The following is a 53,193-nucleotide window of genomic DNA, read 5'->3' on the forward strand; positions in this document are numbered from 1 at the left end:
GCCGCCGGGGACGCCGCGTCCGTACGCGCGCACGCCCACTTCTTCACCGAGCAGGCCGACCGGCACGGTGGGGGGCACGTCCGCGCGCCGCTCGCCGCGTACCTCGCGGCGCTGGCCCGTACGCTACGGGCTTCCGGCAGCACGCCAACCGTCCGTACCAGGCACGGCGGCTGGACCCTCCGAGCCGTCGAGCACGACCAGTTGCTGGCCGGCGCCGCCCGGCTGAGCTACCTGCTGGCCCGGGTCTACGTCGACGAACAACGCCACGGGCTGGCGCAGCGCACCTTCCGAGCCGCCGGCGAGCTCGCCGAGGAGGCGGGCGTACCCGCCGAAGCCGCCTTCGCCCGGCGCGCGCTGAGCACCCAGGCACACCAACTCGGACACCGGCAGGACAGCCTCGCGCTCGCCGAGGCGGCCTGCGCGATCGCACCTCCGGACACCGAGCCCTCCGCGCGGTCCTTCCTGTACGCCGGACTGGCCGTGGCCGCGGCGGGCACCGGGCGTCGTACGGCAGCCCTGGGCGCGCTGCGTCAGGCGGAACGGGAACTGAGCCACGCGGACGCGCTGGGCGGTGGCCCGATCGGGGGTTATCAGGAGGCCGCCCTGCAATACCAGACCGGTCGGGTACGAGCCTGTCTCGGTGATCGAGCGGGCGCCATCGCGGAGTTGCGCGACTCGCTTCGCTCTCGTGCCCCGGACGAGCGCCGGGCGCGTGCGCTCAGTCATGCGGAGCTCGCCGAACTCCTCCTCGCTGAGGAGCGGCTGGACGAGGCGTGTGCGGCGTGGGAGGTGTTTCTGAGTGACTGTTCCATGGTCCGATCGGGGCGTGCGCGCCGCGCACGCGCGCGCATTCCGGCGCTGCTGCGACCGTACGCGCGCCAGGAGTGCGTACAAGCGCTGCTGGCACGTTCGGACGCCCAACAGAGGGGGCACTGCACTCAGTAGCGGCCGGGACCGGGCTGGGCCCGGCCAACGGCATCACCGGACGAAAAGCTCGGGACGAGAGCACACTCGGGCCGAGACACTCTGGACGAAACAGAGGCGAAGCATGGCGACACCCATCACCGCGAGCGGCTTTGTCGCGGCACTGAAGGACGAGGGCGCGACCGTGGAGGAGTTCCGCGACTGGCGGGACCACAACCGAAACCACCAGGGCGAGTGGGGCCCGGTGAACGGCATCATGATCCACCACACGGTCACCAGTGGCTCCAAGCGGACGGTCGAGATCTGCTACGAGGGTTACGACTCGCTCCCCGGCCCCCTCTGCCACGGCGTGATAACGAAGGACGGCACCATCCACATGGTCGGGAACGGCCGTGCCAACCACGCGGGTCTCGGCGATGACGACGTCCTCCGGGCCGTCATCGCCGAGCGCGAGCTGCCCGCTCCGAACGAGCGCAACACGGACGGCAACAGCCGGTTCTACGGCTTCGAGTGCGAGAACCTGGGCGACGGCGAGGACCCGTGGCCCAAGGCCCAGCTCGAGGCCATCGAGCGGGCCGCGGCGGCCCTCTGCCGGCACCACGGCTGGAACGAGCGGTCGGTCATCGGCCACAAGGAGTGGACGAACCAGAAGGTCGATCCGCGCGGGTTCACCATGGACTCCATGCGGAAACGGATCGCGGAGCGGCTCGGCTGAGTTCCCCCGCACCGACTCCCGGGGCGAGCGTTCGCGTCGTCCCGGGAGCGTGCGACCGGCGCAGCCGCCGGGGCGGGTACGGCAGCGGCGTACGCGTGGTTCCGGTTTTCCGGCTCCGAGGTATCCGGTTCCCCGCTCCGTCCGGCGACACCGAGACACCGGCGGCTCCGGCGGCATCGAGACACCGGCGACACTGGTGGCCCGACGGAAGGAGGGCACATGGTGACGGACCCCCTGCCGGAGCTCGCCCCGCGGCTGCCGTCACCGCTCCGCGAGGTGACCGACGAGCGCTTCGCTCGGCGGGGAGTCCGGTTACTGCTCAAGCGGGACGATCTGATCCACCCCGCGCTGCCGGGCAACAAGTGGCGGAAACTCGTACCGAACCTTCGTCTGGCCGCGGAGCACGGTCACCACACCGTGCTGACCTTCGGCGGTGCCTACTCCAACCACCTACGGGCCACCGCCGCGGCCGGCCGGCTGCTGGGCTGGCGAACGATCGGGGTGGTGCGTGGCGACGAACTGGCTCGACAACCGCTGAACGACTCGCTGACCCGATGCGCCGCTGACGGCATGCGGCTGCACTTCGTCACCCGCGCCGCCTATCGCCACCGGGCCGAACCGGCCTGGATCGCGGAACTGCACGAGCGCTTCGGCGACTTCCACCTGGTGCCTGAGGGCGGCAGTAACGGCGCGGCCGTGCGCGGGTGCGCCGAACTGGGCGCCGAGCTGCGAGGACACACCGACGTGGCCGCCGTGGCCTGTGGCACCGGAGGGACCCTCGCCGGGCTGGCCGCCGGGCTGGCCGCCGAACCGGAGAACGGGGCACGACGGAGCGGCGTGTCGGGCGCCCCGGCGGTGGCCCTGGGCATCCCGGTGCTGCGGGGCGGATTCCTCGACCGCGAGGTGACCCGGCTGCAACGGGCCGCCTACGGCGGCCCACGGGGCGACTGGCGGCTGGACGACCGCTTCCACGGGGGCGGCTACGCGCGTACGACGCGGGAGTTGGAGGGCTTCGCCAGGGACTTCGAGGCCCGGCACCCGCCCGTACCGCTGGACCGGGTCTACGTGGCCAAACTGCTGTACGCCCTGTGTCAGCTGGCCGACGAGCGGGCCTTTCCGCCAGACAGCACGGTGACCGCCGTGATCACCGGATGACGTCGGTCGCGTGCGCCTCCGGGCACCCATGCGGGACCACCCACCCTCACCCTACGTGTCCACGAGGGGTTGCCCGTCCACCAGCCGGCGCACCCCCGACCGTCACGGAACGGCGTCACCCGGCTCGCGACAGGCATTCGCGCTGTCTGGAGTTGCAACGGCACGCGTGATGGGTACGAGACTGGAAACACCCAGTCAGTCGGCTTCTCCGGCGTACCGTGGAGGGGGCCGACGGACGAGTGTGGATTCGCGGTCGTCCGAGGTGGCTCGACTCACCTCGGCACATCGCCAACGCAGCGTGATTGTCCCGGATTTCCCCTCCCCGCCCTCTAGCCACTTTACGTGCCATTATGTTTACTATAGGTAACTGGACATTGGTGATGCGGAGTCGTGACTCCAAGATTCAGTCGGGCGACATTCCGACACGGATCGCGATAGCGTCGCAGTCGCACCACCCGCTGTCGGTCCGGACGGCTCGCAGGCCATCTGCGCTGCCAGGACCGCGCGTCGTATCAGTCATCGACGAGCCGAATCGGCTTGCGCCACCTTGGAGGTGAGGGTGTCCCAGATCGCAGGCGAGCCCGGAGACAAGGACTTCGTCGAGGTCCGGCTGCCCGCTGCCGGTGCCTACCTGTCCGTGCTGCGCACAGCCACCGCCGGACTCGCGGCCCGATTGGACTTCACTCTCGACGAGATCGAGGATCTTCGTATCGCGGTCGACGAGGCGTGCGCCATCCTGCTTCAGCAGGCGGTTCCCGGTTCGGTACTCAGTTGCGTCTTCGAGTTGATCGGAGACTCGCTGCGGGTGACCGTCTCGGCACCCACAACCGACGGCAGAGCGCCGGAGCGTGACACCTTTGCCTGGACGGTACTGTCCGCGCTGGCCGGCGAAGTGGACTCCGCGGTGTCCGAGACCCGCACGGTCAGCATCAGTCTGCGCAAGCAGCGCGGCGCGGGGCCGGAACCATCGTGACCGAGCACGAGGCACGAGAAGCGTGGGCGGACCACCTGGACGCGGCCGGCCCCGGCATTCCCGAGCAGCAGGCCCGGCCGCATCCGGCCGACAACGGCCGTGAGCAAGCGAAGCGGGCGGACTCGATGGACGAGCAACAGGAGAAGCAGACGCAGGCGGCCGAAGCGCTGCGGGCGCACGCGGCGCATGGTCCGGGCGCCCCGTACGACCGCAGCGGCGCCCGGGCTCTGTTCGCGGAACTGCACACGCTCCCGGAGCACAGCCCCGCTCGAGCCGAGCTGCGCAATCACCTCGTGCGGATGCACCTCCCCCTCGTCGAGCACCTCGCCCGTCGGTTCCGCAACCGCGGGGAACCACTGGACGACCTCACGCAGGTCGCGACCATCGGACTGATCAAGTCCGTGGACCGCTTCGATCCCGACCGGGGCGTGGAGTTCTCGACGTACGCCACCCCGACGGTCGTGGGCGAGATCAAGCGGCACTTCCGGGACAAGGGTTGGGCGGTACGGGTCCCACGCCGGCTTCAGGAGTTGCGGCTTTCCCTGACGTCCGCCACCGCCGAGCTGTCCCAGCAACACGGCCGCGCGCCCACGGTGCACGAGTTGGCGCAGCGACTCTCGCTCTCCGAGGAGGAGGTGCTGGAGGGGCTCGAGTCGGCGAACGCGTACAGCACACTCTCCCTGGACGTTCCGGATACCGACGACGAGTCCCCCGCCGTCGCGGACACCCTCGGCGCCGAGGACGACGCGCTGGAGGGGGTGGAGTACCGCGAGTCACTCAAGCCGTTGCTCGAGGAGCTGCCGCCGCGTGAGAAGAAGATCCTGCTGCTGCGCTTCTTCGGCAACATGACCCAGTCCCAGATCGCGGAGGAGGTGGGCATCTCCCAGATGCACGTCTCCCGTCTGCTCGCCCGCACTCTGGCTCAACTGCGCGACCGGTTGCTGGTGGAGGATTGACGCCCGCTCCCGCCTGAAGGGCGGGTGATTCCCTTCCTGGCGTTCACGCGTGGCGGCTCGCCCTGAGTCGGGTTTCCGGTTACGCGGGGCGATGCCCCGGTCGTTGGGAGGTCTTCCCCACCTCCGCGGGCCGCAGATGCGAGCGGAACCGGCTCAGCAGCCTGGTGGGGCCGTGATCGTCCTACCCCGGGTCAAGGCAGGAAGGCCCCGTGGGCCGTCAGCTCCCCAGCACGCTGTCAGGAGCGCTGAGCGCCGATACCGAGAGCCTCCGTCGCGGTGGGGTTGACCACACAGCCGAGTGCCACCAGCGCCACCGCACCGATCACGAGTCCGCCGACGAGCCAGACGCCGCCGTTCTGTGCCATCTGCCACCCCACGGGCAAGGCGAGTAGCTGGATGATCATCGCCGGCCCGCGGCTCCAACTGCGCAGCCGACGCAGCCCCTGGGCAGCCAGCAGTGGCAGCACCGAGAGGGCTAGCACAGTCAGGGACAGGGTCAACGCCTGCGTGGTGCCGTCCGGATCACCGGTGAAGAGCATTACCAAGGAGGCCAGCCCGAAGCCGGCGATCACCACCCCTTCCAACGCGGTCAACACCGCGGCGGTTACGATCCGGGCCGGTCGGGCGGGGGTGGCAGCACAGTCACTCACCAGTGCAGGGTAGCTCGAAGACGAGGGCAACCTGGGCTCCAGGGCAGCAAGCCGCCATGGGTACCCTGCCATGCATGCGCGCACTCCTCGTGGTCAACCCAGCAGCCACCACCACCAGCGCACGCACCCGCGACGTGCTCACTCACGCGCTGGCCAGTGACCTCGAACTCACGGTCGCCACCACGGAATACCGGGGGCACGCGCGCGACCTCGCACAGCGGGCGGTGGAGGACGAGACCGAGTTGGTCATCGCTCTCGGCGGAGACGGGACCGTCAACGAGATCGCCAACGGCCTTCTCCACGACGGCCCGGCGCCCCGACGGTTGCCGGCACTGACCGTGGTGCCGGGGGGCTCGACCAATGTGTTCGCGCGGGCGCTCGGCTTTCCCAACCACCCCGTCGAGGCGACCGGAGTGCTGCTGGACGCGCTGCGTGAGGGACGGGAGCGCACGGTCGGGCTGGGGAAGGCGACCGGGACCCCGGAAAGCGGCGATGCCGAGGTACCGGCACGCTGGTTCACCTTCTGCGCCGGATTCGGTTTCGACGCCGGTGTCATCGGACGCGTGGAACAACAGCGTGAGCGCGGAAAGCGCTCGACTCACCCGCTGTACGTCCGCCAGGTCCTGCGCCAGTTCCTCAAGGAGCCGCACCGCCGCACGGGCACCATCACCCTTGAGGTGGCGGGCCGGGAGCCGGTCCACGAACTGGTCCTCTCGCTGATCTGCAACACCGCCCCCTGGTCGTATCTGGGCAACCGCCCGATGTACGCGGTGCCCGGCACCTCCTTCGACACCGGCCTCGACCTGCTGGGGCTGTCCCGGCTCACCCCCTCGGCTATAGGCCGCTACGGCACTCAACTGCTGACCTCCACTCCGGACCGGGGGCCACACGGCAAGCACGCGGTTTCACTGCACGACCTCACCGACTTCACCTTGCATTCAAAGGTCCCGCTGCCTTTCCAGGTGGATGGCGATCATCTGGGAGTACGCACCAGTGTGCAGTTCACAGGCGTACGGCATGCACTGCGTGTGATTGCGTAAGTGGAAGGGCTCAAAGTCCTTTTACTCGAACGTTTAGGCTGGCTTCCACCCACTGGAATTACGGCTGTGAGCCAGCCGACACCAAGGAATCAAAAAAAACTTTCCCGAAGGGGTTGTATCCACCGCCGAGGTTTGCGAGTCTCTTCATGGCGATCGGGACGGCCATCGGCGGCCCCTTGAGAGCCTCGAATCCTCCTCCTCAACCTTGTGGGACTCGCATCACATCTGCGTTGTTCCCCTTCCCCTGCGGAGGGATTCGTGAAAGCGTTCACATTCACAAGCCCCACCGTACGAGGAGAGGTAGCAGCCATGGACTGGCGTCATAACGCCGTTTGCCGCGAGGAAGACCCCGAGCTCTTCTTCCCCATCGGCAACACCGGTCCCGCGCTGCTGCAGATCGAGGAAGCCAAGGCTGTCTGCCGCCGCTGCCCCGTCATGGAGCAGTGCCTGCAGTGGGCCCTGGAGTCCGGTCAGGACTCCGGTGTCTGGGGTGGCCTCAGCGAGGACGAGCGCCGCGCGATGAAGCGCCGCGCAGCTCGCAACCGCGCGCGGAACAACGCCGCGAGCGCCTGAGTCGCCACACCGACTGCCGTCTCGACCGCAGCGCGCGGTGTCCGTGACAGACACCGCACACATACATCGATGAGCCCTGGTGCTGACACTTCGTCAGCACCAGGGCTCATCGTTTGGCTGGCTCGGCGACGGTCGCCGCCGTCACTCCCCGGCCACCCCCGGTTCCGGTGCGAGGGGCAGGTCGAAGAGCACTCGAGTCCCGCGCTCCGGTGCTGGAACCATGTCGAAAGTCCCGCCCAACTCCCCCTCCACCAGCGTGCGCACGATCTGCAACCCCAGGTTGCCCGCCTGGCGCATGTCGAAGCCTTCCGGCAGGCCGCATCCGTCGTCCTGCACGGTGACCAACAACCGACCGGTTTCCCGACCCGCGCCCTCGGTGCGCACCGCACCGACCTCGACCGTCCCCTGGGCCCCTGCCGCGAAGGCGTGTTCCAGCGCGTTCTGCAACACCTCGGTGAGCACCATGGCGAGCGGGGTCGCCACCTCTGCCGGCAAAATCCCGAAGCGACCCGTCCGATAGCCCCGGATGCGGTCAGGCGAGAGCTCTGCCACCATGCCGAGCACTCGGTCGGTGATCTCGTCGAACTCGACGCGCTCATCGAGGTTCTGGGACAGGGTCTCGTGGACGATCGCGATCGAGCCGACGCGACGCACCGCCTCGTTCAGCGCGTCCCTGGCTCGGTCCGAGTCCATACGCCGAGACTGCAACCGCAGCAGTGCGGCCACGGTTTGCAGGTTGTTCTTCACTCGATGGTGGATCTCCCGGATGGTGGCGTCCTTGGTGAGCAGTTCCCGCTCCCGGTGCCGGACTTCCGTGATGTCGCGCAGCAGCACCAGCGAACCGATCCTGCTTCCCTTGGGCTGCAACGGGATGGCACGCAACTGCACCACACAGTCGTTTCCCTCCACCTCGGCCGCACGGGGCGCCCAGCCGCTGGCCAGCTTGATCATGGACTCGTCCACCGGCCCTCGGGTCGGGGCCAGTTCGGTGGTTGCCTGGCCGAGATGGAGTCCCACCAGGTCTGCTGCAAGACCGAGCCGGTGATAGGCCGAGAGCGCGTTCGGGCTGGCGTACTGGACCACTCCGTCGGCATCGAGCCGGATGAGACCGTCGCCCACCCGAGGTGAGACATCGGTGTCTCCCTGCTGGCCCGGGTACGGGAACGATCCCGTGGCGATCATCTGTGCCAGGTCGGAGGCGCTCTGGAGATAGGTGAGCTCCAGCCGACTGGGCGTGCGTACGGTGAGGAGATTGGTGTTCCGGGCGATGACGCCGAGCACGCGCCCAGCACGGCGGACGGGGATCGATTCGACCCGGACCGGCACCTCCTCCCGCCACTCCGGATCACCCTCCCGCACGATCCGTCCGTCATCCAGGGCCGCGTCCAGCAGGGGCCGCTTCCCGCGGGGCACCAAGTGCCCCACCATGTCGTCCTGGTAGGAGGTCGGGCCCGTGTTGGGACGCATCTGGGCCACGGACACGTAGCGGCTGCCGTCCCGGGTGGGGACCCAGAGCACCAGATCCGCGAACGAGAGGTCGGAGAGCAACTGCCATTCCGACACGAGCAGGTGCAGCCACTGCAGGTCGGTGTCCGAGAGGGCCGTGTGGTGGCGTACTAGGTCGTTCATCGAGGGCACAGCGCCGAGACTACCGGCGGCGGCGTGGGGCACGACGGGGGCGGTCTTCCATGGTTCTCCCACCCATGGACAGAGCAACAGGTCTAGTCCACAATTGCTTCCAGGAAGCCCCACGGCTGACATACACGGCTTCCGCTCTTCCCGCACAGAAGAGTGGAACGAGGTTCACGGCGCTCTCTGCCCTGACGCGCCCGAGCCTTGGAACTCCGGGCTGCGGCGCTGGGCGGGGTGAGGGTCCCACCCCGGCGCCGCGGCCCGAAGTGTTCAGTGGCGCTCCTCCTCCCGGCCGCCCACAAGCAGCGCGGGCCAGGCCCGCATCGCGGTGTCCGCCACCGCCAGGAGTTCGGTGTGGTTCGCGCCGTCCCGGGCCTGCTGGGACATCCCGTGCATCACGACTCCGGTGAACTGCGCCAGGGCACGGGCGTCGGTGTCCGCCGGCAGCTCTCCAGCGGCGACACCAGCCCGAATCCTGCTCTCGAACCTGTTCTCGTTCGCCCGACGCTTCTCGCACAACGCCTCGGTCGCGTCTCCCGAGCCGCCGTTACTGGCGGCCGTGGCGATCAGACAGCCCGGCGGCCGACCAGGCGTCGTGTACTCACCCGCGGCGTCGTGGAGGACCCGCGACAGCGCGCCCCGGGCGGTGCCCTCCTCTTCGAGGGCGCGATCGATGAAGCCGCCGTACTCCCGCACGTAGACCTCGATGACCTCGCCGAAAAGGGTCCGCTTGTCGCCGAAGGCGGCGTACAGACTGGGCGCACCGATCCCCATGACCTCGGTGAGGTCGGCGATCGACGTCGCTTCGTAACCCTCTTCCCAGAAGGCGCGAATGGCCCGCTCGAGGGCGGTCCCGCGGTCGAAGGAGCGTGGGCGACCCCGCCGCCCTCCGCTCTGCGCAGTGCTCATGACGCTATTCTATAGCGCTCACTGCATAATGTGTTAGCGTTCTTTCTGTAGCGACCACTAGTTATATGGAGTCACGATGGTATCCAGCACAGCGCAGCCGCCTGCCACGAAGCGGCTGGCCGGCCGGACGGCACTGGTCACCGGGGGCAGCAGGGGAATCGGCCGAGCCATCGCCGAGCGCCTCGGGCGGGAAGGCGCCCGCGTCGGAGTGCACTTCGGCGGTGACGCCACCGCGGCCAAGGACACGGCGACGGCTATCGAGGCAGCGGGCGGCACCGCCTTCACCGTCCAGGCCCGGCTCGGCAAGGCCGGTGACGCGGAAGGTCTCTGGTCCGCGTTCGACGCACAGGCGGACGGCCTGGACATCCTGGTGAACAACGCCGGCGTCAACGGCGGTCAGGTCCGCCCTGCGGAGGTCACGCCGGAAGCCTTCGACCACCTCTTCGCCGTCAACACGAAGGCGCCCTTCTTCATCACCCAGCAGGGTCTCTCCCGGCTGCGGGACGGTGGCCGTATCATCAACGTCTCCTCCGGACTGACCCGCGGCGGTGCGGCTCCGGACTTGCTGGCCTACGCGATGACCAAGGGCGCGATCGACGTCTTCACCATGACGCTGGCCAAGGAGCTCGGGGCCCGTGCCATCACGGTCAACGCCGTGGCACCAGGCGTCGTGGACACGGATATGAACGCCGACTGGCTCCGTGCGAGCGCCGAGGCTCAGGCCGGTGTCTCCGCCGCGTCCCCGCTCGGCCGGGTCGGCGTACCGGACGATATAGCGGGGGTGGCGGCGTTTCTCGCGTCTGAGGACAGTCGCTGGGTCACCGGCCAGTGGATTGACGCCACGGGAGGTGCGTTGTTCTGACGACACCGTGCCGGGCCTCGCAACGGGGCGAGTGCCCGGCACGGTCTACGGCACGTCGTGCGGACGGGTCACCGAGTCTGCGTGACCTTCGCCAACGCGCGCGGAGCGTCAGGGTCCTGACCCCTGGCCATCGTCACCTCGTAGGCCAGCATCTGAAGCGGAATGATCTCCAGCACGGGCTGCAGTTCCTCCGGGACTCCCCTCGTCGGGAGGACAAACCCGGCCGATGCGCCATCGACCTGTCGCTTCGGGCCGATCACGACCAGGTCCGCGCCCCGGTCCTTCAGCCGGTCCAGGACGGGCTGTAGCGCTTCCCCTCCCTTGCCATCCGTCACCACGGCGATGACCGGGGAGATGTTGTCCACCATCGCCAGCGGACCATGAAGCAGGTCCGCCCCGGAATACGACAGCGCCGGGATGTAGCTGGTCTCCATCAGCTTCAGAGCGGCTTCCTTCGCCGTTGGATAGCCATAGCCTCGGGAGGTGATCACCATGCGCTCCGCGAAGCGGTAGCGGCCGGCGAGTGCCTTGACCTCGTCACCCCGAGCCAGCACGGACTCGGCCAGCTCCGGCAGGACCTTGGCGGTTTCAGCGCCGTGACCGCCGCGCATGCCCTCCACCAGGAGGTACAGCGCGAGCAACTCGGCGGTGTATGTCTTGGTCGCCGGAAGAGCCTTCTCCTCACCGGCCAGGACGTCGATGTGGAACTCACTGACGGAGGCGAGCGCGGAATCGGCGTTGTTGGTCACCGCGAGGGTGATCGCGCCGGCATCCCGAGCCGCGCGCGTGGAGGCGACCAGATCCGGTGAACCACCGGACTGACTCACCGTGATCACGAGGCAGTCGGTGAGGTCTGCCTTCGCCTCGTAGGCCGTGGTGGTGGACATCGAGGTGAGTCCACAGGGCTTGCCGAGGAGGATCTCGAAGAGGTACTTCGCGTACAACGCGGCATTGTCGGAGGTGCCCCGCGCGGTGAGAAGGACGAAGCGGGGATGCCTGGCGGCGATCTGCTCACCGGTTCGACGGATCTCGGGGGAGCCCTCGTCAAGCAGCCGGCGCAACACCGCTGGCTGTTCGGCCATCTCGCCGAACATCACCCGGCCTGGCTCGTTCTGCTGCTGCGACGAAGTCGGCGCGGACATGCTGGGTGCCTCCAAGTGGATGTTGCTGTACGACGCGTGGATTCAGCTGTCGGCGCCCTTGCCGACGATGACCTCCGCGGCGGCTCGTCCGCATACGCGTGCGGCACCGTGAGTGGCGATGTGCAACTCCCCCACGGGCGGTGCCTGGGGCAATCCCATCTCGACCACGACAGTCTGTGGCCGAGCGTCGAGGAGAGCATGCAACGCCTCACTCATCCACGAATGGCGGTGAAGGTCACGTACTACTGCGACGATCCTACGGTCCGCGGCCTCGGCGAGCACAGCCGAGACCCAGTCCTGCCTGGCCACGCTGGCCAGCGCGTCCTGCGCGTGGGTCACCGTCCGTGTCCCGGGGAGCAGCCGTGCCAGCTCAGCGGCCAGGCCCCAGGGCGTCTCGTCACCGACGGCGATGTTCGCGAGCGGCGTGAACGCCACGACGAACGGCGGCTCGACGATGGGCTCATAGTCATCGCGTCCGGTGACTCGCAGTGCCCGTCGGGCCGCCATCAGCCCGGTCTCCTCGGCGTCGTCCGTCCAGGTCGCGGGGGTCGGGGGCGCCGCGCTCGGCCGCACGTCGCCGGGCGCACCCTCCTTCACCGCCCCGTGTGCCGTGCTCCGGCTCCTGTCCGCGTTGCCGCTCCCGTCCTGACTGCCGCTCGTCCAACGCGCCAGGACGCGTACCCGTGCTGCGGCGTCGGCAAGCCGCTCTCTGGTCAGCTCGCCGTCGCGTACGGCCCTCACCAACGCGTCGCGAAGCCGCAGCACGGTGTCCTCGTCGGCCAGTCCGCCACCGACACAGATGGCGTCTGCTCCCGCGGCGAGCGCGAGCACGCTGCCGCGCTCCAAGCCGTAGGCGGCCGCGATGGCCTGCATCTCCATCCCGTCGGTGACGATCAGCCCGTTGTGCCCGATGCCACCCTGGTCCCGCGGTGCCCGAAGCAACCCGCTGAGTACGGCCGGGCTCAGCGTGCCGGGTCGGTCGGGGTCCAGCGCGGGCAGCAGGATGTGGGCGCTCATGACGCACCTGCAACCCGCGGCCACCGCCGCGCGGAAGGGCACGAACTCCCGTTCGTCCAGGGTCTGCTGTTGGGCGTCGATCCTGGGCACCGAATGGTGCGAGTCGATGGCGGTGTCGCCGTGCCCGGGAAAGTGCTTCACACAGGCCGCCACCCCGGCCGCCTGCAACCCCTCGACATACGAGACGGTGTGCCGGGCCACGAGTTGGGGATCGCTCCCGAAGGAGCGGACTCCGATCACCGGATTGTCCGGGTTCGCGTTGACGTCCGCCGACGGTGCCCAGTTCAGGTTCACCCCGCACGCGGCCAGTCGCCGCCCCAGGGCGTGCGCTACCGCCCATGTCAGTTCCGGATCGTCGACCGTGCCCAACGCGAGATTGCCCGGGAAGGAGGAGCCCGTACGAGCCTCCAGTCGGGTGACGTCCCCACCCTCCTCGTCGATGGCCACCAGCACGTCCGGCCGTACGGCACGAAGCTCCGCGGTGAGTGCGGCGAGCTGTTCCGGGGACTCGATGTTGCGGCCGAACAAGGCGACCGAGCTGAGGCCTGCGCGCAGCTGCCGCAGCAACCACTCGGGCGCCGAGGTACCGGTGAATCCGGGTTGCAGGACGGTGAGTACGTCCCGGGCCAGGGAACGGTCCGTGGGTGCGAGGGTCGTCATGGGGCGCTATCCCTTCACTGCGCCGGCGCTCAGGCCACCGACGGCTCGTCGCTGGAGGAAGAGGAACAGAAGGAGGACGGGTATGGCGAACAACGAGGAAGCGGCCATCGTGGCACCCCAGTCGTTCCCGAAAGCCGTCTGGAACTGCGTCAACCACAGTGGCAGGGTGTACGCCTCGGATTCCTTGTTGAGCACCAGCACCATGGCGAACTCGTTCCACGCGGTGATGAACCCGAAGAGCGAGGTGGACATCAGCCCGGGTGCCAACAGCGGGAAGACGACCCGGAAGAACGCCTGGGTGCGGCTGCACCCGTCGATCAGCGCGGCGTCCTCCAGTTCCTTGGGCACCGCGGCGATGAAGCCTCGTAGCGTCCAGATGGTGAACGGCAGCACCATGACGAAGTACACCAGGGTGAGGAAGCCGATGCTGTTCAGCAGTTCGGCGTCGCGGGCGATCAGGTACATCACGATGACCATGACCTCCCAGGGGGCCATCTGCGCCATCATCACCGCCAGCACCAGGCCCTTGCGTCCGCGAAACCGCATCCGGACGATCGCGAAACTCGCCGCCAGTGCGACGAGGAGGGCAAGCCCCACGGCCCCCAGCGTGACAGTCAGGCTGTTGCGGACGTACGTCCAGAACATGTCGACACCGGCGGCGGTGCCGTAGTGCTCGAGGGTGGGGCTGAAGAGGAAGGTCGGGGACTTCGTGAGCACCTCGGACGCGGGCTTGAAGGACGTGGAGAACATCCAGTACACGGGGAAGAGGAACACCGGCACCAGGCACAGCGCCACGGCGTTGGGCCAGACCCGTCCCAGGCTCCTGCGTCGCTTGGCGCGTACGGCCGCCTTGTCGATCAGCGTGGGGTTGCTCACTGCTCCTCCTCCTGCTTGAGAATCAGGCGGAAGTAGTAGGACATCGCGGCCAACAGGATCAGGATGGTCAGTACGGAGGCGGCGGCCGCGGTACCGAAGTTCATCTGGGCCATTCCCTCGACGTAGGCGAACACCGGCAGGGTCTCGGAAGCGCGGTCGGGTCCGCCCCCGTTCAGCGCGACGATCTGCGCGAACGCCTTGAACACCCAGATGATCTCCAGGAACGTGGTGATGAGGAAGAACTGCTTCATCATGGGGAAGACCACCGATCTGAAGAGCCGCCAGTTCGAGGCGCCGTCCATCCGAGCGGCCTCGTACAGCTCGGGGCTGATGGTGGTCAGCCCGGCGTACAGGTTGAGCGCCACGAAGGGCACGGACGCCCACACGATGAGCAGCGTGACGATCGCCAGGGTCGAGAAGCCGCTGTCGAACCAGTTGTGCTGCTCGTAGCCCGCGAAGCCCAGCTCCCGCATCACCCAGTTCACGACCCCGAACTGGGTGTCGAAGAGCCAGCGGAAGACCGTGGCGGAGGCGACGATCGGCATGGCCCAGGCCATCACCAGCGCCAGCGAGAGGAGCAGGCGCATCTTCTTGCCGAGCGTGTTCAGCAGCAGTCCGACGAGCGTGCCGAGCACCATGATCAGCGCCACGTTGGCCGCCATGAACACGAAGGTGCGCAGCACGACGGTCCAGAAGGCGTCGTCGTTCAGCAGCCCCGTGTAGTTGGACAGGCCGGTCCAGACGGTCTCCCGGGAGATCATCTCCGTCCGACCCAGCTGCTGCAGCGAGAGGACGATGTTCCGGGCCAGCGGATAACCCAGGAAGACCAGCAGTGCCAGGACTGCCGGCGCTATCAGTACGTACGGCAGCGCTCCGGCCGGCGCGCGCAACCGGGCTCGCTGGCCGCTGTCGTTACCCTCCGACTTGGGTGCGCCGGCGGGCAACTCCTCGGTGGCCGGGGGCGTGCCCCGGGTTGACACGGTCATGGCTCACTTCCTCGCGGTGACGGCCTGGGCTGCGACGTTCCGCCCCCCGTGGGGCAGGGGGCGCGAAGCATCCGCGATTCAGCTCTTGTTGATGCGCTCGGCGATGACCTCGTCCGCTTCCTTGCCGGCCTTCTTCGGGTCCGTGCCCTTGAGCACCTTGGTCATGTACTCCTTGATCGGGTTTGGTTCCGTCTCGACGTTCGCCCAACCCGGAGTGACGGGAGTGAGGCGACCGACCTTGGAGGTTTCGACCATGGCCGCGGCGAAGGAGTCCGCTTCCGGCTCGATCTGGGCGGACTCCCGGTTCGGCAGCAGTCCGCCTTCCGTGGCCTCGGCGTACTTCCGCATCCACTTCTCCGAAGTGGCCATCCGCAGCCAGTCCTTGGCGAGTTCCTTGTTCGGCGAGCGCTCGGAAACCGCGAGGTTGGAGCCACCGAGGAAGACGCTGCCCGGCTTGTCCGCGCTCTTGCCCGGTATCGGGAAGTAGCCGAAGTCCGCCTCGCCGCCCGCCTTCTTGATGGCGTCCAGCGCGCCCGCGGCTTCCCATCCCAGACCAATCCAGGAGGCGACCTTCCCCTTGGGCACGACGTCCGTGGACTGCTGGGGCTTGGCCTCGTCCGTGTCCTTGGGTGCGGTGGAGAAGGACTGCAGCTTCTTGTAGAAGTCCATCGCCTTCTGGGCCTCGGGGCTGCTCAACGTGCCCTTCCAGGTGTCCCCCTGCTTGGCAGCCAGGGTGCCGCCCTCGTCCCAGAGCAAACCCGCGAAGACGTACCAGAACTGGCCTGGAAGGTAGATGGGCTGCTTGTCGGTCTTCTCCTCGATCTGTCGCAGCCCGTCGACCCACTCGTCCCGTGTCTTGGGTGGTTTGATCCCGGCCTTCTCGAAAGCCTTCTTGTCGTAGACCACGACACGGCTCGCGGCGTACCAGGGGGCGCTGTACAGCTTCCCGTCCAGTTCGGTCGAGGGCACCATGCCCTCGTTCCAACTGTCGTAGCCGAGCTTGCCCTTCATATCGGTGAGCTCCGCGAGCCCGCCGGTGGCAGCGTAGCCCGAGGTCTGCGTGTTCCCGAGTTCCAGGACGTCCGGGGGCGAGTCCTCGGAGAGCGCGGTGGTGATCTTCTCCTGGATGCCGTTCCAGTGCTGAACCTTGATCTCGACTTGCACGCCCTTGTGCTTGGCCTCGAACGCCTTGTTGAGTTCCTTCGCCCAGGCGTCGGGCGCCGAGCCGTCCATGGCCCAGATCGTGAGGGTGTCGTCCCCGCCCGCACTGTCGCCGTCCGACCCACAGGCCGTGAGGCCCGCCACCATGGCGGTGGCCCCCACAGCCGCTATGAGCTTGCGCTTCACGCCGTTCCTCCTCAATGGACCCGAAACCCGCCCACCGAGCTGACCGAGAACAGACGCCGGGCGCTGACCGTGGACACGGGCTAATGGTTTAGACCATTCCCGAAGCTTGGCCTAGACTTTTATGGAGTGTCAACGGTGCCGCATACTCACGTGTGTTCCGTTACCGGAACGACATCTCGGCTCGGACGTCCGCACCAGCTCGGCACATGCCACGATGTGAACCGCCACGTACACGGAGGAGCCGGTGACGCCAGCAGCGCACAGGTCGGGAAGGGATGCCATGGGCAGCGACGGGGTCACGGCCACGGCGGGCAACGCGGACAGCGCTCGTACCACGGAAGCCGGCGGCGGAAACGGTGGCGGCACTGGCGCACGGACCGCCCGAGTGCCCAAGTACTACCGGCTGAAGCGGCATCTCCTGGAGATGACCGAGACGATGCCGCCCGGCACCCCCGTACCACCGGAGCGCACGCTCGCGAGCGAGTTCGACACCTCGCGCACCACGGTCCGTCAGGCACTCCAGGAACTCGTCGTGGAGGGCCGGCTGGAGCGCATCCAGGGCAAGGGCACGTTCGTCGCCAAGCCCAAGGTCTCACAGGCCCTGCAACTCACCTCGTACACCGAGGACATGCGCGCCCAGGGCCTGGAGCCGACCTCTCAGCTGCTGGACATCGGCTACATCACCGCGGACGACAGGATGGCCGAACTGCTGGACATCCCCGCCGGCGGACGGGTGTTGCGGATCGAACGGCTACGGCTGGCGAGCGGCGAACCGATGGCCATCGAGACCACCCACCTGTCCCAGAAGCGCTTCCCCGCCCTGCGCCGCAGCCTGGCCAAGTACACCTCGTTGTACACCGCTCTGGCCGAGGTCTACGGCGTGCATCTCGCACAGGCGGCGGAGACGATCGAAACCTCGCTCGCCACGCCCCGCGAAGCTGGGCTGCTGGCCACGGACGTCGGGCTGCCGATGCTCATGCTCTCCCGACACTCCCAGGACGCCGCCGGTGAACCGGTCGAATGGGTCCGGTCCGTATACCGGGGCGATCGCTACAAGTTCGTGGCCACGCTGGAACGTCCGGCCCTCTGATCCCGGTCAGCGGAAGCATCTGCCGCATGGCCATCCCGTTATGGGCAAAGGTAGTGACGGGAAGCCGGTTCTCTGACTACGTTACCTGCGCAGCATCAAGATCATGCCAGCTCAGGACGGACGGAGCAGCAGCCATGTCACCACCATCCTCGTCCGGCGGCGGGCCAACCGTCACGCCCAACCGGGTGTTGATCGCACTCTGCCTGGTGGTGCCGTTCGTCGCGATGCTCTGGGTCGGCTCCTACGACAGTGTGGAGCCGACCCTCATCGGGGTCCCCTTCTTCTACTGGTACCAGATGCTCTGGGTGCCGCTCTCGACCGCGCTGACCGCCGTCGCGTACGTCCTGCTGCGCCGGGAGAAGGCCGCGCGCAAGCGGCAGGAGGAGGGGGAGGTCCAGTGAACGACGGCGTCAACGGAGTCGCACTCGCGGTCTTCACCTTCTTCTTCCTCCTGGTCACCGTGATGGGCTTCATGGCCGCACGCTGGCGCAGGGCAGCCGAAGCCGACAACCTGGACGAATGGGGCCTGGGTGGACGGAGCTTCGGCACCTGGGTCACCTGGTTCCTGCTCGGCGGCGACCTGTACACGGCGTACACCTTCGTCGCCGTGCCAGCCGCGATCTACGCGGGCGGGGCCGCCGGGTTCTTCGCGGTGCCGTACACCATCCTCGTCTATCCGCTCATCTTCACCTTCCTGCCCCGGCTCTGGTCCGTCTCGCACCGTCGCGGGTACGTCACCACCTCGGACTTCGTGAAGGGCCGCTTCGGCTCCCGTGGGCTGTCCCTGGCGGTGGCGCTGACCGGCCTCCTCGCGACCATGCCGTACATCGCACTGCAGTTGGTCGGCATCCAGGCGGTGCTGTCCGTGATGGGCATCGGCGGTGGGGAGTCGACCCACTGGTTCATCAAGGACCTGCCACTGCTGATCGCCTTCGGCGTGCTGGCGGCCTACACGTACTCCTCGGGCCTACGGGCACCCGCGCTCATCGCCTTCGTCAAGGACGCGCTGATCTACCTCGTCATCGCGGTGGCGATCGTCTACATCCCGATCGAGCTGGGTGGCTTCGACGAGATCTTCAGCAGCGCCGAAGAGCGGCTGTCCGAGACCGGTGGTTCGCTGGTGGCCGGCCCGGAGGGGCAGTGGGCGTACGCCACGCTCGCTTTGGGCTCGGCACTCGCACTGTTCATGTATCCGCACTCGATCACGGCCACGCTCTCCAGCCGCAGCCGCGAGGTCATCCGCCGGAACACCACCATTCTGCCGATGTACTCCCTGATGCTGGGTCTGTTGGCGCTGTTGGGCTTCATGGGCATCGCAGCCGGGATCGAGGTGGACAACGGGCAACTGGTGGTACCGCAGCTGTTCGAGAACATGTTCCCGGACTGGTTCGCGGGCGTGGCCTTCGCCGCGATCGGCATCGGTGCCCTGGTGCCGGCCGCCATCATGTCCATCGCCGCCGCCAACCTGTTCACCCGCAACATCTACCGGGACTTCTTCCGGCCCGACGCCACGCCGGCTCAGGAGACGAAGGTCTCCAAAATCACCTCTCTGCTGGTCAAGGTGGGTGCGTTGGCCTTCGTGCTGACCCTGGACAAGACCACCGCCATCAACTTCCAGTTGTTGGGTGGCATCTGGATCGTGCAGACGATGCCGGCGCTCGTGGGCGGCCTGTTCACCCGGTGGTTCCATCGCTGGGCCTTGCTGGGCGGCTGGGCGGTGGGCATGGTCTACGGCACCGTGGCCGCGTACAACGTCTCCAGCCCAACCCAGGAGCACTTCGCGGGCAGCAATGACACGATCCCCCTCATTGGCGAGATCGGATACATCGGGTTGACGGCGTTCGTGCTCAACGCGCTGGTGACGGTCGGTCTGACACTTGTCCTGCGGGCGCTGAAGGCACCGGACGGCAAGGACGAGACGGAGCCCGGTGACTACACCGCCGACGCCGGGGACCCCCAGGTGCGCGAGGAACTCCCGGCGCCCGCCGGCGACCGCTGAGCCATCCCTCGTACTCCGTCCAGCTCCGCGCCCCGCTGACGCGATTGTCAGTGGGGCGCGGCATGCTTGGACTCATGGAGATCACGATCCGAACGGCGCGTCCGCGGGAGTTCGCGGATATCTCGGAGCTGACCGAGCAGGTGTACGTGGGCGACGGCTTGTTGACGTACGGCGCCGCGGACCCGTATCTCGCCCGGCTCCGGGACACCGCTGGCAGAGCTGAGCACTCGGAGATCGTCGTGGCCGTACGGGAGGAGGACGTGACGGACGCGAGCGCGACCGACGCAAGCGCACGAGCGGGCCAACTCGTGCTGGGCGCCGTGACGTTCGTGCCGGAGGGCGGGAAGTGGGCTCAGGTCGCCGGACCGGACGAGGCGGAGTTCCGGATGCTGGTGGTCGGCCGTGCCGCGCGTGGGCGAGGCGTCGGCGAGTCGCTGGTCCGCGAGTGTCTCGCCCGAGCGCGGGAGCGGGGGCTGGCCCGGGTGGTGCTCTCCAGCGATCCCCTGATGAAGACCGCACACCGACTGTACGAGCGTCTCGGGTTCCGTCGTACGCCAACTCGGGACTGGGAACCGATACCCGGCCACGCCCTGTGGACGTTCGCGGTGGAACTCCCGCCACCGGGAAGCGGGAGACCACACACGGAGGAGCGTGCCGCGGAGGTCCGGAGAAGGTGAACCGGCGCCTCCGTCCCGCGCTGCACCGTCGTCAGGTGCGGAAGTCGCTCAGCAGCCGCCGCAGTTGTGATAGGTCACGTCCCAGTGATCGCCCTCGCGGTAGTAGACGTTGCCCGAGCCGGACTCCCATTTCGAGCCGCCGATGGAGGTGAAGGTGTTCTTGATGTAGTTGTCGAGACAGTTGGACAGGCTGAAGTCGACCTTGTAGCCGTTCCAGTGGCTGTACTCGCCGCTGGCGTGTCCCGTCTCCGTGCCACCGGTGAGGTTGATCCCGCAACCGCTGGCGCTCTTCAGCGTGATCACCCCGTCGACCGTCGCCGAGTTGATCTGGTCGAAGGACGTACAGGTCGACGTGTTGCGGTCGGAGCACCCGCCGCTGGACGACCAGGTCAACCCGGCGTCCTCGAACTTGGCGGTGGCCTCCCCATGACTCAGCTTGGCGAGGGGCTGGGCTTCGGCCGCGGCGGACCGCCCACTGTCAGAGGAGGGCGCGGTCGCCACCGCGGCGCCCGTGCCGGAGATCGCGAGAGCCAGCACCGCTCCCGCACCGACCAGCAGACGCGTTCGCCCGCGTGGTCTGGGGCGGGACGCGGGACTGTCGTTCTGGACCAGGCCACTGAGCATGATGCCTCCGTACGGTGTGGGGGCGGCTGGCGGGCGAGAGTGCCGGCCGGCCGTTCCGCCGACTTTGGCGTGCCCAGGACAATCGCGTCAATGCCTGGCCCGTGCCGCCAATGGCGGGCCCATTGACGACACGTCGCCGTACCTCACCGCGCCCGCTCGCTCAGCCCGTGGCGATCAGTCGTTGGGGACGGTGTCGTAGCGCGGCGTGCCGTCCGCCATCTGTCGCAAAGCGTCCTTGCGGTCCCGCTTCGAGAGCCGGTCGATGTAGAGGTAGCCGTTGAGATGGTCAGTCTCGTGCTGCAGACAGCGCGCGAAGTACCCACTGCCGCGCACCACGATCGGCTTGCCCTGGAGATCCTGGCCTCGCACCACCGCGTAGTCCGGTCGGGCCAACGGGACGTAGGCGGTGGGCACCGACAGGCACCCCTCGTTGGACTCGTCCAACAGACGCTCGCCGGCGGGGAGTTCGTCCAGCACCGGATTGCAGACGTAGCCGACGTGCCGCACGTCGTCATCGTCCGGACAGTCGTAGACGAAGACCTTCAGATCGACCCCGATCTGGTTCGCCGCCAGGCCGACGCCCTCCGCCGCGTGCTGGCTCGCGAACATGTCGTCGACCAGGCGCGACAACTCGTCATCGAACTCGGTGACCGCCGCGCACTCCCGATGTAGCACGGGATTTCCCACGACCGTGATCGGACGTGCCGCACCACGCGCCCGATGCGCCGCTTCACGCTCCGCGCAGTCCTCGGTGTCGACAACGAACTCGCCGGTGGTCTCCGGTCCGGTCTCCTGCTGCTGCGCCATGACGCCGTACGCCTTCCTCACCCCGGTCCACCGGACCGCCTCTGGTCTTTCCGCCCTACAGAGTACGGCCCACAACACACGCCCCGTGCCGCGGTCAGCACACCTCTTCCAGGTCCCGCCACTCCCTGCTGTCCGGGCTGTCCGCCACCCAACTGTCCAGCAGCCCGCGCACCAGCCCGGCCGGCGCGGCGAGACCGCACTCCCGCTCCGCCACCCACAGGTCGCCCGGCCCGCCGGCGGTCATATGGCCGAGTGGGCCCGGATGCCCGGGCGAACTGTGGTCATGCGGGTCCAGGTGCAAGGCACCGTCGCCCTCGTCACTCGGCATGCTGCTCTCCGAGCAGGAGCGGCACAGCAGTCGTACGGACGAGGACCAGTCCTCCGCGGCGAAGCCGGCCTCGGCGGCCAGACGCTCCAGGGCGTCCCGGTCCGCCTCGGTGGCCGCGTCAAGCAACACCACCCAGGTGGGCACCGGGGAGGGGGCCCACAACTCGATCTCGTCGAACACCGGATACGAGTGCCCCCTGCCCGTGGTGCGCTCGCCGTGCGGCACTCCGTCGTGCAACACCACCTCGCCCCAGCGACGGCCTGACGACGGCAGCGGAATGCTCTGGACCAGCAGCCTGGCCGGATCGACCCGACGGCCCCACACCACCTCGGCCTCGCCCTCCGGCGAGAGGCGCACCGTCGCGCTGCCCAGCCGCATGCCGGTGGGTTCTCCGGCCGCTGCCGAACCACGTGCCTCGCCCGGCACCCGCAGCCCGTACGCCTGCCAGGCGCGCCGTGCCAGCGGCCAGTCCTGCAGGGCGGTCGCGGCGATGCCGACGTTCCACCAGTCGGGCGCCCCGGTGTCCCGGTCCAACAGCGCGACCGCGCGCAGGCCAGCGGACCGCGCCTGCTCCCAGTCGTGCCGGAACTTGTGCAGCAGCGCGAGGTTGAACCACGACTCGGACAGCCATGGCTCCAGGTCAGCGGCTCGGGTCAGCAGAGCACCGGCGTCCTCGTAACGACCATCGCCGATGAGCGTGAAAGCGCGGTCAGTGGCCTGCCGCCAGGAAGCGGAGGGCCGGTGCCGCTCCTTGCCGAAGATCCTCACTATGCCGCCTGATTCCCGCCTGTCGGTTGTCCGGTGTGCTGTGGTGCCCGTCCGACGCGAGGCGACGCGGTACGACGCCATGCGCGCTGTCGGGTTCCCCTCTTCGCATCCAACCATGCCCACTCGGACGCCCGCTCACTACCCTGTATCCGGCCGTCGGGAAATCAGCCGTGATCCTTCGGGCGCCCGGCTCTCCGCCCCAGCGCGGACAGCCCGTTCGGCGCCTCCGCACCGGACGGGCAGGGTTTCGCCACTCCTCCACCCGGCTGCTCCGCATCCCTCGCGAGACGGCTCGGGAGCCACCTGATCGAGTGAGTGGCGGACGTACGTGCCGCCCGCTAACCGGGCGCGTACCTGAACCGCAACTTCCCGTTCAGGCCAGCTTCTTGCGCGGACTGGCGCTCGAATCGCTCTCGTCCACCGACTCCTGTGCGGGCGCTTCGCCCGCCCGGATCGACTCGATCCGGCTCATCACCTTGGACCGCAGGTCGGCGGGCACGTCGTCGTGTCCACAGCACCGTCCGACGAGCTTCTTGACCTCCTGCTCGAGGCCGTACTTCTCCAGGCACGGGGAACACTCGTCGAAGTGCTCCTGGAACTTCTCGCACGCCTGGTCGGGCATCTCCTGGTCCAGGTACTCGTAGAGATGGTCCAGGATCTCGGAGCAGTCCGTCTCGTGTGGCTCTCCACAACTCATGAGCCCGAGCCCTTCCGGTCGTGCGACTCCCCCGACCCCGGCGTCGTCGGGGAGACCCCGCGGCCCGGCCTGTCCGGAACGGACCCGCCCGCCGCCGGCGCGACCCCCGCCGGAACCAGCCCGCGCTCCTGGGCGTAGTCCTCCAGCATGCCGCGCAGCTGCCGACGTCCGCGGTGCAGACGGGACATCACCGTGCCGATGGGTGTCCCCATGATGTCCGCGATCTCCTTGTAGGCAAACCCTTCGACGTCCGCGAGATAGACGGCGATCCGGAATTCCTCCGGAATGTCCTGCAGCGCCTCCTTCACGTCCGAGTCCGGAAGGTGGTCCAGGGCCTGGGCCTCGGCGGAACGCAGCCCCGTGGACATGTGCGACTCGGCCCGTGCCAACTGCCAGTCCTCGATCTCCTCGGCCGCGCTGCGCTGTGGCTCGCGCTGCTTCTTGCGGTAGGAGTTGATGAAGGTGTTGGTGAGAATGCGGTACAGCCACGCCTTGAGATTGGTGCCGGCGCGGAACTGGTGGAAGGACGCGTAGGCCTTCGCGTACGTCTCCTGCACCAGGTCCTCCGCGTCCGCCGGGTTGCGCGTCATGCGCAGGGCGGCGCTGTACATCTGGTCCAGAAACGTGAGGGCGTCCCGCTCGAAACGTGCGTTCCGTTCCGAAGCGGTCTCCTGCGGCGTGCTCGGGGCGTGCTCCGTGCCGTCGTCGGTCCCTGGGACTGCACCCACCTCCTGAGACGAAGCGCGGGCCCCGGGTGCGGACCCGTTCCTCTCGGAGAATAGACGACCTTCCGCGCCCGGCGCCGCCTGAATCTTCGAGCCACCGGCCAGCGCCAGCGTGGCCCAGTCCAGGTCAGCAGCCTGAGGACGCTGTGGGCAAGCGACAGAACCCATGAGGGCGGCTTCCTCTCGTTTCGGCGTACCCGAGCCTCTCCCGGCCGGGGTCGCCCGTACAACAACAACCACCCGACGCGCATTCCCGCCCCGGCCGACGGCTTCCCACGGCGTACGCCAGCCGGATGACCGGCGCCAGGCCACGTCCGAGAACGCGCACATGCTCTCAACCCACCGCGCCGTACCCCCGCAACCAGCTCAGCACCCCGTCCGTCAGCACGGTCAGCGCCGCCTCCTGGCCGATGTCCGAGCGCTTCGGCACCGCGAAACCGTGGTCTCCGTCCGGCACCTCGACGAGGTCCGTGCCAGCGGGAAACTCACCCGGTACGCCGAACGGGTCACGCCCGCCCTGGACGACCAGGACCGGAAGTCCGACCTCCGCCAACTCCTCGAGCCGGCTGCGCTCCGGCTTGCCCGGCGGATGCAGCGGAAACGACAAGGCCAGCACCGCCCGTGCACCGACCTCCCGTGCCGTGCGGCAGGCCACCCGGGCACCCGCGCTCCGTCCACCGGCCACCAACGGCAGCCCCGGCGCGGCCAACATCGGCCACACCGCCGTCCATCCGGCGTCCAACGTCTTCGGTGCCGGGGCGACCTTCTTCCCCGCCACTCGCCAGGGCTGCTCGACGAGGGCGACCGTCACGCCGTACGCCGGAAGCCGGGCGGCCAGCGCGACCAGGTCGCGGGCCTCTACCCCGCCCCCGGCACCATGCCCGAGTGCCAGCACCACACGGGCGTCAGCGCTGAGGCGCCAGGTGATACGGGCATCGCCAGCCGGCGTGCGGACGATCTCACGCTCCGTCGCCGCGGCGGGATCCACCGCGCCCGCCTGCCCGGGCTTCGCCGCCCGGGACGTGGCGGACCGCCCTCCGGGCTCGGTCACCTCACGCATGGCTCGCACACTCCTCCGACCGACTCCGTGAGCCGGAGCGCTCCGTCCTCGGCAACACCGCGGCGAACGCACCGCGGCCAGCACGTCACTCCCAGCACCCTGCCCCCAGCATCCGTCCGCTTCCAACACCCGCTCAGAACAGCGTGCCCTCCTGCGGCGCGGCCAGCTCGGTCAGCAGCTCCGAGCCGTTGTTGCGGACGTTGCTCACGTCCGTCGAGACCGGGTAGGCCCGCATCAGCCCGGCCGGCGGCGGGGACAGCAGCTCCCGGAGTTCGTCCCGGTCCGTACGCGCGGGGTCCAGCCAGGCGTCCCACCGGTCCGGGGTCATCATCAGCGGCATACGCGGGTGGATGTCGGCGAGCGACTGCGGCGCCGAGCTCTCCGACTCCCCGGTCATCCCCGGGAGCAGGGTCGTCTCGGCGGCAGTCGTGATCACCGTGCAGGTCGCCCACCACGCCCGCGGGTGGCCGTCCTCCAGCGTGCGGTCGCGCCAGAACTCGTAGAGTCCGGCCATCGCCAGCACGCCGCCGTCCGTCGGGGTCACGAAGTACGGCTGCTTGCGCGGCCGCTTCCCGCGCCCCTCCTGCTCCCGCGCGAGTTCGTCCCGCTCCGTGCGCCACTCGTAATAACCGTCGGCCGGCAGCAGACACCGGCGGGACGTGAACGGCTTGCGGTAGGCGGACTTCTCGTGGACCGTCTCCGCCCGAGCGTTGATCATCTTCACGCCCAGGTCCGGCGACTTCGCCCAACCCGGCACCAACCCCCACTTCAGCGGCCGCAACTGCCGCACGGGCTGCCTCGCGTCGGCCCCGCGCACCGGCCGGTCGAGCACGGCGGGCACCTGTTTCGTCGGCGCGACGTTCCAGTCGGCCGCGACCGCCTCCTCCGGGTCCCACTTCTCCACCTGGAACAGCCCGGCGAGGTCCTCGGGCGTCCTACTGGCTGCGTACCGTCCGCACATAAGTGCCAGACTGCCACGGCACTACGACAAGCCGCCGTCCGTTGTCCCGAAGCAGGGCCGAGGGGCGGAAGGCCGGGGAGGACAGCAGCCGATGGACAACGCAAGCATCACCGATCTCTGGGACCGGGTTCTGGGCTCCCAGCCCGATCCCGAGCCCTGGCTCGTCGCCGCCACCGGCGCCCTCGTAGTGGCCGTGGTCATGTCACACGGCACGTGGCGCCTCGCGCGGAACGCCGTGACCATCGCGCACGAGGGCGGCCACGGCCTGGTCGCGCTGGCGACCGGTCGCAAGCTGGACGGTATCCGGTTGCACTCGGACACCTCCGGGCTGACCGTCTCGCGCGGCAAACCGCACGGCATCGGCATGGTGCTCACCGCCGCCGCCGGCTACACGGCCCCGCCCCTGCTGGGCCTCGGCGGCGCCTGGCTGCTCGCCGCGAACCACATCACCGCGCTGTTGTGGGGCGCGACGGCGCTGCTGCTGGCGCTGCTGGTGATGATCCGCAACGCCTACGGAGTGCTGACCGTCGTGCTCACCGGTGGGGCGTTCCTCCTCGTCTCCTGGCTGACCGACGCCGAGGTACAGGCCGCGTTCGCGTACGTCGTGGTGTGGTTCCTGTTGCTCGGCGGGGTGCGCCCGGTGTTCGAGCTGCAGGGCAAACGCCGACGCGGTGGCGCCCCGGACTCGGATGCCGACCAACTCGCCCGGTTGACCCACGTGCCCGCCGTGATGTGGCTGGTGTTGTTCCACGCGGTCTCGTTCTGCGCGCTGATAGGTGGCGGGCGCTGGCTGCTCGCCCCGCTCGCCGGCTGGTGAGCACCGTGCGTCCACACGACACGGCCCGCCGCCGGACGCTCTAAGGTGAGATTCATGACGGAACGCACCGGACCCGCCGTACTGGACCCCGAAGCCCTCTGGCCCGCGCCGCGCGCGACGGACCCGGTCGCGGCGACGGTGGCCGTGCCAGGCTCCAAGTCGGTCACCAACCGCGCGCTGCTGTTGGCAGCGCTGGCCGCCGAGCCCGGTTGGCTGCGCCGGCCGCTGCGTTCCCGGGACACCCTGTTGATGGCCGACGCGCTACGGGCGTTGGGCGTCGAGATCGAGGAGACGGTGCCCTCCAGCAGTTCCCTGGGCCGCAGCCCCGAAACGCTGGGCGAGGTCTGGCGCGTCATCCCCGCCGGACTGTACGGCCCGGCCACCGTCGATGTCGGCAACGCCGGCACCGTGATGCGATTCCTGCCCCCAGTCGCGACGCTCGCCGACGGTCCGATCCACTTCGACGGCGACCCGCGTTCCCACGAGCGACCGCTGCACGGCGTGCTGGACGGGCTACGGACGCTCGGTGCGCGTATCGAGGACGAGGGCCGTGGTGCCCTTCCGTTGACCGTGCACGGCAGCGGCTCGCTGCCCGGCGGCCGGGTGACCGTCGACGCGTCCTCCTCCAGCCAGTTCGTCAGCGCGCTCCTGCTGTCCGGCGCGCGCTTCCAGCAGGGCCTGGAGGTACGGCACACCGGCGACACTCTGCCCTCCGTGCCGCACATCCGGATGACCGTGGACATGCTGCGGGCGGCCGGAGCACAGGTGGACGCCCCGGAGGACGGTGGCGCGGCGAACACCTGGCGGGTCACCGCAGGGGCACTACTCGGCCGGGATCTGGTGGTCGAGCCCGACCTGTCCAACGCCCAGCCGTTCCTCGCAGCCGCGCTCCTGACCGGCGGGCGGGTCACCATCCCGGACTGGCCGGTACGCACCACCCAGCCGGGTGACGCGCTGCGCGACATCCTCACCGCCATGGGCGGCGACTGCGTGCTGGACGAACGCGGACTCACCTGTACCGGCACCGGTCGAGTGCGCGGCGTCGACCTCGATCTGAGCGAGGTCGGGGAGTTGACGCCCGGCATCGCCGCGCTCGCCGCGTGTGCCGACTCCGAGTCGGTGCTACGGGGCATCGGTCATCTGCGGCTGCACGAGACCGACCGACTCGCCGCGCTGTGCGCGGAGATCAACGGCCTCGGCGGCGATGTCACCGAGACCGCGGACGGCCTGCGGATCCGTCCGCGTCCGCTGCACGGCGGAGTGTTCCACACGTACGACGACCACCGCCTGGCCACCGCCGGCGCGCTGCTGGGACTGGTGGTGGACGACGTGCGGGTGCAGGACATCGCGACCACCGGCAAGACCCTGCCCGACTTCCCCGAACTGTGGCACGGCCTGCTCGGAGCGAAAGCGTAGGGCGGGGGCGGGATGCGCCGTTACGGCAAGCACACCGACGAGGACGACATCCGGGTTCGCCCCGGCCGCCGGGGCAGCCGACCGCGTACGCACACCAGGCCGAAGCACGAGGACGCGGCACCCGGTTTCGTCGTGACCGTCGACCGCGGCCGGCTCACCTGCCTGGTGGAGGGGCGCACGGTCACCGCGATGAAGGCCCGTGAGCTGGGCCGCAAGGGCGTGGTGGTCGGTGACCGAGTCGACCTCGTGGGGGATCTGTCGGGGGCGCGGGACACGCTGGCACGGATCGTGCGGGTCCGGCCGCGGGAGTCGGTGCTGCGCCGCACCGCCGACGACACCGACCCGTACGAGCGGGTGATCGTCGCGAACGCGGACCAACTCGCCATCGTGACCGCCCTCGCGGACCCCGAGCCCCGGCCCCGGCTGATCGACCGTTGCCTGGTCGCGGCGTTCGATGCCGGGCTGGACGTCCTGCTGGTGCTCACGAAGGCCGATCTGACACCCGCCGACCCGCTGCTGGAGACCTACGCCCCGCTGGGCATCCGCCATCTGGTCACCAGCCGGGAGGAGTTGGCGACCGACGCGGCGGCGGAGCGGGTACGGGAAGCGCTCTACGGCCGGAACACCGCCTTCGTGGGACACAGCGGAGTCGGGAAGACAACCCTGGTGAACGCCCTGGTGCCGGATCGGCAGCGGGCCACCGGCGTGGTGAACGCGGTGACCGGGCGCGGACGGCACACCACGACCTCCGCGCTGGCCCTGCCCCTTCCGGCCGCCGAGGGGACCACTGGGGGCTGGGTGATCGACACCCCCGGACTGCGCTCGTTCGGCTTGAACCACGTCGACCCGTCCCGGGTCATCAGCGCCTTCCCGGACCTTGAACCAGGCACCGCCGACTGCCCACGCGCCTGCGGTCACGACGAGCCGGACTGTGCCCTGGACGCCTGGGTGGCGGCCGGCCACGCGGAGCCGGCACGGCTGTACTCCCTGCGGCGGTTGCTGGCCACCCGGGAGCGTCACGAGGGCGACTGACCCCGGCGGCACCCGCCGGGCCCGCACCCGGTTCAGTGCAGCAGAGCACGCACCATCTGAGCGATCCGCTGCCCGGCCGCCTCCTCCGGGTCCGTGTGCGGATCCGTACGAGACGACGGGTCGAGCGCCGGAGCGGGCGCCGGGTCGACCCCCGCGCCGGGAGTTGGGTCAGGCGCCACCAGATAGGACAGGGCCAGCCGCATACCCGCCTCGCAGGCCCGGCGCAGCTGGGTCCCGCCGACGCCCTGTCCGTCCGGGGCCCCGTCGCCCCCGGAGCGTTCGTAGGCCGGGTTCGCGCCGCCGCCAGCGTGGTCAGCGTCACCGTCCGACACGGTGAGCGCCGTGACCACCCGGTCGCGTAGCCGCGCGGCCAACTCCCCCGGCGTGTCCGGCCGCTGCGTCACCGCGGGCGGCATACGGGAGTCCCAGCACCCGGTGAGCGCGGAGCGCACCAGCGGCTCGCTCGGCGCCGTACGCAGCATCCACACAGCCGCCGCGGCACAACCGAACGCCACGTCCCCGTCCTTACGGGCGCTCCGCGCCGCCACCGCGGCGACGCTGTCGACGAAACCGGTGACCCGGCGGCTGATCAGCGCGCTGCCCAGTCCTTCCTTGCTGCCGAACTCGTTGTAGAGCGTCTGGCGGGAGACCCCCGCACGCTCCGCGATCTCGACCATCCGTACGCCCGCCCAGGGGCGTACGATCACCGCCTCGTGAGCGGCCTCGAGCAGGGTCTCGCGTGCTGTCGGCATACGGTGCCTCCGGCGCCGGCATGGTTGTGCGGGACACGATTGACGCACCGCCACAAACCGTCAAGGGAGCGCGCACGCGCCGATGGCCGTGGCTGTGTGGCTGTGCGCGCGGGAAGCTCGGTACTGTTCGCACATGCCGGACTACCACGATGATCTGCGTTTCGCCCACGTGCTGGCCGACGCCGCCGACGCCACGACCATGGAGCGGTTCAAGGCTCTCGACCTGGCGGTGGAGACCAAGCCGGACATGACCCCGGTGAGCGACGCGGACAAGGCCGCCGAGGAGCTGATCCGTACGGCGCTGCAGCGCTCCCGGCCCCGGGACGCGGTGTTGGGCGAGGAGTTCGGCACGGAGGGCCACGGCCCGCGTCGGTGGGTGATCGACCCGATCGACGGCACCAAGAACTTCGTCCGCGGGGTCCCGGTGTGGGCCACCCTGATCGCGCTCACCGAGATGGGCGAGGGCGGCGACCACCCGGTGGTCGGACTGGTGTCCGCACCGGCACTGAACCGGCGCTGGTGGGCCGTGCAGGGCGGTGGCGCGTACACCGGGCGGAGCCTGTCGAAGGCGACGCGCATCCGGGTCTCCAGGGTGAACCGCGTGCAGGACGCGTCGTTCGCGTACTCCTCCCTCACCGGCTGGGAGAACCTCGGCATGCTGGACGGTTTCCTGGAGCTGTCCCGCTCCTGCTGGCGGACCCGCGGGTACGGCGACTTCTGGCCGTACATGATGGTCGCCGAGGGCTCGGTGGACATGTGCGCGGAGCCGGAACTCTCGCTGTGGGACATGGCGGCGAGCGCGATCATCGTGGAGGAGGCGGGCGGCTGCTTCACCGGCCTGGACGGCAGGCGGGGCCCCCATAGCGGAAACGCCGCGGCGTCCAACGGCCTGCTGCACCAGGAACTACTCGGCTGCCTCAACCAGTAGGCACGGGGCGTCGCGCCTCGTCATGGAGTACGGCCACGAGCCGCTGCCAGAGCACTGACCGTTGCGGGCACGGAGGCTCGTGCGGGGAGCGCACCGGTGTACGCACGGCAAGGCGAACCAGCCGGGCGTACGAGCGCGCGACAAAGCCCGGAGGGACCGGAGCCCAACGGCGTCCGGCCCCTCCGGTTTGTTACGGCAAGCCGCCCGTCAGCCGCGCAGGGCCTGGACCGCGGCCTCCAGCCGCTTGCCGTAGTCAGCGTCCGCCTTGCGGAAGTTCTCGATGGCACGCTGAGCGATGTCATCACGGGTCACACCGGAGAGCGCGCCCGCGAGGTTGTTGATCAGCCGCTCCTTCTCGTCCTCCGTCATCATCCGGTACAGGTTTCCGGCCTGGACGAAGTCGTCGTCCTCGGCATGTGCCGGCGCCTCCGACGTATCGGTGACGCCCGACACGGTGACCGGCTCCCACAGCGGCCGGTTGGTCTGCGCGGGACCGCCGAAGCTGTTCGGCTCGTAGTTCTTCGCTCCGGCGTGCCGGCCGTCGTACAGGAAGCCGTCGCGCCCGTACGTACGCGCCTCGGTCACGTGCGGACGGTTCACCGGCAGGTGGTCGGCGTTGATGCCAACGCGATAGCGATGCGCGTCACCGTAGCCGAACAGTCGTCCCTGGAGCATCTTGTCCGGTGACGGGCCGATGCCGGGGACGAAGTGCGCCGGCGAGAAGATCGACTGCTCCACCTCGGCGAAGATGTTCTGCGGATTGCGGTTGAGCTCCATCCTGCCGAGCTCGATCAGCGGATAGTCGGCGTGCGGCCAGATCTTCGTGAGGTCGAACGGGTTGAAGCGGTAGTTCGCGGCGTCGGCGGCCGGCATGACCTGGACGTACACGGTCCAGCTCGGGAAGTCACCGCTGTCGATGGACTCCCGCAGGTCACGCTGGTGGCTGTCCGGGTCCTCGCCGGCCAGCACCGCGGCCTCCGACTCGGTGAGGTTCTTGATTCCCTGGTCGGTTTTGAAGTGGTACTTGACCCAGAAGGACTCGCCGTCGGCGTTGCTCCACTGGAAGGTGTGCGAGCCGAAGCCGTTCATGTGCCGGTACGACGCGGGGATGCCGCGGTCGCCGAACAGCCAGGTCACCTGATGGGTCGATTCGGGCGAGAGGCCCCAGAAGTCGAAGACGTTGTCCGCCTCCTGCGAGCCGGTGTACGGATCGCGCTTCTGGGTGTGGATGAAGTCCGGGAACTTGAGGGCGTCCTTGATGAAGAACACCGGAGTGTTGTTGCCGACGAGGTCGTAGTTGCCCTCTTCGGTGTAGAACTTCAGCGCGAAACCTCGCGGGTCACGCACCGCGTCCGCCGAGCCGAGGTTTCCGGCCACGGTGGAGAACCGGGCGAAGACCTCCGTCTCCTTGCCGACCTCGGAGAGGAAGTGGGCCCGCGTGTACCGGGTGAGGTCAGCGGTCACGGTGAACGTGCCGTAGGCCCCCGCACCACGCGCGTGCACGATCCGCTCCGGAATCCGCTCGCGGTTGAAATGAGCGAGCTTCTCCAGCAGGTGCTGGTCCTGCACCAGCACCGGGCCCCCCACACCCGCGGCCTGGCTGTTCTGGTTATCGGCGACCGGCGCGCCGGCCTCTGTGGTAAGCGGTCCGGTGGTCGCGTCCTGCGTGGTCAATTCCGCCTCCTGCTCATCAACCTGTTCTTGGCTCTCGCCTGCGCCGATCCTACATTGGACATTGTCCAAGTCAAGAACTCTATGAAGTCGATACGCGTTCTGGCAATAGAACTACATGCTGCTAGGCTTGTTGTCATGAGTGACCTGCTGCAACGGCTCCGCGATCGCGGTTGGCGGCTCACCGCACAGCGGCGAGTCGTCGCCGAGGTGCTCGACGGTGATCACGTGCATTACACCGCCGACGAGGTGCACGCACACGCTTCGCAGCGCCTCCCGGAGATTGCCCGCGCGACGGTCTACAACACCCTCAGCGAGTTGGTCAGCATCGGCGAGGTCATCGAGGTCAGCACGGACGGGCGGGCCAAGCGATACGACCCGAACGCCCAACACGCACACCAGCACCTGGTCTGCTCCCGGTGCGGCACCATCCGGGACGTACACCCGATCGGTGACCCGCTCGCGGCCCTGCCGGAGGGGGAGCGCTTCGGCTTCACCGTGTCCGAGGCCACGGTGACGTACCGCGGACTGTGCCCCAACTGCCTCGTGGGCTGACCGCATCCAGCACGCGAGCCCCGACGCATGACCGCCCTCAAACCTCATACCCTCGAATCGAAGGGGCCGCCAGCCCCGCGGCGATCGCCGCTCCCCAGCCGCGCGCGGTTCATCCATCGCACAGCACTGAGGCCCGGATCTGTGATCCGGGCCTCAGCCTTGAGAGTAGCGGGGACAGGATTTGAACCTGCGACCTCTGGGTTATGAGCCCAGCGAGCTACCGAGCTGCTCCACCCCGCGCCGTTGTGTTCAATAGACTAACCCCACAACAACGACCAGCGCAAATCCATTCCCGCGGCACTCTCAGTGTTCATCACGTCACCGCCCTGGATGTGTTGTCCCGTCACCAATGTGCCGGGACAACACATCTAGGCCGTCAGTTCCTCCCGCAGGGCGTCGAGCAGCTTCGCCGCCCGATCGGCCACCTCGTCCGGCCCCAGTTCCACCGCGCGGGCGCACCAGTGCTGCCCCTCCGCCAACTCGCCGCGGCGGGCGCTGATCAACGCCAGGCGCAGTGCCGCCCTGCCGTGACCGGCGTCGGCGGCCCGGGTCCACCACAGCGCCGCCTCGGGCTCGCTGCCCTCACGCGCGAGCAACAGGCCGAGGTTGAAGGCGCCGTTGGGGCTGCCGGCTTCGGCGGCGGTGCGGTACCACCGCGCGGCCTCCACCACGTCTCCACGCGCGGCGGCCACCATCCCGAGTCGCACCTGGGCCCTACGATGCCCCCGCGCGGCCGCGTGCTCGTACCACCGGTCGCACTCAGCGGGGGTCTCCCGATCCGAAGCCTCAGCGGACTCGGAGTCGTTACGCTCCAACAGCGCCGCCAGGCGGAACGCGCCCTCCACGCTGCCCGCGTCCGCCGCACAGCGCAACTGCCGCTCAGCCGCGGGTACGTCGCCCTCCCGCTGCGCGGCCATGCCCACCTGCAGGGCGGCCTCCGCGTGCCCGGCCGACGCGGCTCGCTCGTACCAGACCCGGGCCGACTCCTCGTCACCACGTGACACCTGGAGGATGCCCAGGTTGAACGCGGCGTCGACGCTGCCTGCCTCAGCGGCCTTGAAGAACCACGGCTCGGCGCCCTCCGCGTCGCCTCGCTGCAGCAGGAGTACGGCCAGTGCGTTGGCGGCCTCCCGGTGTCCCGCGTACGCGGCACGCCGATACCACTGCTCGGCCTGGGCGGTGCGGCCCTGGCCCGCGCACAGCAGGCCCAGATTGAACGCGCCGTTGTCATCACCCGCGTCGAGCGCCTGTCGGTACCAGTGTTCGGCCGTCTGCCGCTCGCCCCGCTCGGCGTGCAAGGCTCCCAGCGCGTTCGCGGCGTTGCCGTCCCCGTCCCCGGCGGCGCGTCGCCACCACAGGGCGGCGTTCGCCTGGTCGCCCGCGTCCCGCAACAGGAAGCCCAGCGCGCAGGCAGCTCGAGCCTCACCGTCCTTCGCGGCGGTGAGGTACCAGTGCCCGGCCTCCTTCAGCTCACCGCGCCGCTCCAGCGCGGTCCCCAGGCGAAGCGCCGCCCGGCGATGACCGCGGGCCGCGGCCTGCCGATACCAGTGCACGGCGTCCTCCTCGGCGGAACCGCCTCCGCCACCGACCGGACCCGCGGGCTCCCCAGGGCCCGCGGGCACTACCGTACGGTCGCTCCCCACACCGGAGTTCTCGGTCGTGCGGGCACTCATCAGACGGGCGACCCGATAGGCCGCCTCCCGATGGCCGCGTTCCGCGGCTGCCCGGAACCACGCCTCGGCACCCTCCTCGCCTCGGTGGTCCAGCAGGTCGCCCAGTGCGTACGCGCCGAGGACGTGCCCGGACTGCGCCGACTGGCGCAGCCAGTAGTCAGCCGCTGGCTCGTCACCCCGCTCCCGGTGGTGACGGCCCAACGCATGTGCCGCGGCAGCCGATCCGGCCACCGCCGCGATACGCCACCAGCCGGCCGCGTCGTCGGCGTAACCACGCTGGTGCAACAGTACGCCCAGGTTGTTGGCAGCGGCGCGGTCCCCCGCCGCCGTGGCCGCACGCAGGTGCGGCTCCGCACCGTCAAGGTCACCTCGGCGCAGCAACTGCGCCCCGAGCACGCTCCGGGCAGCGGCGTCCTGAGCGCCGGTACCCGCAAGCTTCGCGTTCTCCCCCATAAGCCCCATCGTCGCACCACTCGTAACCCGCGTACATCTGGTATACCGCAACCAGTGAGGTCACTTCAGAGGTTTGTCGACTTCCCGACTGAGAGATAGTTCAAACGCCATTCGCCTCAACTCCCCCATACAAGCGAGGGACCCGGAGTCGGTTGACTCCGGGTCCCTCGTCGGAACGAACCTAACCAGTGGCCTTGTTCATGCGCTCAATGGCTTCCTGGAGTTCCTCCTGCGCCCGTCCCTCGGCGGACCAGTCGCCTTCCTCCCTGGCCTTGTTGACCTTCTCCCAAGCGTCCCCGACGTCCTGGATGGCCTTCTTCAGTGAAGTGTCACCCGCGGGAGGTTCGTCCTTCTCGCCGCCTCCGTCGCCGTCGCCCTCACCGCCTGATTCGCCGTCGGTCGGGAAGATCTCGTTGAGCGCTTCCGCGAGGGTGTTCTCGTACGCGATCTTGTCTCCGAAGGTCGCCACGACCTTTCTCATCCGTGGGTAGTTGGTGTCCGCGCCACGGAGATAGATCGGTTCGACGTAGAGCAACCCGCCCTTGAGGGGCACGGTCAGCAGGTTGCCGTACTCGATGTCCGAGTCGCCTCTCTTGAGGATATTGAGGTCGTTGGCGATCTCGGGATCGGAGTTGATCTTGCTTTGGACCTGCTGGGGCCCGGGCACCGTCGTGTTGGACGGGAGTCTGAGCATGGTGATCTCGCCGTAGTCGGCACTGCCGGCGTTGGCGTCGACCGCCATGAAGGCGCCAAGCGTCTGCCGTTCGACCGGGTTGAACGTGGTCGTCAGCGAGAAGGTCTGTTTCTCCTCGCCCGGCATCTTCATGCTCAGGTAGTACGGCGGAACCGCGTTCCCCTCCTGTGTCGGGTCATCCGGGATCTGCCAGCGCTCACTGCCACTGTAGAACTGCCCCGGCGAGGTGACGTGATAGCGGGTCAGCAACTCCCGCTGCACCTTGAACAGATCCTGCGGATACCGCAGGTGATCCATCAGCTCGTCGCCGATCTCGCTCTTCGCCTTGACGGTGTCCGGGAACGCCTTCATCCAGGTCTTCAGCACCGGGTCCTTGGTGTCCCACTGGTACATGTCCACTTTGCCGCTGTAGGCGTCTACCGTCACCTTGACGGAGTTGCGGATGTAGTTGACCTGGTTCTGTTGGGCGACCACCGACCGCTGCTCGTCGGTCAGCGCGTCAGCGGTCGTGTCACCAAGGGTGGTGCGAGACGCGTACGGGTAGTTGTTGGTGGTCGTGTAGGCGTCCACGATCCACTTCACCTTGTCGCCGACTACCGCCGGATACGGATCACCGTCGATCGTCAGCCAGGGAGCCACCGCCTCGACCCTCTCCTGCGGGGTCCGGTTGTACAGCACCTGCGAACCCTCGCCGATGGCTCCCGAGTAGAGCATCCGTGGCTCGTTGAACTTCACGGCGTACGCCGCGCGGTTCACCGGATTGGAGAGATCGACACCACTGTCGCCCTTGTAGGTGTACGTCTTCTCGCCGCTGTCATCCGCGTAGTCCAGCTCCTGCTGCGGACCGCCCACGATGGAGTACTGCTTGGTGTTCTCGCCGTAGTAGATCCGCGGCTCGTAGTCCCCGAGCTGACCCTTCGGCGGCAGGTTCTTCTCGGTGAACACCGGCTCGCCGTCCTTGTTCACCTCGGTGCCCTTGCCGGCCACCATCCCGAAGCCGTGGGTGTACTTGAAGTGCTCGTTGATCCAGCCCTTCTTCGGGATTCCGTCGGTGTTGATCTCCCGGAGGCCGACGACCGTGTCCTGTTCCTTGCCGTCCTTGGTCGTGTAGCTGTCCACGTCCAGTGTCGAGGGGAACTTGTAGTAGCCGCGCACCTGCTGCTTCTGCTGGTACGTCGGCGAGACGATGTTCGGGTCGAGCAACCGCATGCTGGCGGCGGTGTCCGCGGCGTCCCGCAGGGTTGTCGGCTTCGCGTCGGAGGTCCCGGGATAGTTGTTCACCTTGGCGTCGTCGATGCCGTAGGCGTTCCGGGTCGCCTCGATGTTCTTCTTGATGTACGGCGTTTCCTTGGCCTGCTCGTTCGGCTCGACCTGGAACTTCTGCACGATGGCCGGGTAGAGCCCGCCGATCAGGATCGCCGACAGGACCATCAGCCCGAATCCGATCACCGGCAGCTGCCAGGTGCGGCGCCACAGGGTGCCGAAGAAGAGCACGGCGCAGATGATCGCGATAATGAACAGGATCGTCTTGGCGGGGAGATACGCGTTCGCGTCGACGTACTTCAACCCGGTCCAGTTGTCCGTCGCCTTGAACTCGCTGCCCTTGACCGCGAGGCCGTACCGGTCGAGCCAGTACGCCACCGCCTTGAGCGCCACGAACAGTCCCAGCAGCACCGACAGGTGGCCCGTCGCCTGTGCCGTGGCACGGGCTCCGGGAGTGGTCACCCGCAGCCCGCCGTAGAGGTAGTGCACCAACGCGGCGGCCAGCAGACCCAGCACCACGGCAGCGAATCCGAAGTTCAACAGGAAGCGGTACCAGGGCAGGTCGAAGGAGTAGAACGAGATGTCCTTGCCGAACTGCGGGTCGGTCTTCCCGAACGAGACGCCGTTCACCCACATCAGCCAGGTCCGCCACTGGCTGGCGGCGGAGGCTCCGGAGATCAGCGCCACCACCGCCGAGATCCCAAGCAGAATCCACTTCTTGTACGGCGCGATGCTCATCCGATACCGGTCCAGGCTCTGCTGCTCCAGTGACATCGCACTGAGCGGCGGGCGCAGTCGATGCGCGAGCCAGATGTTCACGCCGACGACGGCCGCCATCAGCAGACCGAAGACGGCGAACAGGCCGACCTTCGTCCACAGGGTGGTCGTGAAGACCGAGCGGTAACCAACTGAGCGGTACCAGAGCCAGTCGGTCCAGAACCCGGTGAACATGACGAAGAGCATTGCCAGGACTGCGAGCACTCCGACGGTCAGCAGCAGCGTACGGGCGCGCCGCGACGGTCGGCCGACTCTGATCCGTGGCCCGGTGGGGCCACCCGAGCCCCGGTCCGGCATCTGGAAAGCCAAGGTGCGCACCTCGAAGATTCGCTGTGGATGTGACTGGGCCGAATCGTAGGACCCACTGAAACAACTTAACCAAGCTTTACTCAGTTCCCGTTTCCGGGGTCTTCGAGGGCACGATATGCGCATGGACGACTCCCCCAACACCAGCAGCCCCCTCACGGCACACCCGTTGACCCGGGCCGTACTCGAGATCGACGAGTACGCCTCGGGTCTTGGCTGGGACCAGCCGGCCCGATTGTTCGCCCTGGTCAACACTGCACAGCTACGCGTCGAGGAGCCCCAACTGGCCGAGCAGCTCGGCCCGGACCCGGCCGACCACGACGCGAGCGCGCTCACTCCGGTGGAACAGGACTCCCTGCCGCCACACACCGCCCTGGACGAGTTCCTCGGCACGATCGCCTGGCCGAACGCAGTCACCGGCTGCGCTCTGACCGTGGAACGCCTCATGCTGCCGCCGTCCGCGGAGGAGTCCGTGCCGGAGGAACTGGGCGGCGCGGAACTGAACAACTGGGTGGCCGAACACCCGGACCGGCAGGAGGTACGGATGACCGTCGCGGTGCTTCGGGACGGCACCCGTGACTCCGCCGTACGCCTGCGCTCGAAGGACGCGACCACCGAAGTGCTGACCGGTGAGCGGCTGGTGCCGGGCCTGGCGGACGCGCTCGCCGCCACTTTCGAGGAGTGAGCTGCAACCAGCCTCGGTTCGGAGGCTGAGCTGCACCAGCCTCGGTTCGGAGGCTGAGCGGAACCAGAGCAGCCGCGCGCCGCGCCGTACGGAAGATCAGCCGGCGGCGCAGCGCGGCAACTCGGCGGTCTTGTCTGCTTTGATCTTGCGCAGCGCGGACATCGCGTCGTCCATCGTGTCGATCTTCACGAGGATCAACCCGTCCGGCGCGTTCGCCACGGCGCCCGTGCAGTTGTCCTTCGGGGTGAGGAAGAACTCGGCGCCCTTCTCCCGAGCCGCGACGGTCTTCATGTGTATCCCGCCGATGGGGCCGACCTGCCCCTTGTCGTCGATCGTCCCGGTGCCGGCCACGAACGAGCCGTCCGTGAGATCCTCCGGGGTCAACTTGTCGACGATGCCCAGGGCGAACATCAAACCGGCGCTCGGACCGCCCACGTCCGCGAGCGTGATGTCGATGGAGATCGGGAGGGTGTGCGCGACCCCCGGCTGGATGCCCACCACGGCCCGTCCGTCGTCCGCCTTCCGCGTGGGTACGGTGACCCGCTCGCCCGGCAGCTTCTCCGGATTCCTGCCGTCCTTCTCCGCGGCCTCGGCCTTGTCCGCCGGGACGACGGTGAACCGCACCTTCTCCCCCGGGTCATGCTCGGTGACCAACTCCGCCACGTCGTTCGGGTCCTTGACCCGGGTGCCGTCCACGGACTTGATGACGTCACCGGCGTGCAGCTTCCCGCGCGCCTCGCCGTCCTTGAGGACCGCCTGCACCACCACCCGGGTGGGCACCTTCTCGCCCAACTCCCGGAGTGCCGCGACCTTCGCGCTCTCCTGGGACCGGCTGAACTCCTCGGCGTTCTGCTCCTTGACCTCCTCGGCGGACTTGCCGGAGGGGTAGAGCGTCTGCCTCGGCACCACGGCGCTGTCCTCGGCCAGCCAGCCGTAGATCGCGCGGAAGAGGTTCATGCGGTAGTCGGACCCGGTGACGCGCACCGTGGTCATGTTCAGGTGGCCGCTGGCCTTGTTGTCCGAGACCTCTTCCCCTGGGAAGCTGAGCACCTGCTCGCCGTCGACCGAGCCCAGGGTGTTGTAGGTGGGTCCGGGTGACATGGCCGAATACGGCACCTTGATCAACACCGCCGCGCAGAGCACGGCTATCAGCAGCAGTGTGGACGCTAGCATGGTCGCGGTGCGGCGTGGCATGCCGAAACAGTACGGGACCGGTCCGTCAGCGGGCTTCCCGGGCCGGTCCGTCCGTGGCGGCCAGCGCATCGGCGGCAGTTGGGGCACGCGGGTCCGCGGCCGGGAGCGTACCGAGGGACGTGTCCGCCGCGTTCGCCCCGCCCGAGGCGGGGACGGCGGCCTCCATGGCGCGGCGGAAGCGGTCGTACGCGGCGACACCGACCGCGTCCGGGACCAGCGTGCGTCGGCGAGCGGCCATCCCGCCCCACACGCTCGCCAGCACGGCACCGGCAAGCGGAATCAGCAGCCAGAGAAGTGCAGCCATGTGTGTGCTCCCGATTCTCGCCCTAGCCGCCTGACATCTCGGCTCCCCAACCGGCCGAGACCTGCGACGTCCGCGTATCTTTCAACGCTCCGGTCAGCTCATCAGGTACGCGACCGGAATGTATATACGCCGAACGCGGGACGCTGCGGCGGCACGGTCAGGAGGGATAGGACGTCACGATCCGACTCCCACCCACTCCTCCGTGCCGTCCGCGAAAAGTTGGTGCTTCCAGATGGGGAGTTCCCGCTTCAGCTCGTCGATGAGCTGCCGGCAGGCGTCGAACGCCTCCGCCCGATGTGGGCAGGACACCGCGACGACGACGGCGATGTCCCCGACGCGCAGCTCGCCCACCCGGTGGACGGCGGCCACGGCCCGCACCGGATAGGCCGCGATCACCCGCTCGGCCACCCGTCGGAACTCCGCGTCCACGCTGGGATGCGAGGAGTACTCGAGCTGTGCGACATCCGTGCCGCCGTCATGGTCTCGTACGGTGCCGACGAAAAGCGCCGTGCCACCCGCGGCGTCGTCGCCGACGGCCTGGAAGACCTCGTCGAGCGACAGTGGACTGTCCCGGATCTCAAGGAGCCGCACCGGGTCGGTGGTTCCGCGCTCGCCGGGATGATCATCTCTCTGCGTCATACGTCGAATGCTGCCGTACCCACCCGGAATGCGAAACCGGGGACCTCACCGGTCGTGGCTCCTGCGCTCACCCGCCCGCTACAGGCCGCGCCGCTTGCGCGCGCGGCGTACCAGCGCGGCGGTGCCCAGGAGCGCCACCGTGGCACCCGCGGCGCCAGCGGCGGTGGCGTCCTTACGGCCCAGCCGGCGGCCCGCCACGGTGTGCTGCCCGGACACCTCCTCGAGCAGTTCCGCGAGCACATCCTCGTTGGTCCACCGGGGACGCCACCCCGCCTCGTACAACCGGCTGCCGCTGACCACCCACGGGTACATGGTGTAGGCGAGGTCCCCGGCCAGGGAGGGTGTCAGGCCCAGGCGGTGCAGCCGCGCGGCGGCGCCCATCGCGACGGCGGAGGGCAGCTCCATCCGCCGCATCCCGGAGAGTTCCTCGAGCTCCTCCTGCTCGAGCCAGCCGTCGCAGCCGACCGCCAGCTCCCCCTCCACCTTCTCCAGCGCGGCGTACTCCAACGCGCTGACCAGGTCCTCGACATGGCAGAACTGCCAACAGGGGCGTGAGCCCGCGACGACCAGCAGCCTCGGTGACTCGAAATGCCTGGTGAGCGCCGTGTCCACGCCACCGACCAGAGCCGCGGGGCGTACGACCGTCACGTTGAGCCCCGGGTGCGCGCGCGGCGCGCGGTGTGCCAGCCGCTCGATCTCCAGCAGGTCCCCGACGCCGGTGGCCTCGGCGGTGGCGCACAGCTCGGCGTCCTCCGCGAGCGGCACGTCGTTCGTGGGCAGCGCGCCGTAGACCATCGTCGAGGTGCACAGCACGACCCTGTGCACGCCGGCGGCGGCGGCCGCGGTGAGCACGGTCTGGGTACCGCGGACGTTGTACGCCGTACGAGCCGCGGCGTCGCCCTCCAGCCCCAGGTCCATGGCCAGGTGCACGACGACGTCCACCGGCCGCCCGTCACCGCGCAACCGGTCGGCGATGACCGGGTCCCGCACGTCCAGCGTGTGCCACTGTGCCGCCTCGCCGGACTCCCCGCGGCGTTCGTCGAAGCCGACGACGTCCTTCACCTCGGGTGAGCTGATCAACCGCTCGAAAAGCAGCGCGCCGATCCCGGACGCAGCGCCCGTCACGGCGACGGTGGGGGTTCGCGCTACGCGAACGTCGGTCTCGGAGGAACTCACCGGGTGTCTCCAGCGGTTGTTTCTGGTACGAGGTGCGCGGGCTCCATCCTGCCTGACGGATGTCTAGGCTGGAGGCACACCCACCAGAATCAGACCAATCGAACCGTCCGACGAGACAGAGCCGAGGAAACCCGTGAGTGACATCCCATTCGGATTCGGCGTACCTCCCGAGGAACCCGAGGACGGGAGCGAGGGCAAGAAGAATCGGGACGGCGAGAGCGGCCGGGACGAGCAGAGCGGCGGCAAGCCCTCGTTCGGATTCGGCGGCAGCGGAGCGGGCGGTCCCGAGAACCCGCTGGCGGCCATGTTCGGCTCGTTGGGCGGCGGGGCCGGCGGTTCGTTCGACCCCGGTGACCTGGGCGCCGCCTTTCAGCGGCTGGGCCAGATGATGTCGTACGAGGGCGGCCCGGTGAACTGGGATATGGCCAAGGACATCGCCCGGCAGACCGTCGCCCAGGGCGGGCCGGCCGGTTCCGCCGACGCCGAGGAGGGCTCCAGGCCCTCGCCCGACCGCAGTGTCAGCGCGACCGAGCGGGCCGCGGTCGAGGAGGCCGTCCGGCTCGCGGACCTGTGGCTGGACGGCGCGACCTCCCTGCCTTCGGGTTCCGGCACGGCGGTGGCCTGGAGCCGTGCCGAGTGGATCGAGGCGACGCTTCCGGTCTGGAAGGACCTGGTCGACCCGGTCGCCGAGCGGGTGGGCGCCGCGATGGGCGATGTCCTGCCCCAGGAGATGCAGGCCATGGCGGGTCCGCTGATCGGCATGATGCGCTCCATGGGCGGAGCCATGTTCGGCACCCAGATCGGCCAGGCGCTCGGCGTGCTGGCCGGCGAGGTCGTGGGCTCCACGGACGTCGGGCTGCCGCTGGGGCCGTCCGGCAAGGCCGCGCTGCTGCCGCGCAACATCGAGGACTTCGGGGAGGGGCTGGGCGTCCCGCAGGAGGAGGTCAGGCTGTATCTGGCCCTGCGGGAGGCCGCGCACCAGCGGCTGTTCTCCCACGTGCCGTGGCTGCGCTCGCACCTCTTCGGGGCGGTCGAGGGATACGCCCGCGGGATCAAGGTCGACACCTCCAAACTGGAGGACGTGGTCGGACAGGTCGATCCACAGCACCCCGAGGAGCTGCAGCAGGCGCTCCAGCAGGGGATGTTCCAACCGGAGGACACCCCGGCACAGAAGGCCGCGCTGGCGCGTCTGGAGACGGCCCTGGCCTTGGTCGAGGGCTGGGTCGACGCCGTGGTGCACAGTGCCGCGGAGCCCCACCTCCCCTCCGCCAGCGCGCTTCGGGAGACGCTGCGGCGGCGGCGTGCCTCCGGCGGACCGGCGGAACAGACCTTCGCCACGCTGATCGGGCTGGAGCTGCGTCCCCGGCGGTTGCGTGACGCGGCACGACTGTGGGCGCTGCTGGCGGAGGTACGGGGCACCGAGGGACGGGACAGCGTCTGGGAGCACCCCGACATGCTGCCGACCGCTGAGGACCTGGACGATCCGGACGGCTTCGTGCACCGCGAACAGCTCGACTTCTCGGAGCTGGACAAGATGCTCGGCGACGCCGCCCAGGGTTCCGGCCCGGACAACACCGGAACCACTGAAGCCACCGGCGGTGACGGCCCGGGCCGGGACCGGGAGACGGGCAAGGACCGCGACGAGGGCACTGACCCGGACGACACCGAGGGTGGCGGCGCCCGGTGAGCCTGCACGCTGACGCGGAGCGACTGCTCACCGACTGGCAGGCCCCGGATTCCGGGCAGGACCGGCTCCGGCACACGTATCTGGAGCACCTGACGGCCCACCCGGACGGCATGTTCAAGTCCTGCCAGGAGGGCCACCTGACAGCGAGCGCGCTCGTGGTCGATCCCGTACGGCAGCGGGTCCTGCTCACCCTGCACCGGAAGCTGCGGATGTGGTTGCAGACGGGCGGGCACTGCGAGGCGCACGACGAGACGGCGACGGCGGCGGCGTTGCGGGAGGCCGAGGAGGAGTCCGGCATCACGGGGCTGACGTTGTTGCCCGCCGGGCCGGTGCGCCTGGACCGGCACCTGACGCCGTGCGCCTGGCACCTGGATGTGCAGTTCGCGGCGCTCGCGCCGGAGGGAGCCGTGGAGGCCGTCAGCGAGGAGTCGCTGGACGTGCGGTGGTACGCGTACGACGAGGTGGCCTCGGTGGCCGACGAGTCGGTGGTGCGGCTCATGGAGCGCACCCGGGCGGTGCTGTGAGGGAGCTGTCACCGGTCGGGGAGGGCGTCTGTGCGGCGTTCCCCGACCGGTGAGCGGCGCTGCTCCGGCAGCCAGGCCCTCCTCGGGCGGGCCGTTGGGGGCCTGCTGGACTGGCAGACGGTCAGGAGAACGCGTTCCCTTGGTTCTGGCCGCGGGCGCCCTGCTGGCCCATGCCGTACTGCGCGGCCATGCCGGACAGTACGGCGTTCTGCGGGGGCAGCAGTTCGCTCGGCTGCACCAGGGCGTGGCCCTGGCCCATGAAGCTCAACTCCCAACCCTCGCCGGTGTTCCCCCTACGGCGCCAGACACCGGAGGAGGTCGTCTGGGCCTGCATCTGCACCCGCAGTGAGGTGGACCAGGCCACGACCGCGTCGGAGTCGGCGTTCGCGAAGGTTTCCGGAGTGACCTGCAGCATGAGGGGCTTGCCGGAGGTCATCAGGGCGACCTTGCCGTGGCCGGAGATGTTCAGGTTGTACTTCCCCGATCCGGAGACGCCGTACTGGCTGTCCACGGAGATGACCTCCCAGTGCAGCGTGGAGTCCAGCGCGAGGACGTACTGGCTGTCCACGGTCAGGCCCTCGTGATCGATGTCCATCACGTGGACGTACTGCGCGAGGTTCGCCAGGAAGACCGTGCCCTCACCCGAGACACGCATCAGGTCGAGACCTTCCCCGGTCCGGGCGCGGGCGTTTCGCTGACCCTGGGTCTGGTACTCCCCGTCGAACTCCAACAGACCCTGGTACGCGACCATGCTTCCCTGCCGGGCGAGCACGTCCTCGTGTCCGCTCAGCGCGACCCTCAGCAGGCGGTCGTTCTGCAGGGCGTACCGCTCGGAGGACTGCACCTCGGTGTAGCCGAAAAGCGAACTCTGCATGTGTGTTTCCTCCCCTCAGCCCCGTGCCCGCAGGCGGTCGGTGCTGTCCTCACTGGGCTGGACGACGACGAATCCCTGTCCGGAGAAGCCCATCTGGTACGCCTCTCCGCTGCCCCGGCCGATCATCGAGGAGGCCTTGAAGCTGCGCTTGCCCTTCATCTTCAGATGCGTCGACCAGGCGACCAGCGCGTCCGGGTCGACGTACGTCTCGTCCGCGCCACGACCGCAGTCCACGACCACCGGCGTGCCGCGTGTGGTCAGCGCGACCCAGCCGGTGCCGGAGATCGCGACGTTGAAGAGGCCCTGCCCGGAGAACTTCGCCATGCCCTTTACCCGTTGGACGCCCCAGTTGAGGTGGGCGTCGAAGGCCAGGATGTTGCTGCCGTTCACCGAGAGGCTGTCCTCGTTGAGGTTCAGCACGACAACGTCCGCGCCGTAGTCCGCGAGATAGAGCATGCCGTCGCCGTGGCACCGCATCAGAGGGGCGCCCTCGCCGGTGAGCCACTGGGAGGCCATCTGGCGTACGGCCGGCGGGTTGGGGTCGTACTGCACGAACCCCTCGTACGCCACCATGGAGCCGGTGCGCGCGAACAGGTCCTGCCCGGACTGCATGACGACCCGGAGCATGCTGTTGCCGTGGGTTTCCATACGGGCGGTGGGTGCGGCCGGGGTGCAGCCCGACACGAGTTGTTGATCCATGACGGGCTCCTCAGACCTCGCAGGGCTGGACGACGATGAAGTTCCCCGGGGCACCACGGAACTGGAGGTTCACGGTCTCGCCGCTGTGTCCGGGGTATGCCTGCCGTCGTAGCCGGACCTGGCTGGAGACGACGACCTGTGCGGCGGCGGACCAGGCCACCACCGCGTCCGCGTCGGCGAAGGTGGTGGGGGTGACCGGCAGCACCACGGGGCTGCCCTGGGTCTTGACAACGACCGTGCCGGTGCCCTGGAACTGCATGGTGAACAGCGCCCCGCCGGGAATCCCGTGACCCTCGATACGGCGCACCTCATGCTGCAGTGACTCGTCGAACGCGAGGACGTGCTCCGCCGAGACGCAGATCGCGTCCCCCTGCAACTCGATCGGGTGGAGGTAACCGGCCTCCTCCGCGAAGAACACCTGACCGCCACCGGAGCAGCGCATCAACTGCATCTCCTGGCCAGTGGCGTTGCCGACGATCCGGCCGCGGAAACCCGCGCCCTTGTGACTGAAGTCGACCTTGCCCTGGTACAGCACCATGCTGCCCTGCCGGGCCAGGACGGGCTGCCCGTCGATCCCCAGATCGACCCTGGCGAGTTGACCGTTCTGCAGGGTCCAACGTTGGCCGGTCGGGGCCTCCCGATACTTCTCGAGTGTGACGGCCATGCCGGCGGCGGGGCCCTGCGGCACCTGCGGCGGCTGCTGTTGGCCACCGGGGGGCTGGCCGAACGGATTCGGTATCGCCTGCCCGGGAGCGGGCGGCGGCTGCTGTTGGCCGCCGGGGGGCTGGCCGAACGGCGGAGCCTGCGGAGCGGTTGGTGGGGGTACGGCCTGACCCTGCGGCGGAGCGGGTGGCGGCTGCGGCGGACCGGGCGGCGCAGGCACCGCCGGTCCCGGCTGAGCGCCGGGTGGAGTGATGGGGGCCGCGATGGTGGGCGCTGCGGCGTTCGCGGCGGCCGGCGACTGAGGCTGCTGCGGCTGGGGGGGCTGAGGAGCCTGCGGCTGGGGCGGCGGAGTCGGCGCCGCGGGTGCGCCGCCACCCTGTGGCACGGCGAAACCCGGGGCCGGCTGTGCCGGCTGGGAGGCCCCACCGGCCGCGGGGGGCGCGAATCCGGGTGCGACGCCGGAGTCCGCCGCCGGCTCGTCCTCGGCGACCTCGCCACCGAAGTTGCGCAGCAGCGCGTCCAGTCCGCCGTCGAAACCCTGCCCGATCGCCGCGAACCGCCAGACGTCCTTCAGGTAGATGTCCCCGAGCATCATCGCGCGCTCGGTGCTGAACTCCGAACCCTGGAAGGAGTAGCGGGCCACCTCGTCGCCACCGGCGACCAGCCGGATGTAGCCCGAGGCGACCTGCGACATCTGCCCGTCACCGTCGATCGACGCGCTGAAGGACAGCTTCTGGATACTCGACGGGATGCGGTCGAGCGTCACCCGAAACGACTCGGTGTCCCCGGCCTGCGGGCCGAGCTGCTGGAGGGACTCCTCCGGCGACTTCGGCTGATTGAAGAACACGAAATACCGGTCGTCGGAGAGTCGCTCGTCAGCGTCGAGTCCGAAGCAACTGATGTCGAAGTTCAGCCCGGGAGCGGTGATCTGTACACCGACGTACAGATCCGTCCCAGCAGTCAGATCACTGATCTTGGCCTTGTGGCCGCGTTGGAATTCCCTGGCCATGCGTAACGACCGTCCCCCATCCGATTGCATGAGTGCTCGCGCCAGGCTAACGGGTCCCGGCGATTCGTCACTCGTCACGGGCGGGATGAAGATGTGGAAGCCGCCCCGCGGTCGCGATTCCCTCCAGGAATCCGCGTGCCCGTTCCGTACGCGGATACGCCTCCAACAGCCGCCAGAATGCCGGGCCGTGGCCCGGCACCAGCAGGTGGGCCAACTCGTGCAGAAGCACGTAGTCGATCACGTACCGGGGAGTCCCCTGCAGTCGGTGGGAGAGCCGAATGCTGCCGTCGGCGGGGGTACAGGAACCCCACCGAGTGTTCTGGTTGGTGACCCACCGCACCGAGCGGGGCTGTGCCTTCCCCTCGAGGTAACGCTCGGACAACCGATCGGCACGCTCGGTCAGTTCGGCCGGGTCGTACGCCCGCTCCTCACGGGCGGCCAGCCGCCGCAGCATGACGTCGACCCAACGGTCCTCCTCGGCGGCGGACAGACGCGCGGGCACCAACACGATGGTGCGGTCGCCCTCCCGGTAGGCGGAGACCGTACGCCGTCGCCGGGCGCTCCGGCGCACCTCGACGCCGCTACGGTCGCTGCTGTTCCGGGAGTTCGAGAGCACGCCCAGACGCTACAGCGCGGCGGCACCGTGAGTCGTGCCTCGAGTTGTCCACGTTGATATCGATACAGCCACACAGGAAAAATACGATGAAAGAGCCGTACCTGTGGACAACTTTCCGCGCATTTCTGTGATGTGCCTCATGCTGTGCTCATGCACCCATTGATCAAGCCCGCGTTGCGACGTGGCTGGCGTGACCGCAAGACCGTGCAGTATGGCGTGGCACCAGCACACGCCATAGTGCTCGGCCCGCTCGACGACACCACCGCGGCCTTCCTCGACCTGATGGACGGCACGCGGAGCATGGACCGCCTCCGTGCGGCGGCCGACCACCTCGGCATGCCCTCGGGCGCCACCGATCGGCTGGTGGACCGCCTCACCAAAGCCGGGCTGCTCGACGACGCCACCGCCGACCGGGAGGCCTCGGCACGGATGAGCGATCGGCTTCGAGCCGATCTCGCCTCACTGTCCACGGTCCACTCCGAACCAGGCGCCGCGCCACGCCGACTGGCCGCACGAGGCGCGATGCGGGTACAGGTCCGCGGCGCCGGCCGGGTGGGGGCGACCGTCGCCACGACCCTGTCCGCCGCGGGAGTTGGTCAGGTCGACGTGGTGGACGGGGGTCAGGTCGAACCATGGGACACCACCCCCGGCGGTATCCCCCCGCAGCGCGTCGGCGACCGGCGTGACCTGGCGGCCCGCGCGGCGGTGAACGCGGCCAGATCAAGGGGCGAGGAGGCGGATCGGGCGCCGGACGGGGTTCGTGACGGGCTGAGCCTGGTGGTGATCGCGCCGCGGGACGGACTGGACGCGTACGCGCCCGACCCGACCACCGCCGAACGGTTCGTTCGCTCCGGCACGCCCCATCTCTACGGCGGCGTGATCGAGGGCACCGGCGTGCTCGGGCCCCTCGTACTGCCAGGGGTGACCCCCTGTGCGGGGTGTCTGCTGCGGACTCGCACGGACCGGGAGCCGAGTTGGCCGCTCGTCGTCGGACAGTGGCGCACCACCGGTCGCAGACGCGCGGGGGTGGCTGCATGCGACACGGCCCTGGCGGTGATGGTCGCGGGGGCCGTCACCTCCTTCGCGCTGAGTTTCCTGGACGGTGACGGCGGGTGCGCCGCCGGCTATCGCATGCGGTTCGCGCTCCCCCACCTGCTGCCGGACACCGAGCAGTTCACTCCGCACCGGGAATGTCCCTGCGGTGCGAGTTCGGCAACGGTCGACCGCCCGGGCTCCGCAGTGGAGCCCGTGGAGGCCACAATGGTTCGGTAATGGGCACGTTCGCGCGGGCGGCTTGGTCTCACGCACTCGGACAACGTCGTCAGGGAAACTGGAGGGGCAGATGTCTGATCTTCCTCGCAAGGCGGTCACGCGTACGGCCAAGCTGGCAGCCTTGCCGATCGGGGTCGCCGGTCGCGCCACCTGGGGGCTGGGCAAGCGCATCGGCGGGTACTCCGCCGATCTGGTGGGACAGGAGATGCAGCAGCGCACCGCGGCCCAGCTGTTCAAGGTCCTCGGCGAACTCAAGGGGGGCGCGATGAAGTTCGGGCAGGCGCTCTCCGTGTTCGAGTCCGCGCTGCCCGAGGACCTGGCCGGCCCGTATCGCGCCACCCTGACCAAGCTGCAGGAGGCGGCTCCGCCGATGCCTGCGGAAACCGTGCGCTCGGTGCTGGTCGAGCAGTTGGGAGAGGACTGGCCGAAGCTCTTCCGAGAGTTCCGGGACGAGCCCGCGGCGGCGGCGTCGATCGGTCAGGTGCACCGGGGGATCTGGCACGACGGACGCGAGGTCGCGGTCAAAGTGCAGTATCCGGGTGCGGGAGAGGCCCTGATCTCGGACTTCGCCCAGCTGGCCCGCTTTTCCAGGCTACTGGGCCCGCTCATCCCGGGCATGGACATCAAGCCTCTGGTCCGCGAGTTGCAGGACCGGGTCACGGAGGAGCTGGACTACGGCCTCGAGGCCGCGGCCCAGCGCGCGTACGCCGCCGAGTACCGAGACGACCCGGATGTCTTCGTGCCGGACGTGCTGCACGAGAGCGAGCGGGTGCTCGTCACGGAATGGGTTGCCGGGATACCGCTGGCGCAGGTCATAGCGGAGGGGGGCCAGGCGGAGCGGGACCGGGCAGGCCAACTGCTGGCCCGGTTCCTGTGTTCCGGCGCGGAACGCACCGGGCTGCTGCACGCGGATCCCCATCCGGGCAACTTCCGGCTGCTCACCGATCCCGTCGAGACGCAGCAGGCGGAGTCAAGCGAACCAATGGAGTCGGCGGAGGACCCACCCTCGAGCTGGCGCCTGGCGGTGCTGGACTTCGGCACCGTGGACCGGCTGCCGGACGGTCTGCCGCCCACCATTGGCACGGCGCTCCGCATGGTCCTGGACGGCGACTCCGAGGAGGTCTACGACCTGCTGTGCGCGGAGGGGTTCGTCAAGGAGAGCGTGGACCTCGATCCTGGTGCGGTGCTGGAGTATCTACAGCCGATCATCGAGCCCGCTCGTGCGGAGAGCTTCGACTTCGACCGGGCCTGGATGCGCGAACAGGCCACGCGCATCGGCGATCCACGCTCACCGGCGCACCAGCTGGGCCGGCAACTCAACCTCCCGCCGTCCTATCTGCTCATCCATCGGGTGACTCTCAGCACCATCGGCGTGCTGTGCCAGCTCGGTGCCCGCGTGCAGATGCGGGACGAACTGCGGGACTGGGTCCCGGGCTTCGCCCCGCCCACGGAGGATGACGAGTTGGCGTGACGGTCGAAGCACAGCGATGTCGGGGGTGGTGAACCAGATCGGTGTCTGGTTCACCACCCCCACCTCAGGCTTCGGCTCCGGACGTGAGCGCCGACCCGCCGGCGCCCCCTACTGCATCACCGCCATCGCCAGCGCACGACGGGCGCGTTGAGAGGCGCGCTCGGCACGGCGCTGCAGGCGGTGTGCGGTCACCACACGCAGCGCCCTACGTTCGGACTCGGCTTCGTGCAAGCGTGACTCCATATGCGCACGCGTCAGTGATTCGGGCATGAGTTGCATCTGTCTGTTCCTAATCTGCGGAGAGAGGGTGGCTTCGGTCCGGCCTCGCGGTGCCGTGCCGGTTCGTGCCGTCCTCATCGTCGGGTCCTGTTCGGGGAACTGACGCAGCGAGGGATCGCGCGTCAACGGGCAAGTGATCGTTCCGCGGGTGTTCATGCCACGACCGGGTTCTTCCGGGGGCGTCCACGCGGACGCTTCCGCGGCACGACTACGCCCTGTACGAACAGTTCGCCGCCCCAGACGCCCCAGGGCTCACGCCGGTCCTTGGCGCCAGCGAGGCATGCGTCACGCAACGGGCAGGTCTGGCACAGGGACTTGGCGTACTCGACGTCGGCCGGGTCCTCGGCGAAGAAGACCTCAGGGTCGTAGGAGCGGCAGGGAACCGCGACGTCGAGGCGCTCAATGGCCTCGTCAAGCTGCGTCAACGGGATGATCGGGGCGGTCACGGTGTCCTCCGTGGACTCGGGTGGCGTCAGGTCGGCGGTCGGCGAGGGGGCGTGCGTCTCGGTCTGCACTGTGTGGTCTTCCTCGTCTGTCGGTGTCTGTTGTCTGGGCGGTCCGGCTGGTAGCCGGGCGGCTGGGGCAAACAGAAGGGCCGCGGATCCCGGTGTGGGTTCCGCGGCCCTGGAAGGTACCGACCTGATCTCGCGATCAGGCTGGATAACTCCAGGGATCGTGGCCACGGAGAGCCCACATCTTGAGTTGCGTCTTCTGGTGTCCCTCGGCGGCACCGGCGACCGCGTGCCGGGAGACGTAGACGTCTCCACGCGCCGCTGCTGCCGCAGGTGCCACGGTCGGTCGTCCGGCGCCGAAGGCCCGCTCATTGCCGCCCAGGAGCACGCTGGACGCACCGGTGTCCTGGAAACGGGATACGGGCAGGCAGGTGGCGACGGCCGAGCAACCGGTCACGCTGCTGATGTTGATGATCTCGATCACTGGGCTCGCCTCCTCTCGGCGCTTCGAGGACCGGCCGAAGCTGGTCCGGGTGTGCAGGTTTCAGTCAAGCATGGAAGGTGGGGAGCGAAAAGCCCCTCTCTCACCACGCATGGAAGGCTATGAGGCTCCACGCCGCCGGCGCAAACTATTTTTCCGTCTCTTCTGTAACAGCGCTCAGGACATCCCTCTGGCCCTGGTCATCGCCACCGAAGACGCCCTGCTGACTGGCATCGGCCTCCGAGTCCGTGCTCGCATGCGCCGAGGGGAGATCCTCGCCCTCCCCGGCACCCTCGAACTGCCCGGCACCCTCGAACTCGCCCGCGCAGAGCGACAGCACCTCGTCCCCGAAGCGGCTCAGCTTACGGGCGCCCACTCCGGAGATCCGCGACAGTTCGGCCTCGGTCGCCGGCACCGCTTCGGCGATGGCCATCAGGGTCTTGTCGGTGAAGACGCAGTACGCCGGCTGTCCCAGCTCCTTGGCCTGGACCGACCGCCACTCCCGCAGCCGTTCGTACAACGCCTCGTCCAGATCTGAGGGACACCCCTCGCAGCGCATCAGCTTCATCTCACCGGCGTCGGTCAGCGTCCGCCCGCACACCCGGCAGCGGATCGGCCCCTTGCGCCTACGGGACGGGGCCGTGCCGCCCCGCTCGACGCTGCCGACGCCCGAGGCGG

52 protein-coding genes, 1 tRNA gene and 1 pseudogene are annotated in these 53,193 nt (G+C 69.0%); 22 read left to right on the plus strand and 32 right to left on the minus strand.

The genetic code is table 11. The annotated features are described in order from the left end of the window. The 5 genes and pseudogenes from AN216_RS28925 to AN216_RS00990 all read left to right on the plus strand — a co-directional run. Window positions 1–945 (plus strand): annotated as a pseudogene (locus AN216_RS28925) (hypothetical protein); the annotation flags it as partial. A gap of 103 nt (window positions 946–1,048) precedes the next feature. Then, the gene (locus AN216_RS00975; protein WP_070194642.1) at window positions 1,049–1,639 is read left to right on the plus strand and encodes a peptidoglycan recognition protein family protein; all 591 of its coding nucleotides are present in this window, start codon (window positions 1,049–1,051) and stop codon (window positions 1,637–1,639) included. Between the two features lie 219 nt (window positions 1,640–1,858). Continuing rightward, entirely contained in the window at window positions 1,859–2,794 is a 936-nt protein-coding gene (locus tag AN216_RS00980) for a 1-aminocyclopropane-1-carboxylate deaminase/D-cysteine desulfhydrase (protein WP_070194643.1), read from the plus strand. A gap of 559 nt (window positions 2,795–3,353) precedes the next feature. Beyond that, a complete protein-coding gene (locus AN216_RS00985) occupies window positions 3,354–3,767 on the plus strand; it encodes an ATP-binding protein (protein WP_070194644.1) in 414 nt (137 codons plus the stop codon). Then, window positions 3,656–4,723, plus strand: a complete 1,068-nt coding sequence (locus AN216_RS00990) for an RNA polymerase sigma factor SigF (RefSeq protein WP_420855674.1) — start codon at window positions 3,656–3,658, stop codon at window positions 4,721–4,723. The genes AN216_RS00985 and AN216_RS00990 overlap by 112 nt, the downstream gene beginning before the upstream one ends. Window positions 4,724–4,959: 236 nt before the next feature. On the opposite strand, the gene AN216_RS00995 is transcribed toward AN216_RS00990, so the two are convergent. Next, a complete protein-coding gene (locus AN216_RS00995; RefSeq protein ID WP_244502262.1) occupies window positions 4,960–5,373 on the minus strand; it encodes a hypothetical protein in 414 nt (137 codons plus the stop codon). 74 nt (window positions 5,374–5,447) lie between these two features. Here AN216_RS00995 and AN216_RS01000 point away from each other — a divergent pair, with 74 nt between their 5' ends. Continuing rightward, window positions 5,448–6,413 carry a diacylglycerol/lipid kinase family protein gene (locus tag AN216_RS01000; RefSeq protein WP_070194703.1) on the plus strand — a complete coding sequence of 322 codons (966 nt, stop codon included), beginning with the start codon at window positions 5,448–5,450 and terminating at the stop codon, window positions 6,411–6,413. A 309-nt stretch (window positions 6,414–6,722) separates the two neighbouring features. Then, window positions 6,723–6,986 carry a WhiB family transcriptional regulator gene (locus AN216_RS01005; RefSeq protein ID WP_023528300.1) on the plus strand — a complete coding sequence of 88 codons (264 nt, stop codon included), beginning with the start codon at window positions 6,723–6,725 and terminating at the stop codon, window positions 6,984–6,986. 141 nt (window positions 6,987–7,127) lie between these two features. Here AN216_RS01005 and AN216_RS01010 read toward each other — a convergent pair whose 3' ends face one another. Together AN216_RS01010 and AN216_RS01015 are read right to left on the minus strand one after the other, a co-directional pair. Then, window positions 7,128–8,615, minus strand: a complete 1,488-nt coding sequence (locus AN216_RS01010; protein WP_170842989.1) for a sensor histidine kinase — start codon at window positions 8,613–8,615, stop codon at window positions 7,128–7,130. A gap of 273 nt (window positions 8,616–8,888) precedes the next feature. After that, the gene (locus AN216_RS01015; protein ID WP_070194646.1) at window positions 8,889–9,527 is read right to left on the minus strand and encodes a TetR/AcrR family transcriptional regulator; all 639 of its coding nucleotides are present in this window, start codon (window positions 9,525–9,527) and stop codon (window positions 8,889–8,891) included. A 76-nt stretch (window positions 9,528–9,603) separates the two neighbouring features. Between AN216_RS01015 and AN216_RS01020 the strand changes: the two genes are divergently transcribed. Further along, on the plus strand, window positions 9,604–10,389 hold the full coding sequence (locus tag AN216_RS01020; RefSeq protein WP_070194647.1) for an SDR family oxidoreductase: 786 nt from the start codon (window positions 9,604–9,606) through the stop codon (window positions 10,387–10,389). 68 nt (window positions 10,390–10,457) lie between these two features. Here AN216_RS01020 and AN216_RS01025 read toward each other — a convergent pair whose 3' ends face one another. The 5 genes from AN216_RS01025 to AN216_RS01045 form a co-directional block, all read right to left on the minus strand. After that, window positions 10,458–11,531 (minus strand): SIS domain-containing protein, encoded by a 1,074-nt coding sequence (locus AN216_RS01025; protein WP_070194648.1) that lies wholly within the window; start codon window positions 11,529–11,531, stop codon window positions 10,458–10,460. 42 nt (window positions 11,532–11,573) lie between these two features. Beyond that, complete coding sequence (locus AN216_RS01030) at window positions 11,574–13,208, minus strand: glycoside hydrolase family 3 protein (protein WP_070194649.1); 1,635 nt, start codon at window positions 13,206–13,208, stop codon at window positions 11,574–11,576. Between the two features lie 6 nt (window positions 13,209–13,214). After that, complete coding sequence (locus AN216_RS01035) at window positions 13,215–14,066, minus strand: carbohydrate ABC transporter permease (protein ID WP_070194706.1); 852 nt, start codon at window positions 14,064–14,066, stop codon at window positions 13,215–13,217. Between the two features lie 14 nt (window positions 14,067–14,080). Next, window positions 14,081–15,070 carry a carbohydrate ABC transporter permease gene (locus AN216_RS01040; RefSeq protein ID WP_070194650.1) on the minus strand — a complete coding sequence of 330 codons (990 nt, stop codon included), beginning with the start codon at window positions 15,068–15,070 and terminating at the stop codon, window positions 14,081–14,083. Window positions 15,071–15,148: 78 nt separating this feature from the next. Beyond that, window positions 15,149–16,417, minus strand: coding sequence for an extracellular solute-binding protein (locus AN216_RS01045; protein ID WP_070194651.1), 1,269 nt, complete (start codon window positions 16,415–16,417; stop codon window positions 15,149–15,151). Between the two features lie 280 nt (window positions 16,418–16,697). On the opposite strand from AN216_RS01045, the gene AN216_RS01050 reads away from it, so the two are divergent. From AN216_RS01050 to AN216_RS01065, 4 genes are all read left to right on the plus strand, one after another. Beyond that, the gene (locus AN216_RS01050; RefSeq protein ID WP_070194652.1) at window positions 16,698–17,507 is read left to right on the plus strand and encodes a GntR family transcriptional regulator; all 810 of its coding nucleotides are present in this window, start codon (window positions 16,698–16,700) and stop codon (window positions 17,505–17,507) included. Between the two features lie 134 nt (window positions 17,508–17,641). After that, entirely contained in the window at window positions 17,642–17,908 is a 267-nt protein-coding gene (locus tag AN216_RS01055; protein WP_070194653.1) for a DUF3311 domain-containing protein, read from the plus strand. Next, entirely contained in the window at window positions 17,905–19,506 is a 1,602-nt protein-coding gene (gene mctP, locus AN216_RS01060) for a monocarboxylate uptake permease MctP (RefSeq protein ID WP_070194654.1), read from the plus strand. Before AN216_RS01055 ends, mctP begins: the two co-directional genes overlap by 4 nt. A 74-nt stretch (window positions 19,507–19,580) precedes the next feature. Then, a complete protein-coding gene (locus AN216_RS01065; RefSeq protein ID WP_070194655.1) occupies window positions 19,581–20,183 on the plus strand; it encodes a GNAT family N-acetyltransferase in 603 nt (200 codons plus the stop codon). 48 nt (window positions 20,184–20,231) lie between these two features. On the opposite strand, the gene AN216_RS01070 is transcribed toward AN216_RS01065, so the two are convergent. From AN216_RS01070 to AN216_RS01100, 7 genes are all read right to left on the minus strand, one after another. Then, window positions 20,232–20,807 carry a hypothetical protein gene (locus AN216_RS01070; RefSeq protein ID WP_070194656.1) on the minus strand — a complete coding sequence of 192 codons (576 nt, stop codon included), beginning with the start codon at window positions 20,805–20,807 and terminating at the stop codon, window positions 20,232–20,234. A gap of 174 nt (window positions 20,808–20,981) precedes the next feature. Continuing rightward, window positions 20,982–21,614: a peptide deformylase gene (gene def, locus AN216_RS01075; RefSeq protein WP_070194657.1), complete on the minus strand. Its 633-nt coding sequence runs from the start codon at window positions 21,612–21,614 to the stop codon at window positions 20,982–20,984. Window positions 21,615–21,708: 94 nt separating this feature from the next. After that, a complete protein-coding gene (locus AN216_RS01080; protein ID WP_070194658.1) occupies window positions 21,709–22,710 on the minus strand; it encodes a tetratricopeptide repeat protein in 1,002 nt (333 codons plus the stop codon). A 373-nt stretch (window positions 22,711–23,083) separates the two neighbouring features. Continuing rightward, the gene (rsrA, locus tag AN216_RS01085) at window positions 23,084–23,407 is read right to left on the minus strand and encodes a mycothiol system anti-sigma-R factor (RefSeq protein ID WP_070194659.1); all 324 of its coding nucleotides are present in this window, start codon (window positions 23,405–23,407) and stop codon (window positions 23,084–23,086) included. Then, window positions 23,404–24,135 (minus strand): sigma-70 family RNA polymerase sigma factor, encoded by a 732-nt coding sequence (locus AN216_RS01090; RefSeq protein ID WP_070194660.1) that lies wholly within the window; start codon window positions 24,133–24,135, stop codon window positions 23,404–23,406. Before AN216_RS01090 ends, rsrA begins: the two co-directional genes overlap by 4 nt. Window positions 24,136–24,466: 331 nt before the next feature. Beyond that, entirely contained in the window at window positions 24,467–25,192 is a 726-nt protein-coding gene (locus AN216_RS01095) for an alpha/beta hydrolase family protein (protein WP_244502264.1), read from the minus strand. Between the two features lie 133 nt (window positions 25,193–25,325). Continuing rightward, entirely contained in the window at window positions 25,326–26,153 is an 828-nt protein-coding gene (locus AN216_RS01100) for an SOS response-associated peptidase (protein ID WP_070194661.1), read from the minus strand. Window positions 26,154–26,244: 91 nt separating this feature from the next. Between AN216_RS01100 and AN216_RS01105 the strand changes: the two genes are divergently transcribed. The 3 genes from AN216_RS01105 to rsgA are packed head-to-tail and all read left to right on the plus strand — an operon-like array spanning window position 26,245 to window position 29,418. Further along, window positions 26,245–26,970 (plus strand): M50 family metallopeptidase, encoded by a 726-nt coding sequence (locus tag AN216_RS01105; protein ID WP_070194662.1) that lies wholly within the window; start codon window positions 26,245–26,247, stop codon window positions 26,968–26,970. A 54-nt stretch (window positions 26,971–27,024) separates the two neighbouring features. Then, window positions 27,025–28,386 carry a 3-phosphoshikimate 1-carboxyvinyltransferase gene (gene aroA / locus AN216_RS01110; RefSeq protein ID WP_070194663.1) on the plus strand — a complete coding sequence of 454 codons (1,362 nt, stop codon included), beginning with the start codon at window positions 27,025–27,027 and terminating at the stop codon, window positions 28,384–28,386. Between the two features lie 12 nt (window positions 28,387–28,398). Continuing rightward, window positions 28,399–29,418 (plus strand): ribosome small subunit-dependent GTPase A, encoded by a 1,020-nt coding sequence (gene rsgA, locus AN216_RS01115; RefSeq protein WP_070194664.1) that lies wholly within the window; start codon window positions 28,399–28,401, stop codon window positions 29,416–29,418. Window positions 29,419–29,450: 32 nt separating this feature from the next. On the opposite strand, the gene AN216_RS01120 is transcribed toward rsgA, so the two are convergent. Next, window positions 29,451–30,170, minus strand: coding sequence for a TetR/AcrR family transcriptional regulator (locus AN216_RS01120; protein ID WP_070194665.1), 720 nt, complete (start codon window positions 30,168–30,170; stop codon window positions 29,451–29,453). Window positions 30,171–30,303: 133 nt separating this feature from the next. Between AN216_RS01120 and hisN the strand changes: the two genes are divergently transcribed. Further along, the gene (gene hisN / locus AN216_RS01125) at window positions 30,304–31,098 is read left to right on the plus strand and encodes a histidinol-phosphatase (RefSeq protein ID WP_070194708.1); all 795 of its coding nucleotides are present in this window, start codon (window positions 30,304–30,306) and stop codon (window positions 31,096–31,098) included. 207 nt (window positions 31,099–31,305) lie between these two features. Here the strand turns inward: hisN and AN216_RS01130 are convergent, their stop codons facing one another. Then, window positions 31,306–32,772 carry a catalase gene (locus AN216_RS01130; RefSeq protein ID WP_070194666.1) on the minus strand — a complete coding sequence of 489 codons (1,467 nt, stop codon included), beginning with the start codon at window positions 32,770–32,772 and terminating at the stop codon, window positions 31,306–31,308. Window positions 32,773–32,907: 135 nt separating this feature from the next. On the opposite strand from AN216_RS01130, the gene AN216_RS01135 reads away from it, so the two are divergent. Continuing rightward, the gene (locus AN216_RS01135; protein ID WP_070194667.1) at window positions 32,908–33,324 is read left to right on the plus strand and encodes a Fur family transcriptional regulator; all 417 of its coding nucleotides are present in this window, start codon (window positions 32,908–32,910) and stop codon (window positions 33,322–33,324) included. A 166-nt stretch (window positions 33,325–33,490) separates the two neighbouring features. Here the strand turns inward: AN216_RS01135 and AN216_RS01140 are convergent. The 3 genes from AN216_RS01140 to AN216_RS01150 all read right to left on the minus strand — a co-directional run bounded on the left by AN216_RS01140 (window position 33,491) and on the right by AN216_RS01150 (window position 38,502). Continuing rightward, window positions 33,491–33,564 (minus strand) — tRNA-Met (locus AN216_RS01140). Between the two features lie 128 nt (window positions 33,565–33,692). Continuing rightward, window positions 33,693–35,459 carry a tetratricopeptide repeat protein gene (locus AN216_RS01145; RefSeq protein WP_070194668.1) on the minus strand — a complete coding sequence of 589 codons (1,767 nt, stop codon included), beginning with the start codon at window positions 35,457–35,459 and terminating at the stop codon, window positions 33,693–33,695. Window positions 35,460–35,631: 172 nt separating this feature from the next. Continuing rightward, complete coding sequence (locus tag AN216_RS01150) at window positions 35,632–38,502, minus strand: UPF0182 family membrane protein (protein WP_244502266.1); 2,871 nt, start codon at window positions 38,500–38,502, stop codon at window positions 35,632–35,634. Between the two features lie 112 nt (window positions 38,503–38,614). On the opposite strand from AN216_RS01150, the gene AN216_RS01155 reads away from it, so the two are divergent. Next, complete coding sequence (locus tag AN216_RS01155; protein WP_170842987.1) at window positions 38,615–39,175, plus strand: PPA1309 family protein; 561 nt, start codon at window positions 38,615–38,617, stop codon at window positions 39,173–39,175. Window positions 39,176–39,271: 96 nt separating this feature from the next. Here the strand turns inward: AN216_RS01155 and AN216_RS01160 are convergent, their stop codons facing one another. The 4 genes from AN216_RS01160 to AN216_RS01175 form a co-directional block, all read right to left on the minus strand. Then, window positions 39,272–40,369 (minus strand): YlbL family protein, encoded by a 1,098-nt coding sequence (locus AN216_RS01160; RefSeq protein ID WP_070194710.1) that lies wholly within the window; start codon window positions 40,367–40,369, stop codon window positions 39,272–39,274. A 25-nt stretch (window positions 40,370–40,394) separates the two neighbouring features. Then, the gene (locus AN216_RS01165) at window positions 40,395–40,673 is read right to left on the minus strand and encodes a hypothetical protein (protein ID WP_070194670.1); all 279 of its coding nucleotides are present in this window, start codon (window positions 40,671–40,673) and stop codon (window positions 40,395–40,397) included. A 174-nt stretch (window positions 40,674–40,847) separates the two neighbouring features. Then, entirely contained in the window at window positions 40,848–41,312 is a 465-nt protein-coding gene (locus tag AN216_RS01170) for a molybdenum cofactor biosynthesis protein MoaE (protein ID WP_070194671.1), read from the minus strand. 78 nt (window positions 41,313–41,390) lie between these two features. Then, entirely contained in the window at window positions 41,391–42,488 is a 1,098-nt protein-coding gene (locus AN216_RS01175) for an SDR family oxidoreductase (RefSeq protein ID WP_070194672.1), read from the minus strand. Window positions 42,489–42,621: 133 nt separating this feature from the next. Between AN216_RS01175 and AN216_RS01180 the strand changes: the two genes are divergently transcribed. Together AN216_RS01180 and AN216_RS01185 are read left to right on the plus strand one after the other, a co-directional pair. Beyond that, complete coding sequence (locus AN216_RS01180; RefSeq protein ID WP_070194673.1) at window positions 42,622–44,175, plus strand: zinc-dependent metalloprotease; 1,554 nt, start codon at window positions 42,622–42,624, stop codon at window positions 44,173–44,175. Continuing rightward, complete coding sequence (locus AN216_RS01185) at window positions 44,172–44,699, plus strand: NUDIX hydrolase (RefSeq protein WP_070194674.1); 528 nt, start codon at window positions 44,172–44,174, stop codon at window positions 44,697–44,699. Before AN216_RS01180 ends, AN216_RS01185 begins: the two co-directional genes overlap by 4 nt. 121 nt (window positions 44,700–44,820) lie before the next feature. Here AN216_RS01185 and AN216_RS01190 read toward each other — a convergent pair whose 3' ends face one another. The 4 genes from AN216_RS01190 to AN216_RS01205 form a co-directional block, all read right to left on the minus strand. Further along, window positions 44,821–45,573: an AIM24 family protein gene (locus AN216_RS01190; protein ID WP_070194675.1), complete on the minus strand. Its 753-nt coding sequence runs from the start codon at window positions 45,571–45,573 to the stop codon at window positions 44,821–44,823. A gap of 15 nt (window positions 45,574–45,588) precedes the next feature. Next, window positions 45,589–46,272: an AIM24 family protein gene (locus tag AN216_RS01195; protein ID WP_070194676.1), complete on the minus strand. Its 684-nt coding sequence runs from the start codon at window positions 46,270–46,272 to the stop codon at window positions 45,589–45,591. Window positions 46,273–46,282: 10 nt separating this feature from the next. Beyond that, entirely contained in the window at window positions 46,283–47,944 is a 1,662-nt protein-coding gene (locus AN216_RS01200) for a TerD family protein (protein ID WP_070194677.1), read from the minus strand. A gap of 67 nt (window positions 47,945–48,011) precedes the next feature. Next, on the minus strand, window positions 48,012–48,560 hold the full coding sequence (locus AN216_RS01205) for a M48 metallopeptidase family protein (protein WP_244502267.1): 549 nt from the start codon (window positions 48,558–48,560) through the stop codon (window positions 48,012–48,014). Between the two features lie 150 nt (window positions 48,561–48,710). On the opposite strand from AN216_RS01205, the gene AN216_RS01210 reads away from it, so the two are divergent. Together AN216_RS01210 and AN216_RS01215 are read left to right on the plus strand one after the other, a co-directional pair. Then, window positions 48,711–49,832: a ThiF family adenylyltransferase gene (locus AN216_RS01210; RefSeq protein WP_070194711.1), complete on the plus strand. Its 1,122-nt coding sequence runs from the start codon at window positions 48,711–48,713 to the stop codon at window positions 49,830–49,832. Window positions 49,833–49,902: 70 nt separating this feature from the next. Further along, window positions 49,903–51,303: an ABC1 kinase family protein gene (locus tag AN216_RS01215; RefSeq protein ID WP_070194679.1), complete on the plus strand. Its 1,401-nt coding sequence runs from the start codon at window positions 49,903–49,905 to the stop codon at window positions 51,301–51,303. Window positions 51,304–51,411: 108 nt separating this feature from the next. On the opposite strand, the gene AN216_RS26280 is transcribed toward AN216_RS01215, so the two are convergent. The 4 genes from AN216_RS26280 to AN216_RS01230 all read right to left on the minus strand — a co-directional run. After that, window positions 51,412–51,738, minus strand: a complete 327-nt coding sequence (locus AN216_RS26280; protein WP_079166113.1) for a hypothetical protein — start codon at window positions 51,736–51,738, stop codon at window positions 51,412–51,414. Further along, window positions 51,735–52,097 (minus strand): WhiB family transcriptional regulator, encoded by a 363-nt coding sequence (locus AN216_RS01220; RefSeq protein ID WP_070194680.1) that lies wholly within the window; start codon window positions 52,095–52,097, stop codon window positions 51,735–51,737. Before AN216_RS01220 ends, AN216_RS26280 begins: the two co-directional genes overlap by 4 nt. A 136-nt stretch (window positions 52,098–52,233) precedes the next feature. Next, the gene (locus AN216_RS01225) at window positions 52,234–52,518 is read right to left on the minus strand and encodes a hypothetical protein (RefSeq protein ID WP_070194681.1); all 285 of its coding nucleotides are present in this window, start codon (window positions 52,516–52,518) and stop codon (window positions 52,234–52,236) included. 145 nt (window positions 52,519–52,663) lie between these two features. Beyond that, window positions 52,664–53,193 (minus strand): HRDC domain-containing protein (locus AN216_RS01230; protein WP_170842988.1); only part of this gene is annotated, 530 nt, incomplete at its 5' end.

This window comes from Streptomyces oceani (assembly GCF_001751245.1).
Lineage (GTDB): Bacteria > Actinomycetota > Actinomycetes > Streptomycetales > Streptomycetaceae > Streptomyces > Streptomyces oceani.

What these genes read in the sequence shown, in the direction of transcription:
- AN216_RS00975 (WP_070194642.1), top strand. Translation starts at nt 1,049, where the DNA reads ATGGCGACACCCATCACCGCGAGCGGCTTTGTCGCGGCACTGAAGGAC.
- AN216_RS00980 (WP_070194643.1), top strand. Translation starts at nt 1,859, where the DNA reads ATGGTGACGGACCCCCTGCCGGAGCTCGCCCCGCGGCTGCCGTCACCG.
- AN216_RS01000 (WP_070194703.1), top strand. Translation starts at nt 5,448, where the DNA reads ATGCGCGCACTCCTCGTGGTCAACCCAGCAGCCACCACCACCAGCGCA.
- AN216_RS01005 (WP_023528300.1), top strand. Translation starts at nt 6,723, where the DNA reads ATGGACTGGCGTCATAACGCCGTTTGCCGCGAGGAAGACCCCGAGCTC.
- AN216_RS01010 (WP_170842989.1), bottom strand. Translation starts at nt 8,615, where the DNA reads ATGAACGACCTAGTACGCCACCACACGGCCCTCTCGGACACCGACCTG.
- AN216_RS01015 (WP_070194646.1), bottom strand. Translation starts at nt 9,527, where the DNA reads ATGAGCACTGCGCAGAGCGGAGGGCGGCGGGGTCGCCCACGCTCCTTC.
- AN216_RS01020 (WP_070194647.1), top strand. Translation starts at nt 9,604, where the DNA reads ATGGTATCCAGCACAGCGCAGCCGCCTGCCACGAAGCGGCTGGCCGGC.
- AN216_RS01025 (WP_070194648.1), bottom strand. Translation starts at nt 11,531, where the DNA reads ATGTCCGCGCCGACTTCGTCGCAGCAGCAGAACGAGCCAGGCCGGGTG.
- AN216_RS01030 (WP_070194649.1), bottom strand. Translation starts at nt 13,208, where the DNA reads ATGACGACCCTCGCACCCACGGACCGTTCCCTGGCCCGGGACGTACTC.
- AN216_RS01040 (WP_070194650.1), bottom strand. Translation starts at nt 15,070, where the DNA reads ATGACCGTGTCAACCCGGGGCACGCCCCCGGCCACCGAGGAGTTGCCC.
- AN216_RS01050 (WP_070194652.1), top strand. Translation starts at nt 16,698, where the DNA reads ATGGGCAGCGACGGGGTCACGGCCACGGCGGGCAACGCGGACAGCGCT.
- AN216_RS01055 (WP_070194653.1), top strand. Translation starts at nt 17,642, where the DNA reads ATGTCACCACCATCCTCGTCCGGCGGCGGGCCAACCGTCACGCCCAAC.
- AN216_RS01065 (WP_070194655.1), top strand. Translation starts at nt 19,581, where the DNA reads ATGGAGATCACGATCCGAACGGCGCGTCCGCGGGAGTTCGCGGATATC.
- AN216_RS01070 (WP_070194656.1), bottom strand. Translation starts at nt 20,807, where the DNA reads ATGCTCAGTGGCCTGGTCCAGAACGACAGTCCCGCGTCCCGCCCCAGA.
- def (WP_070194657.1), bottom strand. Translation starts at nt 21,614, where the DNA reads ATGGCGCAGCAGCAGGAGACCGGACCGGAGACCACCGGCGAGTTCGTT.
- rsrA (WP_070194659.1), bottom strand. Translation starts at nt 23,407, where the DNA reads ATGAGTTGTGGAGAGCCACACGAGACGGACTGCTCCGAGATCCTGGAC.
- AN216_RS01095 (WP_244502264.1), bottom strand. Translation starts at nt 25,192, where the DNA reads ATGCGTGAGGTGACCGAGCCCGGAGGGCGGTCCGCCACGTCCCGGGCG.
- AN216_RS01100 (WP_070194661.1), bottom strand. Translation starts at nt 26,153, where the DNA reads ATGTGCGGACGGTACGCAGCCAGTAGGACGCCCGAGGACCTCGCCGGG.
- AN216_RS01105 (WP_070194662.1), top strand. Translation starts at nt 26,245, where the DNA reads ATGGACAACGCAAGCATCACCGATCTCTGGGACCGGGTTCTGGGCTCC.
- aroA (WP_070194663.1), top strand. Translation starts at nt 27,025, where the DNA reads ATGACGGAACGCACCGGACCCGCCGTACTGGACCCCGAAGCCCTCTGG.
- rsgA (WP_070194664.1), top strand. Translation starts at nt 28,399, where the DNA reads ATGCGCCGTTACGGCAAGCACACCGACGAGGACGACATCCGGGTTCGC.
- AN216_RS01120 (WP_070194665.1), bottom strand. Translation starts at nt 30,170, where the DNA reads ATGCCGACAGCACGCGAGACCCTGCTCGAGGCCGCTCACGAGGCGGTG.
- hisN (WP_070194708.1), top strand. Translation starts at nt 30,304, where the DNA reads ATGCCGGACTACCACGATGATCTGCGTTTCGCCCACGTGCTGGCCGAC.
- AN216_RS01135 (WP_070194667.1), top strand. Translation starts at nt 32,908, where the DNA reads ATGAGTGACCTGCTGCAACGGCTCCGCGATCGCGGTTGGCGGCTCACC.
- AN216_RS01145 (WP_070194668.1), bottom strand. Translation starts at nt 35,459, where the DNA reads ATGGGGCTTATGGGGGAGAACGCGAAGCTTGCGGGTACCGGCGCTCAG.
- AN216_RS01155 (WP_170842987.1), top strand. Translation starts at nt 38,615, where the DNA reads ATGGACGACTCCCCCAACACCAGCAGCCCCCTCACGGCACACCCGTTG.
- AN216_RS01160 (WP_070194710.1), bottom strand. Translation starts at nt 40,369, where the DNA reads ATGCCACGCCGCACCGCGACCATGCTAGCGTCCACACTGCTGCTGATA.
- AN216_RS01165 (WP_070194670.1), bottom strand. Translation starts at nt 40,673, where the DNA reads ATGGCTGCACTTCTCTGGCTGCTGATTCCGCTTGCCGGTGCCGTGCTG.
- AN216_RS01170 (WP_070194671.1), bottom strand. Translation starts at nt 41,312, where the DNA reads ATGACGCAGAGAGATGATCATCCCGGCGAGCGCGGAACCACCGACCCG.
- AN216_RS01190 (WP_070194675.1), bottom strand. Translation starts at nt 45,573, where the DNA reads ATGCAGAGTTCGCTTTTCGGCTACACCGAGGTGCAGTCCTCCGAGCGG.
- AN216_RS01195 (WP_070194676.1), bottom strand. Translation starts at nt 46,272, where the DNA reads ATGGATCAACAACTCGTGTCGGGCTGCACCCCGGCCGCACCCACCGCC.
- AN216_RS01200 (WP_070194677.1), bottom strand. Translation starts at nt 47,944, where the DNA reads ATGGCCAGGGAATTCCAACGCGGCCACAAGGCCAAGATCAGTGATCTG.
- AN216_RS01210 (WP_070194711.1), top strand. Translation starts at nt 48,711, where the DNA reads ATGCACCCATTGATCAAGCCCGCGTTGCGACGTGGCTGGCGTGACCGC.
- AN216_RS01215 (WP_070194679.1), top strand. Translation starts at nt 49,903, where the DNA reads ATGTCTGATCTTCCTCGCAAGGCGGTCACGCGTACGGCCAAGCTGGCA.
- AN216_RS26280 (WP_079166113.1), bottom strand. Translation starts at nt 51,738, where the DNA reads ATGAACACCCGCGGAACGATCACTTGCCCGTTGACGCGCGATCCCTCG.